Origin of the sequence: Rheinheimera riviphila (assembly GCF_004005945.1) — a bacterium.
GTDB classification, from domain to species: domain Bacteria; phylum Pseudomonadota; class Gammaproteobacteria; order Enterobacterales; family Alteromonadaceae; genus Pararheinheimera; species Pararheinheimera riviphila.
Genome location: NZ_SACS01000006.1, coordinates 115344 through 173014, shown reverse-complemented (window position 1 = coordinate 173014; position 57671 = coordinate 115344). Strand labels below are relative to the sequence as shown.

The window sequence follows — 57671 nt, the reverse complement described above, 5'->3', positions numbered from 1 at the left end:
GTCGTACGACGATTACACCTTCGCTCAGGAAACGTTAGCCTTGCTGAAAATTCTGAAACTATCAGAAAAATCGCTGCAATCGGCTTCGTTAAGTCTGGAACAAGCCTTTGAGTAACCTTTATCACATTGTCGCTTCGCCGCTGTTTAAGCTTTCGTTGCAGCGGCTCAAAGCCTTTTTGACGACGGCTTTTGGTGAACCGCTGGCAACAGCAACGCTCACTGCCATCAAACAACAAATCAGCCAACAGTTGCCCGCACAACCGGAGCTGGCACCGATCAGTGAACGTTTACTAGCGCTTGGCATTCCCGACTACCGCCAATGGCAGCTCGATAAACACAATCTGTTGTTTTATCGGGTCAATGAAGCCGAGCAACGTATTGAATTATTGCTGGTGATGGATAGCCGGCAAAGCCTGCGCAAATTGCTGTTTGAGCTGAATTTGTTGTTTTGAAATATGTGCGATGGCGCTGCGCTTATCGCACCTACTTTGAAAATAACACTTTGTTTTGAATATAAAAATGTAGGTCGGATAAACGCGAAGCGTGCCATCCGACAGGTGTTCGGTTGGCACTTTAATCAACATCGATAAAAAAGCCCGGCAAGCCGGGCAACACAGGACAACGGGAGCGTAAAAAATCTTTAAGGACGCACTTAACTTTATCGTTAACGGAACAGCACCAGATTGACCTGATTTTCCAGCAGTTCCTGGCGGCCACTGACTGGTTTTGGACTGAATTGCTCGCGCTCGACTAACGCTGCCAGCGATTGCAACGAATGTTCACCACTTTGAATCGCCTGACCGAGTTTGTTGCTCCAGCCAGCGTAACGTTTCGCCACGGCTTCACCAAGGAAGTCTTTTTCCACCAGCATGGCCGCGCGTTTGAGCGCCATCGCTAAGTGATCCATACCGCCGATATGACCGTGGAATAAATCATTACGGTCGACACTTTGGCGGCGTAATTTGGCGTCGAAATTATAACCACCGGTCGAAAAACCACCGGCTTTCAGAATTTCGTACATCACCAGACTTAACTCTTCGACGCTGTTCGGGAATTGGTCGGTATCCCAGCCATTTTGCGCGTCGCCGCGGTTGGCATCGATACTGCCAAAAATGCCCAGCGAGATGGCGGTCGCCACTTCATGATGGAACGAGTGACCGGCCAACGTAGCGTGGTTGGCTTCGATATTGACCCGGAATTCGTTTTCCAGACCAAATTGTTTCAGGAAACCGTACACTGTCGCCGAGTCATAATCGTATTGATGTTTGGTTGGCTCTTGTGGTTTTGGCTCAATCAACAAGGCGCCTTTAAAGCCGATTTTATGCTTGTGCTCGACCACCATTTGCATAAACCGACCCAGCTGCGCCCGCTCCTGCCGTAAGTCAGTATTGAGCAAGCTTTCGTAACCTTCACGACCGCCCCACAACACATAATTCTCGCCGCCGAGTTTTTTAGTGGCGTTCATGGCGTGGAAAACCTGTGTCACGCCGTAGCTAAATACTTCCGGATCCGGGTTGGTCGCTGCGCCTGCCGCATAACGTGGATTGCTGAATAAATTGGCGGTGCCCCACAACAATTTAACGCCAGTTTCGGCTTGTTTTTGCTCCAGTACATCGACCATCGCCGCGAAATTGTTGATGTATTCTTTAATGCTGTTGCCTTCCGGCGCGACATCGATGTCGTGGAAACAATAATACGGAATGGTCAGTTTGCTGAAGAATTCAAAAGCGACATCCGCTTTGTGTTTCGCTTGCGTCATCGCATCGCCAGCTTCCAGCCATGGCCGGTTAAAGGTTGGCTGACCAAACACGTCTTGACCATTCCAACAGAAGTTGTGCCAGTAACAAGCGGCCATCCGCAAATGTTCGGCCATGGTTTTTCCGAGAATTTTTTCCTGCGCGTTGTAATGCTTAAACGCCAGCGGGTTACTGCTGTCGGCGCCTTCAAATGCGATTTTACTAACTTGATCAAAATACTGAGCCACACTGCTCTCCTTTTACCTGCGAATACCTACGACTGCTGTTGTAATCATGTTGGGCATTGCTGGCTTTAAGCACAATTATGTTTTTTCAGAGCAACCTTGTGCTTTTCGTCAGCGTTAACTCATCACACTGCAGGGAAATGCGGTTCCAGTGTCTGATACAGGGTTTTAAAGCGCTGATAGCGAGTAGCGAGCATGGCGTGGCGCTGTGGATCGGGCTGATGTTGGCTCACGACAGGCGGCGGCGGGCAAATCTCAGCAAGCGGCGTTTGTGGCTCTATCGCCAAACGCGCCAGCCGTGCGGCTCCCAGCGCAGGTCCTACTTCGCCGCCTTCGCGGAAAGTCAGCGTCAGGTTCAGCACATCCGCCAGCAATTGCCGCCAATACGCGCTTCTGGCACCACCGCCAATCAGGTTGATTTCAGTGGGTAATAAACCGGAATCATGCAAAGCTTCAGCGCCTTGCGCCAGCGCAAAACTGACGCCTTCCAGCACTGAATAGGTCAGCACAGGTCGATTGCTGTCATGCGTCAAACCAAACCAAACACCTTGCGCATTCGGGTTGTTATGCGGCGTGCGTTCGCCGGATAAATAGGGTAAAAACAGCGGCGCATTGGCGATATCGATGCTGTTGCTGGCACTCCTTGCTTCAAGTTCAGCCAGTAGATCGGCGACAGGTTGATGCGCCAGACTCTCGGCATACCATTGCAAACAACTTGCTGCGCTTAACGTCACCGCCATCAAATGCCAGGTGCTCGGCAAGGCGTGACAAAAACTGTGCACCGCCGATTGTGGGTTCGCTTTAAAACCGTCACTAACCGCAAAATACACACCGGAAGTGCCGAGCGATAACATCGCCTGACCCGGTTGGACGATACCGGCCCCCACCGCGCCTGCCGCATTGTCTCCGCCACCGGCGATGATCGGCAGCTGGTTTGGTAATCCCCAGCGGCTGGCTAATTCGGGCAGTAACACGCCAGTGATTTGATTACCTTCATAAAGTTTCGGCATCTGCGCGCGGCTTAAACCACAAGCTGCGAGCATTTTGTCGCTCCAATCGCGTTTGGCGACATCCAGCCATAAAGTACCGGCCGAATCAGACAGGTCCGACGCAAAATCGCCGCTTAAGCAAAAACGTAAATAATCTTTAGGTAAAAGCACTTTTGCGACCCGCGCAAAATTGGCCGGTTCTTGCTGCTGCAACCAGAGTAATTTTGGCGCGGTAAAACCCGGCATCGCGAGATTACCGGTAATTTCGGGCAATTCTGGCACTGCGGCAGTCAGTTGCTGACACTGTAAAAAGGAGCGACCGTCATTCCATAACATGGCTGGCCTAATCACCTGATTGGCGGCATCAAGCAAAGTAGCACCGTGCATTTGACCGGCCAAACCTATAGCCAGCACGCCTTGCAGCGACTGGTGCGCACGAAGCTGATCGAGACATTGCTGTAATCCTTGCCACCAATTTTCGGGGTTTTGTTCCGACCATAAAGCCAAAGGGCGACTGACCACCAGCGACGCCGAGGCACTGTCCAGCACCTTGCCATTTTGGCCAAGGAGGATGACTTTGATGCCCGAAGTTCCTAAATCGATACCTAAATACATAATGCGCCAGCGCTCTGAAGGGTAAAAAGTGGCTCAATCTTTGGTGAGCAAGGGGTTAGCAGCAATTACGAAAATTCATAATTCTGTGCTGTTTTATGTTTTCTGGTATCCGAAATTTTCCGCGCGGTCTAAGATGGAATTGATTAAAAAAAGGGCTATTGCTGGTTGGGGTGTGTTTATTGAGCGCCTGGATCAGCAAAAGACCCACACAATAAAAATAATAAACCCAAAATCATTGGTGTAGCAGGTTGGCCACGGTGGACGCCGCGGCAAATACGTGACCCCCTCACGAGCATAGTGAACTATGCGCTTGGAGTGAGTGAACACGGCAACCCCCTGCAACTTCAAGGATGAAGGGTAAACACAGGGTGACGACATGTTTAAGGCAAAACACAGCATAACGCTGCTCTTTAACGCAAATAAAGTTTATGACCGGCAGGTCATTGAAGGTATTGGCCATTATCTGCAGTCTTCCAAAGTCGATTGGGACTTGTATCTGGAAGAAGATTTGTTATGTCGGCTGGAGCATATTCATGAATGGGGTGGCGATGGCATTATCGCTGACTTCGACGACATGAATATCCAGCGGGCATTGGCCGGTTCGAATAAACCGGTGGTTGGCGTTGGCGGCTCGTACACCAAAGCTGAAGATTACCCGGCGGTACCTTATGTGGCGACCGATAACTTCGCGTTGGTGCAGGCCGCTTATGAACATCTGAAGCGTAAAGGGCTGGACCGATTTGCCTTTTACAGCGTGCCGAGCGATGAGCAACATCGATGGGCCAGTGAACGCGAAAGTGCCGTGCGCAAACTGACCGCGCAAGACGGTTACGAGTGTCAGGTTTATCAAGGGCATTGTACCCGCCCCGAAACCTGGCAATATGCGATGAACCGGTTAACCGACTGGATCCAAAGCCTACCCAAACCGATTGGCATTATTGCCGTCACCGATTCCCGTGCCCGCCACTTACTGCAAGCTTGTGAACATGTTGGCATTGTGGTGCCGGATAATATCGCCATTATCGGCATCGACGATGATGACATTGCCCGCTATTTAAGCCGCATCAGCTTAAGTTCAGTGACCCAAGGTTGTTTCGAAATGGGTTATAAAGCGGCCAAGCTGCTGCATATGCAACTGAACAATATTGATGTTGGCAATAAACGTATTCTGGTGCCGCCGGTTGGCGTGGCATCCCGCCAGTCCACCGACTTTAAAGCCTTACGCGACCCTTATGTGATCCAGGCGATGCACTATATCCGCCGTAACGCTTCGCGCGGCGCCAAGGTCGAACAGGTGACTGATTTTGTAGGGATTTCACGTTCGAACCTCGAACAAAGGTTTCGCGCCGAACGGGGCCATTCCATTCACACCGAGCTGCATAACCAGAAACTAGTGCGGGCTTGTAAGATGTTGGTCGACACTCAAGTCAATCCAACGGAAATTGCCAATATCTGTGGTTATCCATCACTGCAATATATGTATGCGGTGTTCAAACGCCATTTTGGTCAAACACCGAAAGAATATCGCGAGGGTCGCGGCACAGTTTTTAACCAAGTGGCGATGAACGAATAATTGCTGGGTGGGTGGGTGGGTGGGTGAGTGGGTCTTCGTCGCCATCCGGCGTACTGCCGCTGCCGCGGCGAGTACGCCCTACACAAATAACTTACTTTGAATAACTTATAGCCACTGCGCCAATAAGCCCTGCCGCCATAACACCCAGGCTGTCACCAGGATCACCAGTAGAATAAACCATAAACCGGCATTACTTTTTTCTTCATAAGGGTCGGTTAAAGTCCGTTTTGAGCCTTTTGGCAATATCGCCAATGCCGTCAATTTGGTACCAAATTTAATACTGAGTTTGGCATTGGTATTAATCGCCCAGCCGTTAGCATCGAGTAGCGGTGCCAGATTGCGCGCGCGCAGTTTAAACCAGGCCAGCAGCATCGAAGGTCCGGAAATAAAGAAAATAATCCCGACCAGCGCCAGCGGCATTTGCCACCATACCAGACCCAGGAAGCCTGTCACCACCGCAGCCAAAGCGGTGCCAATAGCGCCAATGGCTAAGCCGATGGCCGCAAAAATACCCGCAAATTTTGCTACATCAAAGGGTGCAGGCGCCGCAGGTTTGGCGGCTGGAGTTTCAGCAATTTTCGCTGCTCCACCGACCCCGGCAGCACTTTTGGCTTCAATGTCTTTATCTTTAGCCGCGGCAAATTTCTGGATTTGATCAGAAATCATCCGGCCAAGCCGCTGATAAGGTGTGAAAAACGCTTCGCGGATACTGATCGGGTTGGTGACAATTTGGGTCACGGTCGCATCCCAGTCTTGCCCCGTTGGATCATAAAACACGCCGTTACGGCCAACCATCAAATTGCCAGCATCACCTGCGGTCATCGACGCCACAATCGATTTTTTCTCGCCGGTCGCACTTCGCACACAATCAACATATAACAAATAAATGCCACTTAAACCGGCCAGTTTGGCGTGTTTAGCAGCGTCATTGACGTTTAGGCATAAATCGCAGCTGCGACCATCCAGATACAAGCGGCCATTTTGGAAAATGGCTGGCTTTTCCAGGCTGTAGAAAATTTCGAAGTTGACAAAATTGCGCAGTAAATCACGCAAATACCGCTGATAACGCACTAACTTGTCGACATCCAGCACCGATTCCGCTTCGGCCTGCTGCGAAATATCCTGCGCCATCAGCGTATAGGCTTGCTGTAACGTTGCCTCATTCAGGCAAGCGGCCAGGACCTCTGGCTCCAGCGTGCTGGCTTTGGTGGCAGGCTGCGCCGCTTTCCATTCGGCGTAGGGTTGCAGCACATCTTTGAGCTGCTGCCAGTCTTTGGCGTTGATGCTGGTTTTTGCCGGCCAAATAGCAGCGGCAAGTTCAGCCAAACGGCTCAGTACTTTTGCCCAATGTGGGTGCACGCCTTTTTCCAGCGGCAAAGTGCCCTCGGCGCTGATATGTGCCAGCGGTAAATAGCTGGTGTCTAAGGTGGCTTGTGACAATAACTGCCGCGACAACGCCGCATAATCTTCGATTGCGCCATTGAGCGGCACTGCGGCACTGGCGTCGTAAGCTGCCAGCTGACAACGGGTGAAATAGTCAGTGACTTTAGCGTCCAGTGCGCTCAGCAGTTGAAAGGCTTCATCGGTGCCACTGCCAAATACCGTGCTGATATCGGTGCCGCTTTGTTGCCAGTCGGTAAAAGCCTTACCGTCGGCAACAAAATTCTCAAGCTGTTCTTGATTGATGCCCAGCACACCGCTGCGATCAACACTGGAGATTTCCAGTGCCAATAAGGTAGTGATCAAATGCTTCAGTTCAGGACTGCTGGCGAGCTCTTCGGTAATAATGCCATCGCCGTTTAACTGATGCGCCGGGAAAATCTGCGCCATATCAGCGGTGTCAGCCACAGTGAGTGAGCTTGCATCGGCTTTACCAAGGTTCTGTAAAATGCGTTTGGCCGATGCCAGCAGTTTTTGGCCATCTTCGGTACTGGTGTTGATGGCGCTTAATGGCAGTTCGTCACCACTGAGCAGTACTTGCGGCTGTTGCAGCGCCGACAACGCCCAGGCCACCGCTGTTTTCACTTCATCAATCCGCACCCGGCCGTCGTTGTCGGTGTCGAGATAACTCATGGTGCGGGCATCAAATTCCAGCCCTTTGACCGGGCAACTCAGCGCCGCCCACAGTTTTGGGTCGAGCTCGTTTAAATGTTGCCAGTCTGCAATTTGATCAAGCCGAACCTGATCAAAACCGCCGGAACGAAAAAAGCGCCATTGGTGTGCCATGTAATTTTCCTTATTTCCAAAGCTGGAGCGAACTTTTGGGGTCAGAGCTATGTGCTGATCCCAAATGATTGATCCCAAATGATAGAAGACTAATATTTCATGCTTTGTAGCGGCCAGCAAGTCGTAAGCACTTGCATTGGTGGTTCATTATTGCCAGCCTGGGATGGTGTTAAAGTCGACATCATCGATTTGCTCCGTTCCCAGGAATTCTTCGGCAAATTGCAAATAGACCTTTTTGTCGATAAACACCCGGAATAAATCGACGTCAATATGCTGATCCTGCGCCATAAAACCCAAAATCCGCAGCGATTCGGATAAAGTTTTGGCTTTTTTGTAGGGCCGATCGTTGGCTGTCAGTGCTTCAAAAATATCGGCAATCGCCATAATGCGCGCCTGCACCGACATCTGCTCTTTTTTCAGGCCACGTGGATAACCGGTACCGTCCATTTTTTCATGGTGCCCCCCGGCATATTCCGGCACGTTGCGCAGATGTTTGGGGAACGGCAACGATTCCAGCATATCGATGGTCACTTCAATATGGCGGTTGATAATGCGGCGCTCTTCGTTATTTAAGGTGCCGCGCTCAACACACATATTGGTGACTTCATCAGCCGTCAGCACTGACTGCGTCACACCGCCGATGCTGATTTGATAACGATCGGCAATCTCACGCACCCGTTTTTGCAATTCCCACGACATAAATTCGCCGCCGATATTGCTGCTGCGTAAAAAGCTTAAGTCCAGTCGAAGTTGTTCTAATTGCTGGGCTTTGCTGGCTGCGTCCAGCTGTGGGTTCAATTCAATATCACGAGCGGCGATTTCAAAACGCGCGGCGACTAACGCAATATTGTCATGCAAACCATGCAGTTTGGTGGCTTTATCCATCACATATTCCGGCGTGGCGATTTTGCCGCAATCATGCAACCAGCCCGCCACCGACAATTCGTGCACGTCGGCCGGCGTCATCTGAAAAACGGCCAGCGGCCCTTCGGTGGTCGCACTACAGGCTTCTGCCAGCATCATGGTCAGTGCCGGCACACGTCGGCAATGGCCACCGGTATAAGGCGATTTTTCATCAATCGCCTGGGCCAATAACCGCGATAATGCTTCAAACAGATTCTCCAGATCGCGCACCAGTTGCTTGTTGGTGATCACCATCGCCGCCAAAGACGCCAGCGCCAGCACTTGGCGCTGTACTTCGGGCGGGAAAGGTTGCGGCAGTCCGGCATCATCCAGGCAGTTAATCAGTTGCAACACACCGGTCACGTCAGCCTGATGGTCTAATAGGGGAACTGTTAGCATCGATTGGGTGCGATAACCCATTTGCTGGTCAAAATCACGGGCTTTTTGCTGATTAACCAAAGGGCTGGTGTATACATCGTCGATGGCAATCGGTTGTTGTTGGTTCGCCGCCATGGCCACCACCGCACTGTCATTCGGTTTGCCATCGATGAGAAGAGGAATAGGCGCTTGTGCTGGACTTTCACCGGAAGTACCGCCCTGATGTAAATCCAGCCGATGATTAATTAAAGTGGCGAATTCCAGTTGCTGGCCGTTGCAGCGGTAAATGGTGCCGCCTTCCGCTTTACTGATGTGCTGGGCACTTTGCAGAATTTGTTCTAATAACTGGGTTTGATCAGTCTGCCGCGCGAGCGCCAGGCCAATGGTGACAAAATGTTCTAATTGCCCGATGTTCTGCTCGGTATTTTGCTCAGCATTTGGCGTAATACCTTGTTCAATAGTTGCCACGTTTTGCCACCCAAATCCAACATTCAGCTATGGCTTTGAGTATAGTCAGAGTTTTTCCGTTGGGGTCAGCGGACTTCCTTCATGTCGAACCGTGCTAATCCTCCGGCCCCATACAAGTAAACACCAGATGTTTGCGCATATCCTTGAGGATCACACCTTTTTTCAGCATCAAACCACTGAAGCGTTTTTGCCACACCAGCAGCTGAGGTTGAGCGGCAGCAAGGGCTTCTTCGGTCGCAAACTGCAGTCGCACCAATAATGAGATTGGGAAAGCTTCATACTCCAGACTGAACCAACCTTGCACTGCGCCAGGCAGTTCGGCGATGGCTTGTTGTTCCAGTGCTTCGACCGCTGCGAGTACCGCAGCTTGTTGTTTTAGTTGGACGGCTGAGAGTTTTTTCATAAGAGTTCAGTATGTTAGTTATTCATATAGGTCTATCGATATGGGGAAGCGCTTATTGTTCCGTGAAAAACGTCAACAATGAGCGCTGCCCCCATATTATCAAATTACTTCGCCAACAACGGCTTCATATATTGGCCGGTGTAAGATTTTTCGCAGGCGGCCACTTGCTCTGGCGTGCCGGCGATCAGAATTTCGCCGCCACCGTTGCCACCTTCCGGGCCTAAATCGACCACCCAATCGGCGGTTTTCACCACGTCGAGGTTGTGCTCAATGACCACTATGGTATTGCCGGCGTCACGCAACTTATGCAGCACGTTGAGTAGCTGCTGGATATCATAAAAGTGCAGGCCGGTGGTTGGTTCGTCGAGAATATACAGGGTTTTACCGGTGTCGCGTTTTGAGAGTTCACGCGCTAGTTTCACCCGTTGTGCTTCGCCGCCAGACAAGGTGGTCGCCGACTGACCCAGCCGGATGTACGTTAAACCAACGTCCATCAAGGTTTTGAGTTTGCGGGCAATCGCCGGGATCGCTTCAAAGTAGCCATAAGCATCTTCGACCGTCATCTCCAGCACTTCATGAATATTCTTGCCTTTGTATTTCACTTCCAATGTTTCACGGTTGTAGCGTTTGCCTTTGCACACGTCACAAGGCACATACACATCCGGCAGAAAATGCATTTCGACTTTGATCACGCCATCGCCCTGACAAGCTTCACAGCGGCCACCTTTGACGTTAAAGCTAAAACGCCCAACCTGATAACCACGCGAACGTGCTTCCTGGGTCCCTGCGAATAAATCACGCACCGCAGTGAAAATACCGGTGTAAGTGGCCGGGTTGGAACGTGGGGTGCGACCGATTGGGCTTTGATCAATATCAACGCATTTATCAAAGTGCTCCAACCCTTCAATCGCCCGATGCGGTGCCGGGTCATCGCCTTCGCCTTTGTTTAATACTTTACGCGCCACCCGAAACAGCGTGTCGTTAATCAGTGTTGATTTGCCCGAGCCTGAAACACCGGTAATACAGGTCATGACACCAAAAGGAATGGTTAAATCGACGTTTTTCAGGTTGTTACCCGTCGCACCAAGCACTTTCAGTTCTTTGCCTTTTTTACCGACATGGCGTTTGTCCGGAATGGCAATTTTGCGTTTGCCGGATAAATACTGGCCGGTCAATGAATCTTCGGCCGCTTCGATATCGGCCAGCGTACCTTGCGCCACCACATAACCACCGTGCACACCGGCGCCAGGGCCAATGTCGATAATATGGTCGGCTAAACGCACCGCGTCTTCGTCGTGTTCGACCACTATCACCGTGTTACCGAGATTACGCAGGTGCGTTAAGGTACCAAGTAAACGGTCGTTGTCACGTTGGTGCAGGCCAATTGAAGGTTCGTCCAGCACGTACATCACGCCAACTAAACCAGCGCCGATTTGACTGGCAAGCCGAATACGCTGTGCTTCACCACCCGATAAGGTTTCAGCGCTGCGGGATAAATTCAGGTAATTCAGGCCAACGTTGACCAAAAACATCAGCCGGTCCTGAATTTCTTTCAGGATTTTTTCAGCAATTTGCGCGCGCTGACCGGTCAGGCTGAGTTTGGTGAAATACTGGTGACAATCGCCAATCGACAGCTCGACAATTTGCGGCAAGGTGGTTTTGCCAATAAACACATGGCGCGCTTCTTCGCGTAAGCGCGAACCGTCACAAACCGGACAACATTGGCTGGCCAGATATTTGGATAGTTCTTCGCGCACCGCGTTCGATTCAGTGTCGTGATAGCGCCGCTCCATATTTGGCAAAATACCTTCAAATGGATGCTTTCTAAGAACGATATCACCACGATCGTTCAGGTATTTAAACTCAATTTCTTTACGGCCACTGCCGCTTAAAATGGCTTGTTGATGCTCTTTTTTCAGACTGTTAAAAGGCACATCAACGTCAAAACCATAATGCTCGGCGAGTGACTTTAACATCTGAAAATAATAAAAATTGCGTTTATCCCAGCCGCGAATAGCACCGGCGGATAAGCTGAGATCGGAGCTGACAATGACTTTATTGGCGTCGAAATATTGCTTCACGCCAAGACCATCACAAGCCTGACAGGCACCGGCTGGGTTATTAAAGGAAAACAGTCGAGGCTCGAGTTCGGCCATTGAATAACCGCAGGTCGGACAGGCAAAGTTGGCAGAGAAAATCAGCTCGTCCGTACTTTGGCCTGGTTCTACATCCATCGGCGCTACTTTGGCGATGCCACCGGACAGTTCCAGCGCGGTTTCAAAACTTTCGGCGAGGCGCTGCTTAATATCGTCACGGACTTTAATCCGGTCGATGACCACTTCAATGGTGTGTTTTTTATGTAAATCGAGTTTTGGCGGATCAGACAAATCGCAAATTTCGCCGTTAATGCGGGCGCGGATATAGCCTTGCGCAGCCAGGGTTTCCAACGTTTTAACGTGTTCGCCTTTACGCTCTTGCACCACTGGCGCCAGCACCATCAGTTTGGTGCCTTCGGGGAAAGCCACTACTTTGTCGACCATCTCGCTGATGGTTTGCGCCGCTAAAGGTAGATCGTGGGTCGGGCAACGTGGCTCGCCAACGCGGGCGAATAATAAGCGTAAATAATCATAAATTTCGGTGATGGTCCCGACCGTTGAACGCGGGTTATGCGAAGTAGATTTCTGCTCAATCGAAATTGCCGGCGATAAACCTTCGATATGGTCAACATCCGGTTTTTCCATCAGACTTAAAAACTGCCGCGCATAGGCCGACAAAGATTCGACATAACGGCGCTGACCTTCTGCGTACAGCGTATCAAACGCCAATGACGACTTGCCGGAGCCGGACAAACCGGTGATCACAATCAGTTTGTCGCGCGGAATTTGCAGCGAAATGTTTTTTAAGTTGTGGGTACGGGCACCACGGATATCAATTTTGTCCATAACAGTCTCTATGGCCTGACTGGGCAGGCTGACGGAACAACAGGCGGCTGGTGCCGTTTCGATTGAATGAGTTAAAAGTGCGAACAGCCAGTATGACAGCAGCGCGCGGTCAGATCAGTGGTGGAGGCGGTTTATTTACCAAACGCCGTGCATCAGCACCACTTACAAACACTGTATATAAACACATGCAATTTGGCAAGGTGGAGTTTGCGTTGCTACCATCATCAGCTACCTTCATCAAAATCTGGACCGATTTCAATGACGAACCGGACGTCGCATAGGGTACTACCTTTGGTTGCGTTCATGACGGCACAGGACTAATCTGAGTTTATCCGCCGATTTTCTGTCCGGCCCTGATGACTGCAGAACAAATTTATAGTTTAGGGATGTCCCAAATTGGTGTGGTTTTTTTCCTCGCCAGTTTTCGTATTCATTTGCAGGTCCAACACCGGCAAAGCTTGTTATTGCTACAGTTATTATTCTTTTTTGATTCCCTCAGCTGGTTATTTTATGTCTGGCAAGATCAACCGCTGACGCTGTTTTTATCCTGTGTGACCTCTTGTATCAACGTCTGGCTGGTATTGGCCTTTGCAATGCGCCGCGCAGGCTCAACGGTAAAGTGGCCATTGATCATCTGCGGTATGCTGCTCCATGCCGGTTATTACAGCTATTTTGCCATTCAAGGCATGCAAGCTTATGTTTTACATGGCCAAACACTGTTTAGTACCTTAGCCATCGCTCCAGTCTGCTGGTTATTCTGGTTTAAAAAACAGCCACGGACTTTTTCCGATCAACTCTACGTTGGCGCGATGCTGGTGTGGTTGCTGGTCTGCGGCAGTCGCTCGGTGTTGTTGCTATTTGCACCAGAATGGCTGTTCTCCAGCTTGTTGGTAACACAAGTGATTTGGCCCGGCGTGATGGTGGCTTACGGCATTTTTGCCATTACCAGTTATATGGAAGAAACCGAATTAAAACTAAAAGGTGAGGCGCTGCACGACCCGCTCACCGGCTTGCTGAATCGGCGTGGCATGCTGGAATCTATCCGCGCTTGTTTGTCGTATTTACAGCGTAAACAACAGCATGCCGCGCTGTTGATGATCGACTTAGATTTCTTCAAAAAAATTAACGATGCACATGGCCATGATGTCGGTGATTTGGTGTTGGTCGAAGTGGCCGATGCCTTAGCGCTGCAACTGCGCGAAAGTGATGTATTGGCGCGCTTTGGTGGGGAAGAGTTTTTACTGTTTTTGCCACAAACCTCAACCGAACAGGCGAAATTGGTGGCAGAGCGGTTATTAGCTGCAGTCAACGCCTTGCAACTGGCCGTGCTGGCACAAAGTGCGCAAAAGCTGTCGATCAGTATCGGCATCGCCAATTTTGGCCCGGATTACGACTTCGCCAGCCAGCTGAAACGCGCCGACCAGGCTTTGTACCGGGCTAAGGATTTGGGGCGTTGCCGGATTGAAATCGCTTCGGAGTGAATCGACGGGCAACATACCTGCGGCGAAACTGCTGTGCTACAATGCCGCCCTTTGTCGTCGGCCGAACTCTGGGGTCTCAAGCTAATATCCAGAGCTAACGGCGTGTTCATTTCGAGAATCATTGATGCAACATTTAACAGCTCTGGAACGGCGCACCGCCATCTCGTTGGCGCTGGTGTTTGCTTTTCGGATGTTAGGTTTATTTATGCTGATCCCGGTGTTTGCCATTTATGGCAAAGACTTGGTTGGCTTTTCACCGTTATGGATTGGTCTGGCGATTGGCGCTTATGGTCTGACGCAGGCGATTTTGCAAATTCCGATGGGCTGGTTGTCAGACCGTTGGGGCCGGCACCAGGTGATGTTACTAGGCCTGACGTTGTTTGCGGTCGGTTCGGTGGTTTCGGCACTGGCCGATTCGGTTTATATGGTGACTTTTGGCCGCGTGCTGCAGGGTATGGGCGCCATTTCCGGCGCCGTACTGGCACTGGCCGCTGATTTAACCCGCGAAGAACAAAGGCCCAAAGTGATGGCCGTGATCGGCATGACCATCGGTCTGTCGTTTGCGGTGGCCATGGTCGCAGGCCCTTTGATTGCTGAAGCCGCAGGGCTTGCCGGCATTTTCTGGTTTACTGCTGTGCTGGCGGTGACCGGGGTGTTGATTGTCACCTTTTTAGTGCCAAAAGCAGTGAACCAGGCGCGCGATAGCGAAGCTTTGGCCAAACCGGGATTTTTAATTGATTTATTCAAACATCGGCAATTATTGCAACTCAACGCCGGTGTGCTGATTTTGCACTTACTGCTGACCGCCATTTTTGTGGTACTGCCACAGCAACTGATTGATCTGCATCTTGAATCGCCACAGCATTGGCAGGTGTATTTACCGGTTTTGGTGGCAGCTTTTGTATTGATGGTGCCGTTGATGATCCTGGCGATGCGCCGTCAGCAAGAAAAAAGTTACTTTTTATTCGCGATTGGCTTGCTGATTGTAAGTTTGTTGTTAATGATTAATGGCCAGCAGCTCAGCTGGACCATCGCCGGTTTGTTGCTATTTTTTGTCGGTTTTAACTATTTAGAAGCCAGCATGCCAGCATTGGTTTCACGTATTGCACCGGCTGGTCAAAAAGGCACTGCCATGGGTATTTACGCCAGTGCGCAGTTTTTCGGCGCTTTCCTCGGCGGCGTGATTGGTGGCAGTATTGCCGGTTATTATGGGCTGGTAATGGTATTTGCCGTAGCTGCCGGAATTGGTTTACTATGGCTGATTATTGCCAGAACCATGCAAGTGCCGGCACGGGCGCAACGCTTGTCCTTTGCAGTAATGGTGCCCAATGACCAGACGGCCAGGCATTATGCAGAGTTACTCAGTCAGTTAGACGGTGTGCAGGAAGCCACGGTGGTGGTGGCCGAACAACGTTGTTATTTAAAGGTCGCCCACGGCGCATTTAATCTGCAGCAGGCGCAGGATTTACTGGCGACCGGCGTGGTCCCGGCAGCGAATGTCTAACGCCTTTTGGCATGTAGTTTCGGTATATTTGCAAGATATTCAAAGTAATATCGTTGAAACGACTTTGCAGTTAGTTCAACTTTCATAGATACAATGTGGTGGTTCGCTCCTGACTCATATTTACATCAGGTTAACGTTCCCAGGAAAATTTACACACTGAACAGCTGCGGCTGGCGATTGCGCGCTGGTGCAACCACCGGCGACGACAACAAGCGGGCACATCCCGTCGACGAAGGCACAGCGGCAGCAAGTTTCAGTTCAATTCACAACAAGGTAGAGCAGCAATGGCAACAACGGTAACCGGCAAATTAAACAAAGCCGCATCACAATTTCAGGCAGGCGAGTCCACTGGTTTTGGTTTGCGTTTAGGTGTGAAGTACTACGACCGCGAAAGTAAAACCGAACAATGGTGTAACTATGAAGCCGTGGTGTTTGCCAAAGCGCCGGCGCAAATTCAGTTTTATCAGCAAGCGCTGGTTGAAGGTGCCATTATCGAAGTTTCTGGTGACAAGCAGCGTATCCGTCAATTCCAGGGCGCAAACGGTTTAAACCTGTCGATTGAAATCCTCGATGCCCGTTTAGGTGCTGTGTTCTCACCACAACCTGGTGCGATGCAAGGTCAGGCTCGTCCACAACAAGCGCCACAGCAAAGCTACAACCAGCCAGCCGCACCGCAGGCTTACAATCAAGCACCACCACAACCGACTTATAACCAGGCTCCGGCGCCACAGGCTTACAACCAACAGCCAGCGCAACCAGTCTATAACCAGGCTCCGCCTCAACCGGCTTACAACCAACAACCAGCTCAGCCAGCCTACAATCAGGCACCAGCGCAGCAAGGTTTTAACCAGCCAGCGCAAGGTGGTTTTGGTCAACAAAACCGCGCACCAATGGAACCGTCAATTGATTTTGATGACGATATTCCGTTCTAGCCACCATATATTTAAAAACTGTAAATTAAAATCCTCTGAAGCCCTACATCTGTGGGGCTTGTTCGTTTATGAGCTTGAAAAAAATCGTAGTGGCTTTGGCATGAAATCATCCTGACATCAAAAACGTGAAGCTTTAAGTTCGGTTGCAAAAATATTAATGTAAATGTTTGTCGATAAATTGATGGGTGGCCTGAAATTATCAGAGGGGATGGCTCCCTATATGTTTGAATTATTTGGAACCATCCGTTTTAAAAGCGTGCAATCATGCCAACAAAAGCACCTTTAAATTCAAGATCGGTATATAAACTGTTTAAATTTTCGAATTCCATTTTCACGACGCGATAGCCAAAGTTCACATTAAAATCCATCATTTTAATCCTCATCAGATCGTAACTTAAGCCAACTTGATAGTCTGAAAGTGTATGGTCACTTAGTAATAAAAAATCAGCTTTAGCAAATACACTTAAATGATTTAACGGCAAGCTAATGTTGGTGGCAACATACAACAAAGGGTTAATTTCGTCTGTTTTTATCTTGCCACTAGAAATTGTAGTATTTCCTGTATTTGGACAAGGATAATTATGAGGAGGGATAGGATTAATATCAGGATCATGACAATTTTCATCAGAACTTTTTGTTACCCCAGTCACAGTGACATCACCATTCAAATCTCTAGCGGTTACACCCAACTCAAATGAAAATTCCTCGTTATCAAACAATTCATAATAGAAGGTGTAATCGACATAACGAACGTTAAAACTGGTATCAACGTTACCACCAATAGGAAAGGTCTTATCGTCGAAATAAAACTTTTGCGTTAAAGTAGTTTTACCTGAGGTATCAAGTGTGGTATTTGAAATACGTGCGTTAGGGAGAAAAGAAATAGGGTGTTTAACGTCAATAAAGTATTTAATTTGCTGTTTTTTATTTAAATTAAAATCAATGAGCGTATTTTCTTCACCAAAAATACCACTTGGTTCACTTTGCCAAATTTGAGTACCCAGATATAAACCAACATCATCACTTGATTTTGGATTATAAGTGAATTGTGCCGTAGCTGGGGCGGTAAAAGTAAGAAGTGCTGCAAGAGTTGCTGCATAAGCTGTTTTTATCATCTGTTACTATCCTTATTTACGAATCAGGGTGAAAACGTAAGTGTTTGTTTTTATCCACATTATTTAAAAACAGACTCGCTAACGTAAAAGACAAAGCTAAATGCTCCTGCACGGTTCACAAAACATGCAAATATCCGTTGGAATTCGTTTAAAAAACGTTCGTGATCTTGCCCTGACTTACGAATGGCTATGCACCATGTTTTAAACATTCACGTCACTTGTATAACCAAAAGAGATCAAAAACGAGCCATTAATACATCGTAACTCATACTCCAATTCAAGTTAAGAAAAACCAAGCAATTAATCATTAACCTTACACGGCTACTGAGAGATACCCCAAAATTTTTTAGTAAAACAAATGCTTATGCTGTAACAAAACACTCATTGCAGCTCCTGATCTTTCGCTAAAACTAAACCTAACCGCGGAGATCTGCCATAAACGTTCAAACTATGAACGCCGAATTTTGTCTCTTGTCACGCCTTAATCCTTTCACAAAAAGACGCATGGCGTCAGTTTGTACCTCTCATTCAAGCCCGTTACAAAACGGCCAGCTTACCGTCACTACAAGTGGCTGTGGTGCGGTAAAACGATGAGCGTGCTGCGGAGATAGCTTAGGCTTGGATAAAAAACGAGCGTTCATGCGATTGCCCTGATTTTTTCTGTCGATGACTGAGCCTAAGGAGAGTGCTTACAAACCCATCACTTTCTGTTGACACTAAATTTAACCTGTGCTTTTATTCCTCTTGCAGGGAGCACTCTATGTTACATTTTAGTAACTCATTATTGTAATTGAAAAATCATACATAACCCTATTTATGATTTTTGCACCCTGCCAATTTATCACTTTATTAACAATGGATTATTAATAATGAAGAAAATATACGCTTTGCTCCCGTTAGTCTTCACAACATTTGTTTCTACATCTGCTTTAGCCGGTACCTGCACTATAAATCTTGTGAGAGAGGATGGAAATTTTGTGCCTAGTGACTACGGGCCTGGCGGTAGGGTTACATACAATGTAAGCATACCCTATACAGATGCATATTATCCTAATCAGTGGACCAGTAGCCAACCCAAACCCAGAGTCTCCTTAAAGAATTGTATTACGCATCAAAGCGCACCATCTAACGCAACAATAAAGTCAGTTAGTTTCAGTTATACATTTCATCAAGCGGTACTCGTTGCCGACTATCAAATAATGGTGGGTTTTTTGGGATCATTGGCATCACAAAACCAATTTGAATACCCAATGAAGCGGGGCGGTGGTATTCGTAGTGGATCAGGCATTCCGCTGACTGGAAGCAACGTTTATACTTCCCCCGCAGGGAGACTCTTAAGTGAAGTAGATCTGGAGCTAATGGCGCGAGTGACCAATCCCGCAATTACCGCTGATTGCAATGAGTTTATTGCAAGAGATAAGTGCTTCACTAAAAACACTCGGTTAACAAATTTTAAGGCAGTTATTACATGGTAAAAATACCGTCTTGATAACTAATAAGGATACTCAGGGTTAATTGAAAAACCTCTTAACTAAGGTTAAACAACCAATATAGTTGAGAGGTTTTTTTGTTGTAGTTTATGCCGAAAAACCACAAAGAAACCCAATGTTGACGGTGGTTTTAACGTTATATTCTTCGGAAAGGTTAGTACTTCCCTTCTAATGAGTACGTTTTTTAGTCTTAGTTCACGATAAAAAACCTCTGATTTCAGGTTTTTTTTTGGTTAAAGCAAAATGCCACAACGGAAATAAAATTGCTGAACACCAGTGAACCTGAGCTCTGGATCATGAGTGCCTAGCCGCATCAAGCCGCATGCGAACTCATACCATGCAACCACTCTTTTGGGGTTTGGCCAAACCGGCTGCGAAAGACCCGGTGAAAGGCTGCGACGCTTTGGTAGCCGACTGCTGGCGCTACTTGTTTCAGCGAATCGCCGGCCAGTAGCTGCTTGCGGGCGAGGGTGAGTCGCCACTGGGTCAGATAATCGTTGGGGGTGCAACCCACCACTTTCCGGAAATGTTCGGCGAATCTGGCGCGGGACATGCCGGCTTCTTGCGCCATTTGTTCTAAATCCCAGTCCAGTTGTGGCTGTTTGTGCAAGGCGTTAAACACCAGCGCTAACTTGCGATCGGCCAAACCAGCCATCAGCCCGGATTGTGGTGGATTGTCACTTAGAATATGCCGCAGCAATAAAATAAGCAGGTATTCGGTTAGGCGGTTGACCGCTGCTTCCCGGCCACAGTACATGGCGGTGTTCTCGCGCCAGATCATTTGGATCAGTTCGCGTAACGAGCTACAGGCAGAAAGCGGAATGACTTTAATGGCTGGTAATGCCGTCAGAATAGGATTGCCAGCGACCTGTCCGGCATCGATCGTCGCGCAATACAGCTGCAGACTGTCGGGCTCAACACTCTTAAAGCTATGGGCATCGCCTCTTGGGATATAAATTAAACAAGGTTCGACAATAGCTATCTCTTGTTGATCCAGCAAGATACTGCCGCTGCCACTTTCGACCAGATGCAAATAAGATTGGTCGCCTTTTGGGCAAAACGAGGATTGATCGCAACTTTTGCCATGAAAATGCAGGGCTGCTTTGGGCGAAAAATGCGCTAGCAGCGGCGTGAGTCGGTCGACATGCGGCTGCGTTGACGACGGTTCAATCGAGCACCCTGAGGTTTTGTCTAGTACCCCGTTCATCGCTCCTCCTCTTGGAAATTTGGCACGCTCTGCAATAATTTTGGCACTAAATGTTGCCATTAGTTCCAGATAATAGCACTCCAACGCATCATTGCAATCAATTGGAGTATAAAATGCCGGTTTTTACGCCTCCCAACTCATGGCTTTCGCGCAAACCTTTGCAGCAATACCTGCTCGCCATCGTGTTGCTTGCCGGGGTGCAGCAACCGCTGCTCGCTGCGCCGCAGGACAGCATGGCCACGCAACCCCGTCATCAGCTGCATGTCGCTTATGTACAGGGCGAAGGTGATGTGCAAGGGCTGAAAGTTGCGGTGCAGCGTGAGTCAGCATTTTTTACTCAGTATCTGCAGGATCATGGATTCGCGGGCACGGTAAGTTTTGAAATGAGCGCCAACTTCTGGCGCTTTGGTCCTGAAAACGACACCGACCAGAATCTGGTGCTAGCCGTGTCGCCGGTACTGACCTTCTCGCTGGGTAAAGTCTTTGAGAAAGAGCTGCTGGTTGAGTTTGGCATTGGCGTGTCCTTGCTCGACGATACCACTTTCGCTGGCAAAAACGTCAGTACCCACTATCAGTTTGAAGACCGCCTGGGGCTGATTTATCGGCTGAGTCACGAAGACTCCATCAGTTTACGGTATCTGCATTATTCCAACGCCGGTTTCAAAAAACCGAATCCGGGCCTCGATTTTATCGCGCTTGGCTACAGCCGGGCTTTCTGAACCTTTCCACAGGAGCGCATGATGAAACAACTTTATCTGATATTGCTGCTGATGACGCTCAGCATCCCGTTCAGCAGTGCTCAACAATCGCTGGTGGTGAAACAGCATTCGGCGACCGACAATATCGCCATCATGCTGCTGCAGATTGATCAGGTGTTAGCCAAAGGGCAGACTGCAAAGCTCCCGGTGTCCTGGGTTGCAGCAGAAGACGAATGGCAAAAGTTATTTGAAGATGCCGCCACACCAGGTTTGAACAAAACCTACAATCAGCTGCAGGTCAGCTACTTAGTGTTCCGGCAAAACCATGATGTCAGCATGTTGCGACAAGACATTGCAGCTGCCCTCGAAGCACTTGGCTATCAATGATCTGCACACAGCTAGAAAATTACGATCCCTTTATTCACCCCACCATTAATTTTACGGCGTTTTTGCAGCGACTTTTTCTATCATAGGGATGTGTTTATCACCCGGACATTCCTATGTTGAGTCAGCTAAAACCAATCGCTATTTGTCAGCACGATGCCACGCAAGGCCCCGCTTATTTACAAACATTCCTGGATGTATGGCAGTTTCCTTATCAGATATTTGCTATCGATCAGGGGGAAGCGCCGCCGATCGGTAGCAAAGATTACAGCGCTTTGGTGCTGCTGGGGTCAAATGCCAGTGTCAATGATTCGCACCGGTGGATTAAGCAGGAAGAAATCCTGGTACAGGATGCATTAAACCGGCATCGACCGATCCTCGGCCATTGTTTTGGCGGACAGCTATTGGCGAAAGTATTAGGAGCGCAAGTTCGACCCAATGCAGTGCCGCAAATTGGTTGGGATCCGGTGCGGGTGACGGCGTTTGCTGAAGCGCGACAATGGTTTGGGGTGCAGCAGGAGCTGCAGCTGTTCCACTGGCATTTCGAAACCTTTCAGATCCCAAGAGGCGCCAAGCGATTGTTGTTTGGCAGTTATTGCCTGAACAAAGCATTTTCGTTCGGCCCGCATCTGGGGTTACAGTCGCATCTTGAAGTCACCGCAGCAAGCGTCAAAGCCTGGTGTCAGCAAGACCGGCAAACCTTGTTACAGCACCAACATCTTCATTCAGTGCAAACTGAAGCCAATATTTTGCACAACTTGCCGACGAAAGTGGCGGCCTTGCATCAAGCCGCCAATTACACCTACCGACAATGGTTGCAACAAATTCCGGATTTCCGGGTTGGTCTGTTGCATGAGCCTATGCCGGCATATTCTTTATAAAACGGTATCCTGAAGCGGTAGTTCTGCCTGTTAAGGTCGCTGCTGTGACAACGCCGCAGTCTCATGTACCAAGGGCGCATAACCCGGTTGATCCACTTTGGGTGTGGCCGCAGCTTGGGCTGAGGCCAGTTTGATCAGCGCACTCAATAGCGGTTTAGCTTGCAGCTTGCGGTCAAACAGCAGTGGGTAATCGGTGCGACCGCGCATCGGAAAATTATTACGCCAGCTTTGGCCATCATCCAAACCCCAAAACGTCACCCGCTGTAATTTTTGCTGCTGGCGTAATAACAGTGAAAACAGATCCAGATACCGTTGTTGCCAAGCTTGTTCGACGGCTTTGGGCAAGCCATTTCGGTACGGATTCAGCTGTTGCTGCAATTCCTGATGCTGACTGATATCAGCACCTGGTGTCATGCCGGGCGGAAACGGCAGCACTGAAATTTCCAATTCGGTCAGCATCACATCGAGGCCGCTGGCAGCAAAAGCGTTGATCGAGTCTTCAACTTCCTGCAATTTTGGCGAATCGAGGCCATAATGCGCTTGTTCGCCAATGGCATGAATAGGCACTTGTTGTTGCTGCAGTTGCTGGATGATCCGTAGCACGCCAGCGCGTTTTTCTGGTTTATACAGGTTGTAGTCGTTGTAATAGAGTTTGGCTTTGGGGTCGACCTGATGCACCAGCGCAAAAGTGGTGGCGATAAAGTCATCGCCGAGAATTCTCCGCCATGGTGTATCGCGCAGACTGCCATCTTCATTCAGCGCTTCATTCACCACATCCCAACCATGCACCCGACCTTGGTAACGACCGACCAGCGTCTGGATATGCTTTTTTAATCTGCCGAGTAACAGTTGCTTACTGGCCGGTTTGCCATCTGGCCCCTGAAATACCCAGTCCGGGGTTTGTTCATGCCACAGGATCGTATGGCCGACCAGCCACATCCGATGTTGTTCAGCAAAAGCAACGAGCTTATCGGCCGCTCTAAAATCAAAGTTACCTTCGGTCGGTTGGATGTTCTCCCATTTCATCAGGTTTTCAGCGGTCAGACTATTAAAGTGCTGCGCGATTAAATCTCGTTCATGGTTTTTCGATGGTTGCAGTTGCGCCAAACTGACCGCGGTACCAATATGGAAAAACGGCTGATAAGCCTGCTGTAACGAAGCGGCTGGGGTTGCCTGCGCAGCACTACCCAATAGCAAGACGAACCCGCACAGCATTGATGGCAAAGTTAATTTCATTCAGTACTCCCAATATCAGCATTCAGATAAGGACTTTGCGGCGGCCCTAAATAACTGGGCTGTAAACCGCCGGTATCGAGGATCAGTTTTTGTAGCACCAGCGCCGGATCCACCAGATAAATCCGTAGTTTGTGCGCGCCAGGTTGTTTGAAATGCAAAGGTATTTGCACTGTACGCACGCCATTCAGTACCGCCTGTTCCCAAACCTGATAGTTGTGGTCTTTCAGCGTGTCGACCAACTGCGGCGGCTCGTCATTGATCGCCACCGCAAAACGCAAACCACGGCCGGGTACCAGATCCAGCGTTGGCGAGATGATGGCATTAAGGGTAAATGTTCCGGCTTGATTGAGCAGCAACGGATATTCCAACGCCGCTGATTGTTGGATGTCGGGCGCGGTGATCCCTACTTGATAATCCAATTCGGTCATCGCCACCATCGCGGCTTCACCCCGACCAAGCCCCGGCACTTGTTGCCACCAGCGTTTGGAATTGTTCGCCAGCATTTTGCCACTGGCGGCGTCGAGCGCAATATAGCCATCGGCATCAACAAAACCACTTCCGGTACGCGCCGCTGTTTTATGCGCTGTGACGTTAATTTTAGCGCCGCCCCAGCCAGTGCCTTGCACATCCACTTCACCGACATTTTCACCGGCTTCGGCTTTGTCCCAATCAATCGACACCGCAATCGTTTGCTGCTCGCTGACACTGCCACTTTGTTGGCTTAAGGTGATCCAGGGCTTAGAGGCTGTGGCTTTAAATTCAAAAGGTGTGGTGCCTTTGTTAAATATTTCCAGCTGACGCTCACGCTGCCCCTGCGGATAAAACGGCAATAAACGAAGGTGTTTGCCCTGATATTCACTGATCGGCCAGGACAACGCTGAACCTTCCGCCATCACGCCCATATCGGCGACCGGTTGCGGTGTCGCGACGGCCACCACCGGCATTAAATTCGCATCTGGATTGCGCCAATAGGTATAACCCAGATGCGGCTGCGACATCATATGGTTCCAGCGTCCATTGCCCAATTTGTGATAAAGGTCGGTGAGTCTGGCATCTTCATCAAACCAGAATTTCACCTGCGCCGCCCAATAGTTAGTACTGGCGCGGCCTTGCTCGCCATGTAATCGGTTCATCGCCACGGCGCGGTTGTGCTCAAACATCGCCCGGCTGGCTTTCAGCGGATGTGACACCAATTGCACATATGCATCCCGTTGCTTTTCTGCCAATACCGGTTCCAGTGCATCGGACGCTTGAATGAATTCTGCCAGTTCAGCGCTGACGCGCTCTGCTTCGCCATAATGAAAAATGCTGTAGGTATCAGGTTCTACTGCTTCGGGTTTGCGGCGGCCGTTATGGTGACTGTAACCTTGCAGCAGCCGCGCAATAGTGTTGGCATGTTCAGGCTTTAGCGGCGCGCCAAACTGCTGCGCCGCCCAGTTGCTGGCAAATTGCTGCAGATTATCGGCGTTAAAGCCGGTAGGATCCCAGGCCATCCGCAGAAAAAAATCGGTTGGAAATTCCATTGGTTTTAAATCGCCGACGTTCACAATCCAGATGCGGTCGGCCTGAAATCGCCAGGCTAGATCCATTTGCTCCCAGATTTTCGCCAGTGGCACTGTGTTGATCCAGCGGTATTCCCTGGGATTGCCGACATAATCAAAATGATAATAAACCCCGGCACCACCTTGGCGGGCACGTTCGTCTTTGGTCGGTAACCTTCTGATATTGCCAAAGTTATCATCGGCCCACAGCAAGGTGACATCGTCCGGCACCCGCATGCCACGCTCGTAGAAGCCCTGCACTTCTTTATACAGCGCCCAGACTTGGGGAACATCGCTGACCGGCCGGTCGTTAAAAGTGTCTTTCAGAATTTGCCGTTGATCAGCGACAATTTGTTCCAGCAAACCGATATTTTCACCTTCGCTCATCGGTTCATCTTCCTGGCCGCGCATACCAAGGGTAAAAATGCTTTCCAGATGCTGATGGCGTTTGGCACCGTCTTGCCAAAACTTGTAGATATGGTCGCGATTGCTGGAATATTCCCACGGCCCTTTGCCGTAGCGATTCCATTCTTTGTCTGCGCGCATCATCGGTTCGTGATGGCTATTACTCATGACGATGCCCATTTCATCGGCCAACAGCATGTTTTTTGGGTCATCATCAGCAAAGGCGTTGTTCCACATCGCAGGCCATAAAAAGTTGGCTTTGAGGCGCAATAACAGCTCAAATACCTGCTGATAAAACTGATGGTTATAGCTGCCAAATTTTTCTGCCACCCAATTGCTGAGCGCCGGATGTTCGTCATTGAGGAAAATGCCACGGTATTTCACTTTCGGTGCATCAGTGATGAAGGTGTCGGCTTTGATATAGAGGCTTGGGCTTTTGGCGACCGGTACATCGGCCCACCAGTGCCAGGGCGACACGCCGATGGTTTCAGCTACATCATAAACCCCAAAAATCGCACCACGTTTATCGCTACCGGCAATCACCAGCGCTTGCTCGACACCCGGCAGCGGGTTTTGCAACAACTGAATTTGATAGGCTTCCCAGCGCCCAGCGATGGCGCTGACATCCAGTTTGCCTGTGCTGACGAGCTGGTCCAGCAGCGCACTTTTACCGAGGCTGCCGATGATTAACAGGGTGGAGCTCTTGGAATTGCTACTGAAATTGCTACCGGACTTTAACAGGCGGCCACTGACGTTCTGAATATCCTGCTGCAGGCTTTTTACCGCGCGCTGCAGACCCGGATAGTCGTTGCTGTCGATATAAATGTCCGCCTGCGCTGCGGCGCCGACCAGCGCAAAATCTTCTTTAGCCGGTGCGCCTTTGACCAGATAATCGCCCGGTAAGGCCTGCGTCTGTAGCGAGAATAGCAAAGCGGCTGATCCGCCAATCAACAACGAAGTCAGCCGAAGTTTTAACAATAAGCCTTGGATCATTCGCCGGTGCCTGGCTGGCTGGTCGGGCTCTCCTGACGGCTATACAAACCCAGCATAGTGCCGACAAAACCGGTGGCAACCTGCGTACTCAGCAACTTACCGTCCTGAACTGGCCCCAATGCTTGCCATTCCCCATTGTCGACCGCGTAATAAAAGCTGATTTGCCCGGCCTGGCCGCTGATTTTGAGTTTTACATTGGCCGCCGCTGGTAATTTTTGGTTCAGCAGTTGTTTTGGTGCGGCGCCAGCGGCTTGCTCCAGAAAGACCTGCGTTTGGTCGGCTTGTTGGCGGACCCCAAGATAATAGTGATATTGCTCATTCTGGAAGGCCACCATCCCGGCAGAAATGCCCGCAGTCGGTACCTGCAGCTGGGTGCTGCTTTCATAATGCATATGTTGCTGGCGACGCGACACAAAAGCCGGTTGCAACATGCTATCCAGACCCGCCGGTTTCGGCTGAATTTGCAACTTGTCGCCGTCGAGCTTTAACCAGCTTTGATCAAATTCCCGCAGCAAATTCCACTGAATATCCAGTTCTTTGCTGGTGAATTCATCGCGCCAGTTGAAATTGCCGGTTAGTGGTGATGGTTGTACCTTGCCAGGCGTGGTGGCCGCAACTGTTGTTGGTGCTGCCGGGCGATAAGGAATGGTTTCGCCTTGTTTTAAAATCAGCGGCCAGCCATCGACCCAGCTCACCGGCAGCAAAAAGGTCTCGCGGCCACTGTTGAAGTAGGTCTGATCATAAGTGCGCGCAGCTAAAAACACCGCCCACCAGTCGCCGTCCGGGGTTTGCACAAAATCGGCATGGCCAGCAGTGGTGACAGGGTCTGGCCGGTCAGCCGGTAAATCGCGTTGGGTCAAAATCGGGTTGACGGTGTGGGGTACAAAAGGCTCGTTCAGGCTTTTGGTGCGGAAAATCACCGCTGAATGCTGGTCAGCAGTGCCGCCTTCAGCGCAGAGTAGATAGTACCAGCCGTCCACTTTATACAGGTGCGGCGCCTCAATCCAAATCGGTTTTGCGCTGAGATCCACCCCGCCATTGACCAGCAATTTTTGTGATTGGGGCAGCACTTTTTTCGCCACCGGATCATATTCCCACAACCAAATCGCCCGGTGACCTTCGTACAAAGCCTCACCCGGTGCTTCACCGTTATGCGCGATATAAACCTTACCGTCGTCGTCAAAAAAGATATCCGGATCAATACCTTCAATCTCTGGTAACCAGATAGGGTCCGACCATGGCCCGGCTGGATCGGTGGCGGTCAGAATAAAATTACCACCACGGTCGACCACTGTGGTGATGAGGTAAAAAGTGCCCTGATGGTAACGAAGCGTCGGCGCGAAAATGCCACGGGAAACCTGTAAACCGGCGAAATCCATCTGTGTGGGCCGGGTTAAGGCGTAGCTGAGCAAAGTCCAGTTCACCAAATCGCGGCTATGCAAAATCGGTAAGCCTGGCGCGTAGGTAAAAGATGACGCCACCATATAATAGTCATCCCCACGGCGGGTAATACTTGGATCCGGATAAAACCCAGCCAGCACCGGGTTCTGGAAAGTACCGGCGGGCAATGGCGCGGCGAAAATCGGGTCCTTGCCCTGATAATCAAACCAATCAAAACTCGCGACTGGCGCAGCTTGAATGTCAGAACCAGCTGAAACCGGCGCTGCTGCTTGCAGTGCTGGCTGACAACCGCTTAATAACAAACCTAAAACCAAGGCGGCGCAATGAGATCCATGGTGCATGATTGGTGACTCCTGTTCAGAATATTGGCAAAAGCGGTCAGAAAAACCACAAGTCAGCCATTAAACGGAAAAATGCCATCCGCATCAACGGCCTGCGGTTTATGAAAATCGGGAAGGCTTGTGCGTTTTTTCAAGGCAGTGGCTATCACAGGAACTAACGGCGCACATCGACCGCGAACTTGGTTATCTTCCCGCCAAAATCGAGCGGGCGTTGTCTTTGTAAGCCTCGCCAATTTTAATTTGCAGCCGATCTGCCAGCTGCACTTTGTGGCTGTCGAGAGCAATCACCTGCTGTTTATTGACCAAAAACGACTTATGCACCTGCACAAAACCGGCGTTTTCACACTGGGAATGGATCTGTTTTAAGGTCGAATTGACCAGCGTCATCTGCCCGCTTTGCCAGACTTTGACGTAATTACCATAAGCTTCAAAACAGCTGATCCGCGCCAGTTCAAATTTACGCAGTTCGCGTTCGACTTTTAGCACAATAAAACAGGCTGCTGCTGGCTGCGGTGCTGTTGGTGTTGATGTTGATGTTGGTGCTGCGATTGGATACAAAGCTTGCGGTAACTCCGGCTGCGCACCAGCAGCAAGTAAAGTGCGCGCTAACTGGCGCCGCCGTACTTTCTCCAGCGCCTGCTGCAGTCGCCCGGCACTGATTGGTTTGAGCAAATAATCGGTCACATCCAGCGCAAATCCATCCAGCGCATATTCGGCGTAGGCACTGGTAATAATCACCTGCGGCGGGGTGGCCAGCACTTTGAGCATATCCAGGCCAGTCAACACCGGCATCTGAATATCCAACAACATCAGGTCAATCGGCTGATGCGCCAGCACCGCCAGTGCTTCGGCGGCGTTGTAACATTGCGCCACCACTTGCACATCAGGATCCGCCGCTAAATGATGCAGTAACACCTGATGTGCCAGTGGTTCGTCATCGACAATCAGCAGCTGTAGCGGTTGGTTCATCCGGCCTCCAGATTCAGTTGCAGCTCTGCCCGCCAATTCGCACCATCCGGCTGACTTTGCAGCATAAATTCAGTACCGTAATACAACTGCAACCGCCGCCGCAGATTGTCCAGCCCCAAGCAACCATCACTTGTTGCTGTCGCCGAAGCAGGCCTGCTGTTGTCACAACGAAAATACAGCTTTTGTCCCTTTACCTCAGCCGACAAGCGGATCCAGCTGGGTTCGGTCGAATTTTCAACGCCATGTTTATAGGCATTTTCGACCAGCATGATCAGCAACAAAGGAGGCAATAACAAAGGGGGCGACTGCAGCTGACTGACGTCATCCGGGAAACTGATCTCCAGCCGGGTTTTATTACTAACCCGCAGCTGCTGCAGCGCCAGATAATCCCGAAGATAGCGAAGCTCTTGCTGCAACGTCACCCGGGACTGCTGCCCCTGATACACCACGTATCGCAACAAATCCGCCAGCTGCAAAATCAGCGTGGGCGCGCTATCTGATTTCATCAGGCACAACGCATACAGGTTATTCAGCGTATTAAACAAAAAATGCGGATTAATTTGCTGCTGCAGCAACAACAATTCAGTCTGAATTTGCTGGTGCTGAATGTGCGCCAACCTACTTTCCTGCTGTTGTCTGTCAAAAGCCAGGATCAGCGGCGTGGTGAATAACCACTGAAATAACATAAAGTTAAAGTTATACCAGTCAAAAGGATTCGGCCCACCGCCCGGTAACGCCGGCACTGCCACCTGATTCATCGGCAGTTGCAGTAACAGCGCAGATAACAGCGGATAACTCAATAACATCAACGTCAGACTGACCAGCACAAATGGCAATAAACCATAGTGCGCCAAAATCCGTCGGATCAGCCAATAGCGGTTGAGCCAATAGCACAGCCACATCGTTGCGGCTAACACACTGAATTGACACAGATAACTTAGAAATAATCCGGGGTGTTGCCATAGTCGTTGCCCGTCGATCTGGATGGGGATCGGTTGCCCGGCAAAACCAGGTGGATGCGACACCAGCAATAATGACCAGGCGATGGTCCAGGTCAGCAGCAGCAAGATCAACACGGCATCCAATGACAACAACCATTGCCAACGCGAGCGAGCCCCTTGTTGCAGCTTATGCTGGTAGCTAAGCTGGTAATTCCGCTGGTAAAAAAAATGCAGCCAATACAACAGCGAGAGGCCAGCCGCCAGCAACCAATAACTAAAGCTGACCGCTGGTGCAAGATTCGTCAGCACCATCAACGTCGGATAGACCAGCATGCCGGCAACCCACAACAGCAACACCAAGCTTTTGGTCAAGCGCGATGGGCTTTGCTGCAAGTGCAACCAGCTGAGCAGGGCCTGTGCGAATAACAGCGGCAGAAATAGCCATAACAGCAACCCAGCATGTGACCAGAATAACTTGTTATCCGCCAGCTGCAGCGCCATCTGCGGTTGCAACGCCGCCCATAACCACACCAGCAGCACCGGCAATAGCGGAAACAGGGCTGCAGCTTTAAGCGTAGTTGTTAGCGTCAGTGCTTTGGGTTGCTTAATGGCCACATTGAAATACTCAGGAATAACAATCTGCTTATGCTGCCTGTGTTGTGGCGGCTTGTCATCAGAGCGCGGACAAAACCTGAGTTTGCGCTGATGAAATGGCAAAAGCTGCGACTCGTTTGACCAGGATCGGCTGTTTTGACCGCGCGATATCCATCAAATCAAACTCGCCAAGCTAGCCACCTACTTTGGTCACACCAAGTGGCAACTTGGTCATTCGTCAGTTGAGGCACATCAGGCAGCAGCTTAAGTTGGCGGATATTGCTGAATATCCCCAAACTGCCACAGGCAAGGACACCCATGCTACACATCAACCAACTGCACAAAACCTATCCGGACGGTACCGCCGCGCTGCGCGGGCTGGATCTCAATGCCAGCTGCGGCATTTTTGGGCTGCTGGGCCCCAATGGCGCCGGTAAATCCAGTTTACTGCGCACCATCGCCACTTTGCAGCAGCCTGACAGCGGCCAAATCAGCTTTAACGGCGTGGATGTGTTGCAGCAACCGCAGCAACTGCGCCGTCAACTCGGGTATTTGCCGCAGGAGTTTGGCGTGTATCCGCATTTGTCGTGCCGGGCATTGCTGGAGCATATCGCGGTACTGAAAGGCCTGACTGATCGGCGACTTCGCCAGCAACAGATCGATGAATTGCTGACGAAAACCAATTTAACCAAAGTCGCCCATAAAGCAGTGGCGAATTTTTCCGGTGGCATGCGCCAGCGATTTGGCATCGCGCAGGCGCTGCTTGGCGATCCGAAGTTGTTGATCCTGGATGAACCCAGTGCTGGCCTTGATCCGCTGGAACGGCAGCAATTACACAATTTATTAGCGCAAATTAGCCGCGACCGGCTGGTGTTGCTGTCGAGTCATATTGTCGACGATATCGAGCAGCTTTGCCGGCAGGTGGCGATCATGCTGCAGGGGCAGATTGTGCTGCAGGGCGATACCACGGCGTTAATTGCGCCTTTGCACGACCAGATCTGGAGCTACAGTGGCGAACCTGGCCGCTTGCCAGCGCAAACCCAGCTGCTGCAACGCAGTTATTTGCGTGGTGTGCCACAACTACGATGTTATGCACCAGCGTGCCCCGGGGAAGGTTTTAGCGCTGTAACTGCATCACTGCAAGATTGTTATTTTCTGACACTGGCGGCGGCCTCCGCACAGCAGGAGCAGATCGCATGTTAAGTAACTCTTTAAAAAACATCTCAGCACACAGCGACGCATTCAACAACCAGGTTGTGGGCAAACCCAGGCTGCTGCCGTTACTGCGCAACGAATGGCGATTTTATCGGGTGCAGCCCTTGTGTTGGCTGGCACTCTGTCTGGCTCTGGCATTTGCTGCTTTGGCTACCATTGGCAACGACCTGCAAACTGCACAACCGCAGAAAGAGTTGCTGTTCACCCACACCAAACTACTGATGATGTTACAAGTGCTGTTGATTGGTGCGCTGGCACCGCTGGCATTTTTACGCGACCGGCAACATGGCATGACCGAGCTCACCGGCGTCACCCCACTGACCGATTGGCAATGGTGCTGCAGCCGGGCCGGTGGTTTACTGATGGTGGTGCTGGGCGTGCAAATTTTATTGCAGTTTCTGGCCATCGCCGGTGTCTGGTTTGGCATCAATCCACAAGCCACAGCAGTTACCTTAGCAAGTTTATGCTGGATTTCGTTACAGCTATTTTTGCTGCAACAACTGCCGGCATTGCTGCTGTTGGTCGCACTGCAACTGTGGTGTAGCCGCAAGACACCCCATCCGGCGCTGTTATATTTGCTGACAGCAGTGTGCTGGCTTGGTTATGTGTTGCTGGCTGCCGCGACCGGCTCACCGGTGATGGCGAAAAGTCAGCCGGTATCGCCGTGGTTGTCGCAGTTGATGCTGTATCTCGATCCCTATGCCCTGACGCCCTGGTTGGTGCAACTGCAAAACAGTGCGTCCATCACCCCAGACGCCACCGTGCTGCTGAACCGGTTGCTGATTGTTGGCAGCAGCGCCCTGCTGTTTTGGCGGGCGTGGGCTGCCAAGCCATCACTATCAAAGCTTCAATCCACGAAATTTCAATTCAGGACAGCCACCAATTCAGCACCAGCAATTGAGGACAGCCATTCACTAGGCGGATCAAATTCAGGACAGCCACAAACTGCTGACTTCAGAACAGTCACCCCAGCAAGCTCCAACTGGCAAAGTTTTGGCAGTCTGCTGCGCTTGCAATGGCTGCAGTTATTGCGTCAACGCAGTACCGTGCTGGCGTTGCTATTACTAATCGGGCTGGTGTTCAGTGAGGTATTTACCGGCTTGGGGTATGCCGAAGCGCTGAGCCGGCTGCAGCCGGACAGTCGCGATGCGCTGAACCGGATTAACTGGGACGTCCTGCCAAGATTTGGCTTATTGCTGCTGGCATTTTGGGCCAGTCAGCTTAGCTGGCTCAACCGGCAACTGCGCTTTGACAGCCTGATCGCCGCGACGCCGGTATCGGGAGTGGTGCAACTCTGCAGTCAGCTGGCGGTGTTGTGGTTACTGACATTACTGCTGGTGGTGCTGAGTTTCAGCGCCGTGGCCATGGCGCAATTACTGTCGCACATCCCGATCCAGTTTGATGAATATCTGCAACAGGGTTTGTTTACACTCTCGCCGTTATTGCTGTGGGGCATGCTACTGCTGGCCTGTCATGCGCTACTGCGCTCACCGCTACGAGCCAATGCTGTGGTGGCTGTGCTGTTGTTGTTTGGCCTATCACCACTGCCGGACATGTTGGAGTTACAACATCCGTTGTGGCGGGTGGGTCAGACGCAACTGGCGATGCCGGATGCTCTGTGGGGTTATCAGGGATCGGTGGGCAGCACCATCGCCAGTACCATTGCCAATGATAGTGCCAGCGGTCATTTCAGCAACGGCGGTTTCTGGCCCTATCTGGTCTTTTGGGGATTATTGGCGCTGACGCTGTGGCTGTTAGCGATGCAGCATTATCACCGTGGTACCGGCACCAGCGCGCCCCGCCAGCGGCTGAGCAACCCGTTTGGACTTTTTGCAGCAGTGCTGGCAATGTTATGGCTGACCCAAGGGCTGCATATCCATCAGCAATTGCAGCAGGCAGGGGCGCTGGAAACCCCGCAGCAGCGTCAGGCCCAGCGCGCCGCTTATGAACAGCTGTATCAACAGTGGCAACACCAACCACAACCGGTGGTGAGCAAAGTGCAGCTGCAAGTCGGACTATACCCGGCAGCACAACAAGCAACCATTGCAGCGACGTTGACCCTGACCAATCCACATTCGACGCCTATCACGCAGCTGTTAGTCACGCTGCCCGGCGATATCGCAGATCAGCAAGCATTGCAGAGCATTGACCTCGATGGCGCGCAGTTAATCCCGCAACAAATACCGCAAAAAACCGAGCATCAGCAGCGCATTTATCAGTTCGACCAACCGCTGGCATCAGGCGCGACCACCCAGCTAACCGTGAATTTGCAGTTAACTCAGCATGCAATCGCCACTTCGCCGATGCATCAGGTGTTGCGGTCGGAATTTAGTTATCTGCGGTTATTACACCTGCTGCCACAGGTAGGATTTATGCCAGAACTGCGGCTTCGGGATGCTAAAACCAGGGCAGAGTTTGGCTTAGCACCTTTGCCTGAGGCAGAAACTCAACCCTCAGTCCTGGCAGCCACTGCGACTCCTGCCAGCGCACGCTACGACTGGGCGCAACTTGAGACTATCATTTCGGTGCCGCAGGGTTATCAGGGTATTGCCGCCGGAAAATTAATCCGGCAATGGCAACAGCAAAACCGGCAGTATTTTCATTACAAAACCACAGACGCTGTGCGCAATTTGCCAGCGGTGATTGCGGTGCCGTGGCAACCGCAGCAGGCCATCCAAGATGGCATTCAGTTGGAAATTTATAGCCCAACATACAATGCAGCCACCGAACTCAATATGCAGGCGATGCAACAAACACTGCACTGGTTTTCGCAGCAAGTCGGCGCTTACCCCGGTGATGCGCTGCGGTTAGTGATGATGCCGGACGTCGGCCCGACCGGCTACGCCTTGCCGCAACTAGTGCTGATTAATCATCGGGTTGGTGTGCGGGCAGTTGCCGCGGCGGACGCCGGTTTTAGTCAGGTCTACCGGCGCGCGGTGCATGAGGTAGCGCATCAGTGGTTTGGTCATGGCATTGGCAATGGCGTGCCGGGCGATGGCGCGTTTTTGGTGGAGTCACTGGCGAAATACGCTGAACTGGTGTTGATTGAGCAGCATTTTGGGATTGATGCGATGCAGGCGCTGGTTGATTTTGAGCAGCAACGGTACAGCCGCGCGCTAGCCGGCAGCAGATCCGAACAAAAAAGTCTGGTCGATGCCGACGAGTCTTATGATCAATATTCCCGCGCCACTTTGGTCTTTGCAAAATTACGGGCAACAGTCGGCGATGCAGTGATTACGGCGGCGCTCCGTCAGCTGTGGCAACAACACCGTTATCCGGCCACGCCGGCCAGCGCGATGGATTTTGTCCGTGCGTTACAGGCACATAGCCCGCAAAGCGCACAGCCGCTGATCCACAGCTTGCTACTGACCAAGGACAGCAGCATGTTAGTTGATTGAACGTTTTAAATGACTCAGTGGCGTACTACCGCTGCCGCGGTGAGTACGCCCTACCAATTTTCCGCCTAAGCTATTGTTGTTAAAATAAAAAATACCGTAGGGCGACACTCACCGCGACAGCGGTAGTGCGCCGGAGTTGTTGAGATTGAGGCTGTTGAAATCAAAAGGTTTGAATTTGATTTCAAACAAAAATACAACAATCACTTGCTGGCATGGGAATAGCTGCCATCCCAATCCGCGCCCGGTCCCTGTTGCAAAAAGGCGTCGATCCGTTGCAGATAAAGCGTAATCAGCCCGCTAAGGTTGGGCTGCTCCGGCAACTTTGCATCTACCTGCAAAGCCTGTTGCAGCTCCAGCAACTGCTCACGGGCCTGGATAAATTGCTGCTGAAAATACGCCGCAAGCGCCTGTTCAAATGTCTGACAATGGCTTAACAACGGCTCTTTTATGTCAGAATCCAGCGGCAGATAAATCCGGATTGGGATCTGCTTCCCCTTCACCCGCACCTTGTCCACCAGCAGATATGCCAGCTCGCTGGCCTCGGCTTTGGTATCTTCGCTGACGAGCAGCGGCACCCCGTAAAATTTAGTCAGACCTTCCAACCGAGAGCCGAGATTCACCGCATCGCCAATTACCGTATAACTGCGCCGAAAATCGGAGCCCATATCACCCACATTCATCTCGCCGGTATGAATGCCAATGCCGATGCGGGCGACCGGTTTCCCGGCAGCCTGATACTGCTGATTCAACAGCTCCAAAGCATGCAGCATGGCAAAAGCCGCGAGGATGGATTTACTGGCATGCGCCGGCTCGGCCAAAGGTGCGCCCCAAAACGCCATCACCATATCCCCGACATATTTGTCGATGGTCCCATCGTGAGCCTGAATGGCCTGCGTCATCACTGAAAAATACTGGTTTAGCCACAGCTTCAACTCCTGCGCCGACATTTGCTCGGAAATCGCGGTAAAACTGCGGATATCGCAAAACAGCACCGATAATTGCTTTTTTTCACCGGCCAGACTGACCGAGCCCGGATCATCCAGCAGTCGCTGAATATGCGCCGGTGGCAGATATTGATCAAACACCGCGTTGATCTGTTTACGCCGCCGCGTCTCGCGGACAAAGCCATAACTGATGTAATAAACCGACAACAAAACCAGCAGCAGCAGTAGATTTAACAGCGGTAAATCAAGCACCTGCACCCGCCATAACCAAAGATTCACCCCCACCGCCAGCAACATCAACAACAAGGCAGCAGCAACGCTTGATAAAGGGCCAAGCCTTGGAAACAACCACAGGCAGAACATGCCCAACATCAGCAGCTGTAGCAACATGGCCCCCGCCCACCAGTCTGGCCGGTACGGCAAACTGTCCGGCGCCATCAGACCATCAAATACCGTGGCGTGAATTTCTACGCCAGGAAAGGTCAACGAAGTCGGGGTCGCCTGCAAATCAGCCAGGCCAGTCGCCGAAGTCCCGACAAACACCACCGCTTGATCAAACCGCTGATCATCAATCCGATCCCGCAGCACATCGGCCGCCGAACTGTATGGATAATGGCGGGCACCACCCCGGAACGGGATCAGGATCCGGCCTTGTTGGTCAGTGCGGATGAGGCTGTTACCAATCTGCACACCTTGCAGATAAGCGTGACCCGCCTGTTGCAACCAAGCTGGTTGCAACTGTTCAACCAGGCTATAAACCCGGAACGCTTCCAGTGCCAACGACGGATACAGCTGCTTGTCCAGTTCATGCAATAGCGCGACCCGGCGGATAAAGCCGTCGGCATCCGCCTCGGCATTGATAAAACCCTGACCGCTGGCGGCATTTGCCAGGCTGGAGATAGGCGCGGCAAAGCCGCTAAAAGGTTCAAAAGGCGTGGTACCGGCAGGGCGCTGTTGTTGCACGCTTTGCTGGACAGTCTGGCCGGTATCACTGATGTGGCCGATTTGACCGGTGCGCAATCTGCCATGGCGGTGCAGCACGTTCGCCAGCACCACTTCGACCGATTGCATTGTTGCGGCGAACTGTAAATCGGGATCCAACCCTGCGGCATAGGTCAGCAAACTCTGGCGCTGTCCATCTGACAACGTTGCTTGCTGCGGCCAGCTGTGCAGCGCCGTCAGCGCCACATTGGCCTGCGGCTCAGAAAACAACACGTCATAAACCACCAGCACCGCACCGGCTTCCGCCAGCCTGGTCGTCAGACGCTCGAACTGACTGCGATCCCAGGGCATCCGGCCAATTTCATGCAGACTGGCTTCATCAATATCAACAATCTGAATATTGCTGACACTGCGCGGCCAGGGCGGCAGATATTGCACCTTGGCGTCATACAACAAACCTTCCAAACGCAGCAGACTGCGCTCCAAACCCGGCGGCGGCAACCATTGTAATGTCAGCACTAAGGCCAATAACAACAACGGCATACTTTGGCGCGCCAGCCACTTTCTCAGTCTGGATCGGGTCATTGTTTTTGCCCGGTGTCAGTGCCGCCGCCAGCCTCACTGCTACTGCTATAACACATTAATCACCACGGTATTCTGACTGGAACCACCAAAAGCCCCCGTCACCTGATAAGTAAAGCTGTCTGCACCGCTAAAACCGACATTGGGTGTATAGCTGAAGCTGCCATCAGGACGCAACAGCACAGTGCCATTGGCCGGGCCCGTGACTAATGTCGCTTTGAGTGTTGGCACCACGCCCTGATTGGCAAAACCAAGTTCATAAACCGCGCCGCTGGTCGAAACCAACCATAACAATTCGCCATCCGCACTTACCGCCAGGCCACTGACGGTCGCGACGCCAGGCGGGAATGGCAACAGCCGCAGCAGCTTGCCATTGACATCAAACTCCGCCATCGCAGACTGGATACTACTGACCAGCAAAATGTTGCCATTATGCGGATTGATATGCAGATCACCGAAACTGACGTCAAAAGACACCTCAGGCGTCATGACATTAAAACTGCTCAGCACCTGTCCGGTGATCGGATCAATTTGTGCCACCAGATTACCCTGACTGCCGGCCGGTAGGTTGTCCTGGATCAGCCAGATGGTATTTGTGACCGGATTATAAGCCCCCCCCACCACATGGCTGGCACCAAAAGCAGTATCCAGTTGGCTGAGCAAGGTGCCGGTTTTAGCGTCAATGGCATAAATTTCGGTCACGCCGGATTCGCCGTTAAAAATCAATAAACTCCCCTGCGGTATTTGCACATCCTTTAACCGAAAGGCTGCTGCAGCAATATCAAGATCCACATCATTGGCACCGCCGCCTTGCATCCCAAGGGTTCCTATATTCATCCCGAGCCGGGTAAGGCTATGGATCACAGCGCCAAAAGCCGGGTATAAATACAGCGCCTGCTGATACTCATTCGCCGCCGCGCCGACCAGCGACCCTAACCCAGGATTAAAGGTGGTTCTGATTTCCAACTGATTCCCTTGCAGCAATCCTTTGCCTTCCTGATCGTTACCCAGCACCCCAGGCGCAGCCACATTCAGCGTGGTATTTATCGTCGCCGGAAAAACATCGTTGTTCGCCACAGCCGGGAACGGCCCCGGATTATTTAATGCCGACCCCGGAATGGTGAACGACAATAAGTTAAGGGTGGCCATAATCCTGGCGCCCGCCACACGCCCAACCTGACCAATACTGCAAGGTAAAAAGGCAGCCAGCCCGCTACAGGTGGCGCCAGGTCCGATAAAAGCGCCAAAATTCAAAGAATCGATAAAAGGCACTGCCGGAAACAAACCACTGAATTTGCCACCGCTATCGGGGAACAAACTAAGTTCAAACCGGGCCGGATTAGCGCCGACAAATTGCAGGCTGTTGCTATTTGGCGCGATGGATCTGGCCAAAACCGGCGAATCAGCCAGTCCAGGATAAGTCATCACAAAACTGAAATTGCCTTGTTGCCCCGGTTCATGGCCACTCAGGGCTGATTCCTGATAACGACCCGTCATGGTACAACGGGTGTCGACCAGCTGTACGCAATCGCCAATGCGATACAAACCCGTACCGACCTCACTGCCCAGCGGACTTTCACCCTGCCCGAGATACAAAAAAGCTCCGCTCATGCTCAGCGATTGGCCAGCGATATTCGCGATCAGCGGATCCACAGCAATGCTGACGGTGCCTTGTGCAAAACCACCTTTGCCATCGCTGATTTGATAAACAAAACTGTCACTGCCACTGAAATCGGTTGCTGGGGTATAAGTAAAAGCGCCATCAGCCTGCAACAACAACGTACCGGAGACAGGCCCGCTCACCGGTGTGCTATCGACGGTCAACGTGTCGCCATCCGGATCACTGTCGTTAATCAATAGACCCTGATCAACAGGCACCAGCAGCGGCTGATTGGTGAGGGTGGTATAACTGTCATTGAGCGCCAGCGGCGGTTCATTGGCAGCAAGCGCTGACGGGATCAACGTCTCTGCCGCCACCGCAGATTCGCCGCTTCCGCTGACGCCGGTCACCAATACATAATAAGATTTTGCCGGATCCAGACTACTAAAACTTTCTGCCGCATTGCGAACCGCCAGTTTGGCTTGCCCATCCGCTAATTGCCGGTACGTCAGGCGATTCACACCCGGCACACTTGCCAGATACAGGTTGTAACGCAGCACCGCCGGATTGGCATTCCAACTCAGATTGATAGTGGTGCCATCGGCACTGCGCGCTATGGTCAGCGCACTGCGACCTGTCGGTTGCCAGATGATTGTGCTGGTTGCCACAGCGGTACTCTGACCGCTGCTGTCAGTGACCCAGAGCTGCAAATTTAAGGTGCCGGGGCTGGCACCATAAGCCGCCGGATCGATATTGGTCCGGGTGGTATTGAAGCTATTACCCTGACATTGCTGCGCTGACTGACACAGCTCCAGTGCGCGGGCATTCTGACCGAAGCTGACATGTACCCTGGCCAGCCCATCAGCATCCTGCGCCTGAACGGACAGCACAAGGTTACCGGAAACGGACACCGCGGCCTTTGGCTGGATAAAACGCCCAGTACTATCGGCGGCCTGCACTTCAGCCGCCCCCAGGGGACCGTATCCAATCAATAAGCCGACGATGAGGCCGAACAACTCACGGATAGTTCGCATAGCTCACTCCTCAGGGCTGCTCAGTCAACACAAAACCACCATCCAGCCGGACTGTCGGATGATCCAGTTCAGCCAGATTCAGATTGCCAAGAATGGCGGTGGCATCATTGATAAAGACACCGCTGATACTGCCATCTGCCACCTGATTGCCATGACTGGCAAAATTGATAAACAGCTCCAGCGATTGTTCGCCAAATACGCCGTTAAAAGTGGCGAACCACTCGCCACCGGCGTCAGTAAAAGACAGCTGGCCAGACGGCACCCAGGCACTGTCAAAATCTATTTCCATCGACATACTCAAGTCTGACAGTGAACCTGCAGTACTGCTGAAACTGTGTTGGCTGAGCTGGTCAAAACTGGCGATGCCGCTGCGGGTGATAGTGTCCATCCCCCAACCGGCCGTCAGATAGCTGTTGTCATAAAAATCAACACCACTGGCATCCCTTGCCAGCGCCGGGCTTTTTACGAACAGGTCCAGGCCGCCATCTGACATAGCTGCCGTCAGTTGCTGGCCGGTAAATTCCGTTTGATCCGCTAAGGTGCCGGGTTGTCCGGCAGCAAAAATCGTTGGCGCCCGCAGCAGCAACTCAACTTCGCCATTTGCCCGCACGATGGCAAAACGAAATGGTTGCTCTGGCCCCAGCGAAAAACTCTGATCAGCGCCAGGTACCGTCACCCGAATATCAATAATGCCGTCCCAGCCAGCCAGATACAGATCGCCTTGCTGCAGCACCGCTTCATAATGGGTACCGCGCACGCCGATGGTCGCCACCGGCGTGTTCAGTTGATAGTCCTTGGCCGATTGCGGCAAAGAACCGGTGATGGTTCGCAGGCCGCCTTTTAGTAAATCCATCGACACCGCGCCTTGAGCCCCGCCCTGACCAGACGGATAATTCCGGATCGCCAGCTCAGTGTCAGCATGCATCGACAACAATCCGCCATCTTTCATCCGTAGTTGACTGCTACTCTCTGACCCGGTGCTGACCAAATCCACCCCAAAGACCGGCGATTGGCGTTTCAGCGCCCGGCTTTGCTGCTCGGCACTGGCTTGTACTGAGCCTCTGGCCATGATGGTTTTGCCCGCTGCTTCTTCGGCCAGCAGCGGCAATTGCCACAGCAGCACGATGAACGCGACAACACAGCAACGGCTGGATCTAGAATGCATATCGGACTCCTATCCAGCCACGTGTCCGCTGGTATTGGTAAATGGTGATATTGCTGTTATTGCGCAGATGACTGACCGCAGCCAGGGCGCGCCATTGTGGACTGAGGCTGTAGCTCAGCTCCAACTCGGCGCGGTAGTAACTGTCATCCCGCACCAACCGGAACAGCGGGTGCAGCTCGTCATAGGCGCCGTTCAGATAATCCAGCGATACGCTGCTGGTCCAGCGCTGATCCAGCAACAACTGCCAGCGATAACCCAGTCCGTAATAATCACGGTTGTTAAAGTCGGTGCGGGTCTGATCACTGTCATCCATGCCCCAACGCAGCTGAAACTTATGCTCGGCGCGGCCGGTTCGGGTCGATAGCCACCCTTCCGCCAGCAGCTGTTTTTTGTCCAAAGTGGTCAGCTCAGCATAAGATTGGCGGGCATAGGTTAGATCCAAACCCAACTCAAAACTTTCCCATAACGGGTAACTGACCGTGGTTTTCAGCCCCTGATAGTCAAGGTAACTGCTGCCATCCAGTTGGATGGGCCGGTAAAACAATTCGCCCGCCAGCTGATAACCACGCCAGCGGGTCTGATATCCGGCGACAGCGCTGGCGTAAGTGCGGGAAAACACCACGTCCTCACTGTATTCGCTGTGCAGCGCACCGGCCGACAGATAAAAGGCTGAATGTTGATCCTGCGGCAGCGTAAAGTTCAGCTGCGCCTGCATTTCATAAAAACTGCTGTCCCGCTCCTGACTCTGCTCGAATAAACGCACCTGCCCCAGTAACGGAATGAAGAAAAAATCCTCGTCAACCCCACTATTCGGATTACTGTCACTGCCGGCACCCAGCTGTAGCCAGTTCTGCCAATAACCATGTTCTGGGTTACTCAGTTTTTTAATTCGTTGCAGATAAGTTTGTACCAAGGTTGCGGCACGTTCTGGCAATGCAGCCTTTTCCAGTTGTTTCAGCTCACGTTCGGCTGCGGGCAAATTGCCCAGATCAAAATAGCTGACCGCCAGCGCCAGCCGAATGTCCGACGATTGTGGTTGCGACGACAAGGCCCGCTCCAGTGCGAACACCGCCTGATGAACATGGCCGGAGGATCTGGCCGCCAAGCCGAACAGATAGTCAAAACGGGGATCACCTTCCTGTTCGGACTGTAGTTGTTGCGCTAATTGCCAGGCCGCCGGATGTTCCTGCTGCCTGATCAATGCTTCCAGTTGATCCAGCGAGGCGGATGAACTAGCCAGCGCCAATGAAGAGAAAAAGGTCAACCAACAAAGCGCCCAAGAGCGGAAATGCATACATTTCATCGTCATCTTCTTATTGAGACAACCGGAGGTGTGGTTCAAGTCTAGACACTAAGTTTCGGGTAAGTAAAAAAACCAACTCAAATTTTAGGAATTAACATCGCGAAGCCTTGTCGCTGGGTAAATTTACTGTTAATTTTCGGGACATAAATTTATGTGTAATCAAGGACGAGACACAAATGTTATTGATGCAAAAACCACAGTCTGCCTGCCGTTTGATGTTAACGCCTGCAGCCATTCTGCTCCTGCTCCTCTGCTGCTTACTTGGCAGCTGTGCCAGCATCCCGCTGTCGACGATGGCGAAACTCAGTGGTTTTGGCCCTGAAAACCTGACCCAGCTGCAAGCCGATGAAATTCGCATCCGGTTACAGCTGCCAACACAAGCAGAACTGGATCCAAAAAGAACACAGCTACAGCTATACATTTCGTCAGCAGAACACCAATACGACGAGAAGTTTGCAGTGCGGATGATCTCCAAAACCGTCGGCCAAATGGATGATGGTTGGTTCAGCCCGCCGGTGCCGGTGCAAAGTTATGTTTTTGTGCTGAGTGACAGCGGCAAACAAAAATTTCGCGAGTTGCAACAACACCTTGCGACTGCCGCCAAACCAGAACAATACATTTTTACCGCCAGTAGTGTGCTGACGAATTTATCGCCGGAATTTAATACAGTCAGGATGTGGGCGGATTTGCAACTCTCTGACAAAGAAGGTTTTTTCACTTTAATTGATGGTGCTGAGATTGAGTTTAATCTGACTGAAAACACCAAAGCGAACAGCGAATAAAACCGACGCTATTAAAGCCATTGCGTGGTGGACTCTCGTCGGTAAGTCCACCCGACATCGGGTGAGGTATGCCCGCCATTTTCTAACATTAACCGCTAGACCCAAGCTGACTGCTGCAATCCAAAAACCGTTCAATTTCGCTCACCTGATCTGCCAATAACTGCAATAGCTTTGCACTGACCGTAATTTTTTCATTATTCAGCTGACGGTAGTCAAAAAACGGCGTGACTAATAATTTTCGGGCAGGGTCGACCGCAAATTCTGACGACAGCCAATGTAAATCAGCTTCGAGTCCCTGCGTGATCAAATGCTTGGCCAGGGTGCGGCCGGCAATTAGGTGAAAAACATCCTCTTTACCAAACTGTGGCGCACTGAAACACAATGCCGTGCCGGAACCGGCTTGCAGTAGTTGTAGATCACGAAACTGCTGCCAGCTCGACGCCGGAGTGGCAAAGGCAAAATGCGTTGGGGGCAGCGCGAATAATAACTTAGCGTAGACATTAAAAATCTTCCGCCAGCCGTTGCCACAATGCCGGTAAATCTGGTCAATCTCACCGGCTTGCAGTGGCTGAACACCGGATAGCTGCTGATAAGCCTCCATCGCTGGCGGCGCAGCCAGATAAACCCGAAAACGGGCATTTACATCACCAAAACAGCAATGATTTGTCACTACAGATACCATACTCACTCCAGTTGAACCTGCGAACACCGCAAAGTGCAGACTTTTTCACCCATTGCACGGCCAGCTCCTCACGCAGACTTGAAGCAACAGCCAGAACCAGCGACACTGTTGCATTGCTATTTCATCATCTTGGAAACCTTGATGCAGCACCCTGTTTTTTGGCCTTTACGCTGGCAAAAAAGCCGTTTTAGCCTGCTACTGGCAGTATTACTGCTGGCAGCTTGCAGTAGTGTACCACCGCAAACAACGGCTCCCACAGTGCAGCGCGAACCGCAATTTCGCAGTGCGCCACCACCACCGCCTTTTGTCCATCCGGTGCCGGGCTCGCGCGTCAGTTCGATGTTCGCCAAATACATTGTGAAAAGCCGCAACCGCAAACATCACGGCGTCGATTTTGCCGCGCCACAGGGCACACCGGTGTATGCCGCCAGTTCCGGCGTGGTGCTGAACGCCGACATGGGCAGTTTAAGTGATGCTTTTGGCAAAGTGGTGCTGATTGAACATGGCGACAAGCTACAAAGCTTGTCGGCGCATTTATCGCGGATTGACGTGCAAATTGGCGATTTTGTGCAGGCTGGCCAGCAAATTGGTCTGGTCGGCAAAACTGGTCGCGCTACCGGCCCGCATCTGCATTTTGAATTATGGCGCAATGGTTATCCGCAGGATCCACTGCGTTATTTACCGGATGGCAGCGCAGCTGTGCAACGCACCAGTCCCTAAATTATTATTGGGTCATGCTCACAATTTAGTCGGCAAACTGCTGGCGGAAGGTCGCGCTTTGAAGTGCACCGGACATCAGCTGTAGGTTGATGCGCAGGCTACCGGCTTGCCCGATGGCAAATTGCTGCAACTGCATTAACCTGTCTTGATCATACCACTGACCTGCAATCACCAGTCCTTGCACCTGGCGTAGCGCCTGAATATCGGTCAGCGGATTGGCTGCCAACAACACTAAATCAGCGTCAAAACCCACCGCTATCTGGCCACTGCGATCGGAGGTACCGTGGTACCGTGCGGCGTTCAGTGTGGCGGTTTGCAAGGCTTGCAACGGTGTGAAACCCGCTTGCACATAAAGGGCTAACTCGTCGTGTAAGCCACTGCCGGTAAACACAAAAGAGTCCGGTGCGTCGGTACCGGCGATGATTTTTACGCCCAGTTGCTGTGCCATCTGCACATGCTGTAGCGCCAGTGCAAAAGCTTGTTGCTGCGGATATTGCGCATTACCTTGCTCATCAACAATTCGGCCGCGCTCAGCCATAGCATCCGCATCGGCCTGCCACAATATTCGTAGCAGCCACGGGACAGTGTTCAACCGCGGATCCGCCCGAAACTGGGGCAACATCGCTTTGGCGCCAAGCTGCAAGGTGAGTAAAGTCGGGCTCCACCAGCTATCAGATGCCGCCAGCAACTGCATTTTTTGCTGGCAAAGTTGCTCGTCCTGCGAATCCAGAATTTGTTGCCATACCAGAGCGGTGATCAGGCCTTCGCGTATCGGCTGCGCTTTATAAGGGCCAATCGCGGTCGAACATTCAAACAGAAACACCCGGCCGTGCTCCAGGCTTTTTAACCCGCCTTCAATGGCGTTTTCCAATGGCACTAGCCAAGGCTGATGGCCAGCGAGCGTGATGCCGGTGGGTTTGGCGGCATTCTCTGTTACCGCAGCAGCAAGCCATTGAAACTGTTGCAGACTCAGTTGCTCATAAATTTTTAACTGATCAACACCAAGCTGTTGATAATATTCAACCAATGCTTTGGCATCCGCTGCGCTTTGCAGTTTCAGAAAAGCCGGCATGCCGTCTGGCACTTCGGCACCGCCATTCAGCGCAAAACTGCTTTGCAGCGGATAGCGTGGACTGCTGCGCACACCTTGCTGGAGTTGCTGTTGCCAGCGTTTTCTATCTGCGCTACATGCCACAAAACTGTCGCTGGCCGCCATGCAACCTGACATATCGCGCACCGAGGTCACGCCAGCCGCCAGCCACAGTGGATGCTGCAGTTGCGGCGCCAGTTGCATGCTATGGGTGTGCATATCCTGCAGACCGGGAATTAAATACTGGTTGTTGCCGTTGATTTGATGCCAGTTGCCCGTTGCCGGATCTGCTGCAAAATCGTTGGCAGTGGTAGTAATGCGCTGAATTTTGCCCTGCTCAATCCACACGGATTGGCCAGGCACAATGTCGCCGGTGACTACATTCACCAGCTGAACATTGTGAATAAGTAACGGTTGATTACTCAACGTAGGTAACGGCGGTTGCGGCAAAGCGCATCCCAGCAACAACCCAAGCCACAGTAGCAATGCCACTGGTAACCACAGCAATAAACGTCTGGCGAAAAGGTTCTTGGATCTGGTCGGTTTCATCATAAGTTCCCGGCGCAAGGATAAGCATCAGCTCACAGCCTAGGCCGTCACCCGTGAAACTTACGTCAAAGCGGCCAGCTTAAACGCACTTCCAATCGGGTTTTGTCTGCATTAAGCGCAATCGCCAGCCCGATGCTACTATGCTGACAAAGCCGTTGTACGATACCAAGCCCCACGCCATAACCGCTGGAATGACGCCCCTTGGCAAATAATGCCGCCGGCTCCAATGGTAAATCCGCGACATTCAGCGGGTTGCTGATCAACAAGCCCTGTGCATCAGCGGCAATCAGCACCTCACCCGGTAAACTATGGCTGCAGGCATTTTGTAATAAATTCGCCAGGATCATCTGCAGCAATACCGGCGATACCTTGTGCACCAGTAGCGGCGACGTGTTTTCTGCGAGCTGCAAGTCGATGGTTAAGTGCTGACGAAGCAACAAGTCACTGTGTTGGATCACCAGCTGTTCCAGCAATGGCAACAATGGCACCGCTGCTGAGTGCTTGTCTGAATCAACGCTCTCCGGCAACGCTTGTTCGCGCGACAAGGTCAGCAATGTATTGATGAGCTGGGTCATTTGCAAACAAGCGGCGGTAATTTGCTGTAGTTTTTGCTGTGCGGCCGTGGGTAAATCGGGCTGTAGCAACAGCAACTCCGCGCTGCTTTGGATCAGGCTTAGCGGTGTGCGCAGCTCGTGACTGGCGTCGCGGCTAAAGGCCCGTTCGCGCTCAACAAACTGCTGCAACCGGTCAAACGCTTGCTCCAGGGTGCGGGCTAGCAAACCAATTTCATTGTCGCGAAAGTTAGCGGCAAAGCCTTTCGGCAGTGACTGGGTTTGCTGAGATTGCGTGTGCTGAGATTGTTGCACCAGCTGTACCAATTCGAGCAATGGCCGGGTGGCGCGCCGACTCAGCACGATGCCAATAACCGCAGCAGCAGCCAGCATCAGTAAGGTGGTAAAGCCATAAAACAGCAACATTTCGGTGCGAATGGGTCGCACCACTAATTGCTGGCTGACTTCCATCACCAACCATACCGGCACTTGATGGGCCGGATGGTCAAATTTCAGCAGATGATAATGCCTGCCCGCTTCGCCCGGAATTTCGCGGGCTCTGGTATTTTGCTGAAATTTTTCGACTATATCCTTTGGAAAATCAGTAGGTTTGAAGTAAAGCTGCATCAGCGGTGACACCGGCGTCACGGTCGTGGCATGTTGCAGCTGCCGTCGTTGTTCCTGTTTCAGTTGATGGTAAAAAAACTGGTCTTCGACGGTGTACACAAAAATCAGATTCACCAGACTGAATAACAGGCCACAACACAGCGCCAACAGCACAAAAGAGCGCACAATGCGCTGCGACAGGCTGATCGCCGGGCTGGCTTGATTGAAAGCAGCAGTATTTGCAGCGGGTATTGGCGCTGATTTTGTTACTGCTTCAGTCATCATCTGCTCCGCTCATCAATTTAAAACCAACCCCATGCACCGTATGTAACATGCTAAAAGTAAAAGGTTTATCCAGTTGCTGGCGCAGCAAATAAATATGTGCCCGTAGTGCATCGGAATCCGGTGGGTCATCACCCCAAAGTTTGGCGGTGAGTTCGGAGCGGCTGAGTACCGCTGGGTAAGCTTCAGCTAATAATTGCAGTATTTTCATGCCGATAGGATGTAACTCCAGCAGCTGCCCGGCGCGACTGGCCTGCTGACGTTGCCGATCGAATGTCAGCTCGCCAATTGCTAACCGATGATCAGTCGCCACTAAATGCCGCCGTGATAACGCTTGCACCCGCACCGCAAGCTCAGCCAGTGCAAAAGGTTTGGTCAGATAGTCATCCGCGCCACAGCCAAAGCCCAGCAGTTTGTCGTCAAGCGTATCGCGTGCGGTCAGCATCAACACTGGAATATACCGACTGGCTCGCTCACGCAGTTGCTGGCACAGCTGCAGACCATCCAGGCCCGGAAGGGATAAATCGAGAATAAGCAGATCATAATAATTCGCCAGCGCCAATTGCAGCCCACGAATGCCATTGTCGGCATAATCCAGCGAATGACCCTGCGCCGTCAGGTAGTCCATCACATTGGCCGCCAGCGCGGTTTGATCTTCAATCAGCAGAATATGCAAAACGTGGTGTGTCCTCGTGCATCAAGTCTGGTCAGACACTAGCATAAGGCAAAGTTTGTCAAAAGCAGGTGAAATGTGTAGGGGAAAAAAGCCGACGCCATGGTGGTGGCGTCGGCATTCGCAAATAGTCTCAGCAACTAGTGTCAGCAAATACCAGGCATTAAGCGGCTGGTTTTACCATTTTGATGGTGCTGATGGTGTCGCCTTTGAAGCTTAATTTGATCGCTTCCGGCACTTTTGGATATTGTTTTAACGCTTCAGTCAGCATTGGATAGGTTTGTTGCAGCTTCGATAAGTCGTAGCTCCATACTTCGGCGCCTTCTTCGCTCAATACCTGGCTGGCTTGGCCCAGTTTTTTCGTGACATAAGCCTTGTCGGTTTTACCGGCGACCAGGCCTAAAGCAGAATTCACGGCGCTGTCATAAGCGGCTTCTTTGGCACCATCAGCCGTTTGTTTCACGCTGTCGGTCACGCTGCCTTTGACTGAATCGGTAGCGGCTTTTAACCAGTCAGCCTGCACTGCAGTGCTTGCCAATACCAAAGATGCGATGACTGCGAATTTAAATTTCATGAGGTTTTCCTTTCCTTTGTTCATCAATTGACCGCCTGCCGGGGCGTATCCCCATTCAGGCGGCGCGCATGATAAAGCAAATACAGGAACAGCGAAACCTTTACCACTCAGCTACATAGTCCCTATCCGGCCGCAGTATCCGCGCCGTTGTAAATACGTCCACCCGAACTTGCGTAATAATCCAGCACCGCTTTCGCTTCCGGCTGCATAAAACCGCGTACTACTTCGATACCGGCATTTTGCAGATACTGATACGACTGCGCAAACACCGGGCCTTCGTCAAAACCAATGGCCCGTGCGTCGGCTGCAACACCAGCGCACACCAACCGGTTGACGCCACTCCATAGCACCGCGCCTAAACACATGGCGCACGGCTCACAGGAGGTAAACAATTCTCGGCCAGTCGCTGACGCCAGGCTGAAATGCCCCAGCGCCTGCTCGGCCTGCATGATGGCCACAGTTTCGCCGTGCAAGGTAGAATTGTTGTGCGGCACCACCCGATTGACGCCAACGCCGACTAACATGTTGGTCGCGCGGTCAAAAATCGCGGTACCAAAAGGTCCACCGGTGCCGCGTAACACGTTCTGTTTCGACAGCTCAATCGCCAGTGTCATTTTGGCGTTGTCATCGGGATAAGGCTGATCCCACTGCACTAAAGCGTCCACCCAGTCCGGCAGGGTAATGGTGACCGGTTGGCCAGGATCTTGTTTAAACAAAGAATATTTCGCCATTTGTCACACTCCGGTTTTCCCCGTCATCCTTGATGATTCGGGTTGTTGCATAAAAAAATATTAGTTACCCAAACTCACCGGCGAAAACAGATAAGCACAACGACTACCAGCACTGAGCAAATGTTCAGTTCGCTCCACTGTCGCCAACCCTTCGACACAAGCGCGAAATAGCTGTAGCTCAGAGCGGCAGAAATTCTGACACAAAGTCGCTGCGGCGCAGATTGGACAATGATGTTCGACTAACACCCAACTGCCGTCCGGTGCGCCGATTTCCGGTAAACTGTTATCACCTAAGCCGTTATCCAATAAGTACGCTTCGGCCAGATAACCTTCTTGCTGACGAATTTCCGCCAATTGCTGCACTTTCGCCGCCAGATCGCCGAAATTACTTAACTTCTGCCGATAGTGCAACTGTTGCTGTTGCTCCCGCTGCACAATCAGCTGCTCCAACCCAGCAGCGCCAAACAACTGCCGCACCCCGTCAATTAACTGCAGACTGACATCGGCATGGCGATCCGGAAAATATTGATGACCGGCTTTGGTCAACCGCCAATATTGTTGCGGCCGACCTCGGCTATTGGCGATAGCAGCTTCTGGATGATCGGTGCCTGACACCACCAACCCTTGTTCCGCCAGATTCAGTAAATGTTTGCGCGCGCCCATCATCGTGAGCTCTAACACATCCGCCAGCTGCTGACTGGTTTGCTGGCCTTTGGTTTTTAGCAGCTGCAGGATTTTTTCGTTATTGGCCACAGGGAACCCCTTCTGTATTTTTGCCTGAGCTACGAAGATCACCGCGCCGCTCTTGCCAGATAAACCAACCGGCCAGCCAAATCCACAAAGCGCCGACGATCAAAGTCCAGCCCGAACCCCATAATGCAATCACACTGCCGCCAAGCGCAATGATGATATTGCCGGCGCACATCAACAGCGTCAGCAAACCCATCAGCCGGCCCTGACCCAAAGCCGCATATTTGTTGGCGCAATAGACATTAAACCAGGTACTCATCATGCCAATCGGCACGCCGCACAGCACCAATACCGTCCATGCTGGCCAGTGGCTCAGTTGTGGCAGTAGCAACACCAAGAGACCCAACCATAAAGTTGCGATTAAACTGCCGGTTAAAGCCGACACTTTATGACTCCAAATCGACATCGGCCCGGCGCTCACAGTTACCATCAGCAAGCACAAAGCGGCGGTGATTAAACCAATGTCCGTGCTGTTAAATTGCTCGGCTTCGACCAGCCACAAAGGGTAGAACTCGTAAAACGCATTCAGGCCAATGGTGTAACTCAGTTGGATCAACACCACCCATTTCAGCAGCGGCTCCCGCAGCAATTGCAGCGAATTATTCGCCGCCAGGTTTTGCCACAGTGATAAGGGGTTTGGCTGCAATGTGGTCGCTGGAAGCAGAAAATACACCAACACCATACAGGGTAACATTGCCGCAGCCGCCACCCAGAAGGGTACATCGGTGCCATACACCACGGTAAAACCACCGATTAACGGCCCGACCAACCAACCACCATGCAAGGCACTATTGACCCAGGCGATGGCTTTATTGCGCTGAATTTGTGGGTGTAAATCGGCTGCAATCGCCCGCGCTATACTGATGGCGCCTTCACAAATACCAGTCAAAAAACGCGCCAGCACAAACCACAGATATTGCTCCGCCGCGATCGCCAGCGCCGACAAGGCATAACCGACCAAGGCCAGCAGCAACGACCCCAGTAGCACCGGCCGCCGCCCATAAATATCCGACATCGCCCCCAGCACCGCACTGCCAATTAAAATTCCGAGCGGACTGGCGGCCAACGCAACCCCAAACAACAAGGTTGGATCCAGCTCCAGCCAATGATTAAACGGCGTTAATTCGGTTGATGCAAAAATTGGCGCCAGAATAGGGTACGGCAAGGCTAATCCGGCCACGGAAAAGAGCGCGATGAGGCAAATGGTGATCAGGACTAACTGCGGGTGTTGGTACTGAGGTTGGGTGTGGGTCAGTTGTTGAGACTGCTCTTGAAGCGTTGCAGGATATGAAACTGCACCTTGAACGGTAGCGTTCAATCCGGCTTCCACCTTAGAATTCGACATGCGTTGCTCTTGGCCTAGCGTGACAATGGTGCTGAGTATAATGGTGCAGAATAATTAAATATGCTTTTTTGTTTATTTATTTGAGGCGGCAATCAATTTTCCCAAGGATTGACGTTGTTTATACAGAGTGTACACTTGCTAGTGTTGGCGATACTTATCACGAGGTGCGAAATGGCTCAGGTAGTTCATGCAAAAATCCAGCGCTGGGGCAACGGACTAGGGCTGCGGGTGGCCGGTCTGATCAGAGATATTCCACATTTCACGCCAGACACTGCTGTTGAAGTCGAAGTTTTTGCGGATGGTTTTACGGTCAGAAGAACAAAGCAGGCGCCACGCAAATTACCGTTTTCAGAAACTGAACTGCTGGAAGGACTGACGTCTGAGACTGTTCAGGCTGAGCTGCTGGCTCCATTGTCTGCCGTGGAGGTGGATAATTAATGCCTGCAACATTCATCCCGGCGCGAAGCGATATCATCTGGCTCGATTTTGAACCTACTAAAGGCAAAGAAATCGGCAAATACCGGCCAGCATTGGTGCTCAGTAGCCATGCTTACAACCAGCAAACCGGACTGTTAATTTGCAGTCCAATCAGCACCAGCATTCGGGGGATCCGAACGGAAGTCCCAGTGACCAATCTGGCCGAGCCATCAGTTGTCGCTGCAAGTCTGATCCAAACCTTGTCATGGAAGGACCGCAAAGCGCAATTTATCGCCAAAGCAGACGCGGGTGTGCTGGATGAAGTGTTGCTGCGTTTGCTGCCTTTGATCGGTGCTGATACGTTAATCGAAAAACTGCTGAATGATAACAAACCTGCGAGTTGATGTTTTCTTCGTCTGAATTTGTCTCAATTTGCCAATAAGAATATTGATTTCAAAGGAATGACGCATCATGTTCTGGTTGTTTTTTATCCTGACCTGGTTCCCAACCTACCTGTTTCTATGGGCCATTACTTCGTCTGTCGCCGAACCGTGGAACTTCATCCTTGTTTTGGCTTTGTCATTGTTGCTCACACAGTGTCACGTATTTTTGCTACGCATAGGCTGAACGCTGGCCAACGTTTGTTTCCGATGCATGCGATGTTTTTCGGGTTGCAGCTGCTGATTTTTGGTGGGTTATTCGCAGTTAAAAGATATCTTTAATCACGTTAACCAGAATCCAATAGCTCTGTTTAGAAAAAGTAAATAGAGCGGATTAATCACGAAGTGGCAGCGCTAACCCTTGCGCATAGCAACCCAGAGGAAATAACGATAATGACAGAAGTCGTTTCACCGGCACAAATCGCCGCAAGCTTAACTGAATACTGGTCACCTAAAGTTGTAGCTGAACTTGATGATTCGTATGTCAAAGTCGCCAAAGTGCTGGGCACGCTGGTCTGGCATCACCATGAATTTGAGGACGAACTTTTTTATATTCTCAAAGGTTCGCTGACGATCGAAATGGAAGATCGCACAGTGGTGCTGCAACAAGGTGATAGTTTTGTGGTGCCTAAAGGCGTGCGGCACAACCCTATCGCCGCCGAGGAGTGTCACATTATGCTGATTGAACGCAAAAGCACCTTGCATACCGGTGACGAAAAAACCGAAAAAACCCGTAGCCTGGCGGAGCAATTGACACCGTTGGCTTCGTTTTAATCGATCTTCGTGGATGAAACTGATGCGAGAGACCTTAAGAGAAAAAATCATGGTGGTCTGCAACAAAAAAATCCAGGCCAAAGGCGAGTCAGTTGGCCTGTCTTTTTACGCATTTTTTGCCAATAAGAATGACGATCCGGAACTACTGATGGAAGCGGCAACCTGGTGGATCCAAACCCATCAGCTGGACCATTTTGAAAAAGCTTGCAAGATCAAGCAGATGGTTGCAGCAGGGCTTTAAACACAATCGCTGTTTTGATATGACGCGTAATGGCTTAACGGCGGACTACCTCCGGTGAGTCCGCCCTACTTTTTAGAATTCAAATCAAATACTTGCGTAGGGCGCTACTCACCGCGTCAGCGGTAGTACGCCGGATAAAACACCCTAAATTAAATCTAATTTACTTCGGCTGATAATTGCTCCGCGATATCTTGTTGCATTTTTGTAATGGCAGACGGACTCCAAATCCCCCCACAATAAGCAACAACATCTGCAAAATTTTGCTGCTTGTTTGATTGTAGAAATTGATGCATCAAATACATGCCGTATTCTCTGCCAACTTTGGAATGGTGACCAATTTGATTTCGTAGAGTTTGTCGAAGTGTGGCAAATCCAACCTGTTTGCCAGATTGCCAGAGTTCTGGCAACTCAATTTGGCCAAATTTCAATCGTTCTGTTAGTAACAGAACGCATACTTCTGCCTGACCAGCAATAACCTCTTGGCTGAACTTATCAACCTGGAACTGAGTTTTACTTCGTGGTTGCCGCCAGCCACCAGGCCAATTACGTATTGCTTCAATATGGCCAATTTCATGGTAAACCACGGTCATTACGTCAGTAAAAAAATAATTGACAGTGTCATCGACACCGCAATCGAATGGAAGATATATATTAAGCTGGGGCTTATCTAAAACCGTTGTAAATTCTCGCTTAAAATTAGCTAACGGTAATAAATACAAGGTCGTTTGATAGGTCGTACTTAAATAAGGATACCAGCGCACCGGTAAATTATATGCCGGCCATCCTTGATTAAATCCAATCGCTTTAAGTTCGTCGAAACAAGGTAGTTGCTGCTCGGCCAGTATGCGAAATGTCATATTCCCGGCAACATGAACCAGAATTTCAATCGGATGTTCGTGTGTCGGTAACTCTGGCCAGCGATCTACATTAGCGTATGACCGGACTTTTATATGGTGTTCATCAAACGCCACAACATTGACACCATAACTATCTTGTTGCTTTGACAATGAAACACAGGATAGCTGGCTGAATATCAACAACATAATCACACATTTGGTAAGCGTACATTTTGTTATCAAGAAGGCACTCTCTACTCGGTGCGGCTTTCGCCGCACCGTATTAATGGTTACCGTAATTCGCAAGCTTGTTCTGGAGACCCAGACGGAATTTCTGGCCCACAATCAATTTCAACATAGATACCATTTGCAGCCAGAACTGCTTGCTGGTCTCTGACACGCATATTGATATATTCACTTCCGGTAAATCCTGAAGTTTGCCAGTAAATTTCAGCGAATATTGTTGCGCCATTCTGGAAATTTGGATATGCCCAGTCAGCAACAGCTGCAGGATTGACCAATCGGCTTTGATTTCCGACGGTGATAATATCAAATGCTTTTTGGGCAACAACCTGTCCAGATCCCGAGTTTAATTGCATATGTATTTTGCCATCGAGCGGCACTGAATAGGTATCCGATTGTTCAAGGTCGACGTTAAAATTGCTGAATGTATTGTTGAAATCGGACTTGGAGCACTTAGGATAACACGCCTCGAGTTTAATTTTAGCATGGCTTTTAATGACGTTGTCCGAATGCGCTCCGGCCTCTGGTGGGGCGGGTTCTCTTGATATATCTACTTCGATTGTTGCGCGAGCATCCATAGCACAACCGCCGATTACTGCAATTGACGCTAGTATAAGAGAGCCTAAAATAATCTTTTTCATATTTAATCCTTTAAAAAAATACATTTAACTTACTTACCCAAACTTCAAACAGGCTCTATTTTTACCTATTAATGACAATTTTAGATGGATAAATACTTGATAAATAACAAAGGGGATGGATGTGCGCATTGCTTTCATTCGTGCTTTTCGTCAGAGCTAAGACGCTAATCGGTCGGCTTATCTTTTTACGCATTTTTTGCCAATAAGAATGACGATCCGGAACTACTGATGGAAGCGGCAACCTGGTGGATCCAAACCCATCAGCTGGACCATTTTGAAAAAGCTTGCAAGATCAAGCAGATGGTTGCAGCAGGGCTTTAAACACAATCGCTGTTTTGATATGACGCGTAATGGCTTAACGGCGGACTACCTCCGGTGAGTCCGCCCTACTTTTTAGAATTCAAATCAAATACTTGCGTAGGGCGCTACTCACCGCGTCAGCGGTAGTACGCCGCATGGTGTCACTCGCCACGCCCGCGGTAGTACGCCATTCTGGAAAATACATATAACCAAATAGAATAACAAGCCGCGCAAAAAACACTTTGGTTTATTAGAAATCCTCAGTAGAATGCCGCCGACATCTGGACGGCTAAATGGATGTTATTTTACACAACAACATCACACTGTGTTAGCGCCACCAGACCTTGTTGCTCACCGGACCTCCGGAAGCCTGAAGCAGTTATGATAGGATTCCGTACATGAATATTTTTACCAAGGCGCCTTTTCAACGCGCATACCCACAAGACCCATACGTCAGCCAACTGACGGTCGATTGTTGTCAGCCACGAATGTGCCACCAGCGCCTGTCAGTGGTCGCCGGCAGTTGTTGTTGCTGCTGATCCTGCGTTATTGGTCAGCACGATAAGCTGACACCCCCACGTATTTTTTTATCCGACAGGTTTTGCCTGTGATGCTGCACGGCTTTTCGCCAGCGGCACGTTGATTTTTTTGAGGTTGATCATGAAGTTTAAGTTTTCTGCTGTCGCATTTGCGCTGAGCGGTCCGGTATTGTTACAGCCTGTATTTGCTGAAGACATCAGCAGCGCCGAAGTTCTGCCCGAGCGAATTGCTATTACCGGCTCGCATATCAAACGCGTGGATCAGGAAAACGCCACGCCGTTATTGCTGCTCACCGGCGACGAAATCCGCCAGAGCGGCAAAGTCACACTGACCGATGTGCTGCGCGACCTGACCATCAACTCGGGCAACAGCTTTGACGAGCAATACACCGGCAGTTTTTCCGCAGGTTCGGCTTCGATCGGTTTACGCGGCTTAAGTCCGAAAAACACCCTGGTGCTGGTGAACGGCCAGCGAGTTTCCAGTTATGGTTTTGCCCTCAATACCCAGGACAATTTTGTTGATCTGAATGCTTTGCCATTAAGTTCAGTCGAGCGGGTCGAAGTATTAAAAGACGGCGCTTCGGCGGTTTATGGTTCAGACGCCATTGCCGGGGTGGTGAACATTATTCTGAAAAAAGATTATCAGCAAACCAGCCTCAGTGCAGCGGCCGGTAACGCCACGGCGGGCGGACTGGCGCAATATTCGGCGGGTCTGGTGACCGGTATTGGTGATGTCGATAGCGATGGTTATAACCTAAGCCTGAGTCTGGATTGGTTCAGCCGCGAGCACTTAACCGCTGATCAACGCGACTTATTAAAATCGGGTGATTTCCGCCATTTACCGGGTGGCCGGTTAGCGGGCTGGAGCACCGCTGGTGGCGCGTTTTTAGCCAATCCGGCGCTGCCTGTGCCGGTGACTAACTGCCCGCAAGGTTCGATCCTTCGGCCACGCAGTGATTTTGCTACCCCAGGAAGTGGCCAAACCGGTTCGGTCTGTGCCTTTAATACCCAGCCATTTAACAGTTTGCAACCTGAAGTCACCCGGCGCCAGGCCTCCATCAACGGCACTTTTCAGTTGAACGACCAATGGCAGGCAACGGCGGAAGTGTTGTACAGCTACAACGATTCAGC

At 51.1% G+C, this 57671-nt stretch carries 46 protein-coding genes and 1 pseudogene (2 of these 47 cut by a window edge); 20 read left to right on the top strand and 27 right to left on the bottom strand.

The features are described 5' to 3' along the window. On the top strand, positions 1–115 hold the 3' portion of the coding sequence (locus EOE67_RS07955; protein ID WP_127698506.1) for a type II toxin-antitoxin system Phd/YefM family antitoxin. 104 nt of this gene lie to the left of the window's left edge; 115 of the gene's 219 nt are visible here — the last part of the coding sequence; its start codon lies off the left edge, out of view; it ends in the stop codon at positions 113–115. Continuing rightward, a complete protein-coding gene (locus EOE67_RS07950; RefSeq protein ID WP_127698504.1) occupies positions 108–452 on the top strand; it encodes a type II toxin-antitoxin system RelE/ParE family toxin in 345 nt (114 codons plus the stop codon). The genes EOE67_RS07955 and EOE67_RS07950 overlap by 8 nt, the downstream gene beginning before the upstream one ends. Positions 453–664: 212 nt before the next feature. On the opposite strand, the gene xylA is transcribed toward EOE67_RS07950, so the two are convergent. After that, positions 665–1984 carry a xylose isomerase gene (gene xylA / locus EOE67_RS07945; RefSeq protein ID WP_127698503.1) on the bottom strand — a complete coding sequence of 440 codons (1320 nt, stop codon included), beginning with the start codon at positions 1982–1984 and terminating at the stop codon, positions 665–667. Between the two features lie 122 nt (positions 1985–2106). Beyond that, positions 2107–3585, bottom strand: a complete 1479-nt coding sequence (gene xylB, locus EOE67_RS07940; RefSeq protein WP_127698501.1) for a xylulokinase — start codon at positions 3583–3585, stop codon at positions 2107–2109. Between the two features lie 28 nt (positions 3586–3613). Between xylB and EOE67_RS07935 the strand changes: the two genes are divergently transcribed. Together EOE67_RS07935 and EOE67_RS07930 are read left to right on the top strand one after the other, a co-directional pair. After that, the gene (locus tag EOE67_RS07935; protein ID WP_127698499.1) at positions 3614–3829 is read left to right on the top strand and encodes a hypothetical protein; all 216 of its coding nucleotides are present in this window, start codon (positions 3614–3616) and stop codon (positions 3827–3829) included. Positions 3830–3961: 132 nt separating this feature from the next. Continuing rightward, the gene (locus tag EOE67_RS07930) at positions 3962–5158 is read left to right on the top strand and encodes a XylR family transcriptional regulator (protein ID WP_127698498.1); all 1197 of its coding nucleotides are present in this window, start codon (positions 3962–3964) and stop codon (positions 5156–5158) included. Between the two features lie 105 nt (positions 5159–5263). Here the strand turns inward: EOE67_RS07930 and EOE67_RS07925 are convergent, their stop codons facing one another. The 4 genes from EOE67_RS07925 to uvrA form a co-directional block, all read right to left on the bottom strand. Beyond that, complete coding sequence (locus tag EOE67_RS07925; RefSeq protein WP_127698496.1) at positions 5264–7384, bottom strand: hypothetical protein; 2121 nt, start codon at positions 7382–7384, stop codon at positions 5264–5266. Positions 7385–7531: 147 nt separating this feature from the next. After that, on the bottom strand, positions 7532–9133 hold the full coding sequence (locus EOE67_RS07920) for an HD domain-containing phosphohydrolase (RefSeq protein ID WP_240652746.1): 1602 nt from the start codon (positions 9131–9133) through the stop codon (positions 7532–7534). Positions 9134–9227: 94 nt separating this feature from the next. Next, a complete protein-coding gene (locus EOE67_RS07915; RefSeq protein ID WP_127698494.1) occupies positions 9228–9536 on the bottom strand; it encodes a hypothetical protein in 309 nt (102 codons plus the stop codon). 104 nt (positions 9537–9640) lie between these two features. Continuing rightward, positions 9641–12478 (bottom strand): excinuclease ABC subunit UvrA, encoded by a 2838-nt coding sequence (gene uvrA, locus EOE67_RS07910; RefSeq protein WP_127698493.1) that lies wholly within the window; start codon positions 12476–12478, stop codon positions 9641–9643. Positions 12479–12834: 356 nt separating this feature from the next. Here uvrA and EOE67_RS07905 point away from each other — a divergent pair, with 356 nt between their 5' ends. From EOE67_RS07905 to EOE67_RS20680, 3 genes are all read left to right on the top strand, one after another. Further along, positions 12835–13959, top strand: a complete 1125-nt coding sequence (locus EOE67_RS07905) for a GGDEF domain-containing protein (protein ID WP_127698492.1) — start codon at positions 12835–12837, stop codon at positions 13957–13959. A 124-nt stretch (positions 13960–14083) separates the two neighbouring features. Next, positions 14084–15463 (top strand): MFS transporter, encoded by a 1380-nt coding sequence (locus EOE67_RS07900; protein ID WP_127698491.1) that lies wholly within the window; start codon positions 14084–14086, stop codon positions 15461–15463. A gap of 284 nt (positions 15464–15747) precedes the next feature. Beyond that, complete coding sequence (locus EOE67_RS20680; protein ID WP_206099525.1) at positions 15748–16395, top strand: single stranded DNA-binding domain-containing protein; 648 nt, start codon at positions 15748–15750, stop codon at positions 16393–16395. Between the two features lie 248 nt (positions 16396–16643). Here EOE67_RS20680 and EOE67_RS07890 read toward each other — a convergent pair whose 3' ends face one another. Together EOE67_RS07890 and EOE67_RS07885 are read right to left on the bottom strand one after the other, a co-directional pair. Continuing rightward, the gene (locus EOE67_RS07890; RefSeq protein ID WP_127698490.1) at positions 16644–17510 is read right to left on the bottom strand and encodes a porin family protein; all 867 of its coding nucleotides are present in this window, start codon (positions 17508–17510) and stop codon (positions 16644–16646) included. A 1803-nt stretch (positions 17511–19313) separates the two neighbouring features. Continuing rightward, positions 19314–20207: an AraC family transcriptional regulator gene (locus EOE67_RS07885; protein ID WP_164852255.1), complete on the bottom strand. Its 894-nt coding sequence runs from the start codon at positions 20205–20207 to the stop codon at positions 19314–19316. 113 nt (positions 20208–20320) lie between these two features. Here EOE67_RS07885 and EOE67_RS07880 point away from each other — a divergent pair, with 113 nt between their 5' ends. The 3 genes from EOE67_RS07880 to EOE67_RS07870 all read left to right on the top strand — a co-directional run bounded on the left by EOE67_RS07880 (position 20321) and on the right by EOE67_RS07870 (position 22170). After that, the gene (locus EOE67_RS07880) at positions 20321–20926 is read left to right on the top strand and encodes an acyloxyacyl hydrolase (protein WP_164852254.1); all 606 of its coding nucleotides are present in this window, start codon (positions 20321–20323) and stop codon (positions 20924–20926) included. A gap of 21 nt (positions 20927–20947) precedes the next feature. Next, positions 20948–21292: a hypothetical protein gene (locus EOE67_RS07875; protein ID WP_127698487.1), complete on the top strand. Its 345-nt coding sequence runs from the start codon at positions 20948–20950 to the stop codon at positions 21290–21292. Between the two features lie 113 nt (positions 21293–21405). Then, positions 21406–22170 (top strand): type 1 glutamine amidotransferase, encoded by a 765-nt coding sequence (locus tag EOE67_RS07870; RefSeq protein ID WP_127698486.1) that lies wholly within the window; start codon positions 21406–21408, stop codon positions 22168–22170. A 30-nt stretch (positions 22171–22200) separates the two neighbouring features. Here EOE67_RS07870 and EOE67_RS07865 read toward each other — a convergent pair whose 3' ends face one another. From EOE67_RS07865 to EOE67_RS07845, 5 genes are all read right to left on the bottom strand, one after another. Then, a complete protein-coding gene (locus EOE67_RS07865; RefSeq protein ID WP_206099517.1) occupies positions 22201–23406 on the bottom strand; it encodes an endo-1,4-beta-xylanase in 1206 nt (401 codons plus the stop codon). Beyond that, positions 23403–26345 carry a glycosyl hydrolase 115 family protein gene (locus EOE67_RS07860; RefSeq protein WP_127698485.1) on the bottom strand — a complete coding sequence of 981 codons (2943 nt, stop codon included), beginning with the start codon at positions 26343–26345 and terminating at the stop codon, positions 23403–23405. The genes EOE67_RS07865 and EOE67_RS07860 overlap by 4 nt, the downstream gene beginning before the upstream one ends. Continuing rightward, the gene (locus EOE67_RS07855) at positions 26342–28087 is read right to left on the bottom strand and encodes a glycoside hydrolase family 43 protein (RefSeq protein WP_127698484.1); all 1746 of its coding nucleotides are present in this window, start codon (positions 28085–28087) and stop codon (positions 26342–26344) included. Before EOE67_RS07855 ends, EOE67_RS07860 begins: the two co-directional genes overlap by 4 nt. 183 nt (positions 28088–28270) lie before the next feature. Continuing rightward, positions 28271–29056, bottom strand: a complete 786-nt coding sequence (locus EOE67_RS07850; protein WP_127698483.1) for a LytR/AlgR family response regulator transcription factor — start codon at positions 29054–29056, stop codon at positions 28271–28273. Continuing rightward, on the bottom strand, positions 29053–30612 hold the full coding sequence (locus EOE67_RS07845; protein WP_127698482.1) for a sensor histidine kinase: 1560 nt from the start codon (positions 30610–30612) through the stop codon (positions 29053–29055). Before EOE67_RS07845 ends, EOE67_RS07850 begins: the two co-directional genes overlap by 4 nt. A 297-nt stretch (positions 30613–30909) precedes the next feature. Between EOE67_RS07845 and EOE67_RS07840 the strand changes: the two genes are divergently transcribed. Continuing rightward, positions 30910–31794, top strand: coding sequence for an ATP-binding cassette domain-containing protein (locus EOE67_RS07840; RefSeq protein WP_127698481.1), 885 nt, complete (start codon positions 30910–30912; stop codon positions 31792–31794). Continuing rightward, on the top strand, positions 31788–35204 hold the full coding sequence (locus tag EOE67_RS07835) for a M1 family aminopeptidase (RefSeq protein WP_127698480.1): 3417 nt from the start codon (positions 31788–31790) through the stop codon (positions 35202–35204). Before EOE67_RS07840 ends, EOE67_RS07835 begins: the two co-directional genes overlap by 7 nt. A gap of 200 nt (positions 35205–35404) precedes the next feature. Here EOE67_RS07835 and EOE67_RS07830 read toward each other — a convergent pair whose 3' ends face one another. The 4 genes from EOE67_RS07830 to EOE67_RS07815 are packed head-to-tail and all read right to left on the bottom strand — an operon-like array spanning position 35405 to position 42774. Beyond that, a complete protein-coding gene (locus tag EOE67_RS07830) occupies positions 35405–37675 on the bottom strand; it encodes a CHASE2 domain-containing protein (protein ID WP_127698479.1) in 2271 nt (756 codons plus the stop codon). 45 nt (positions 37676–37720) lie between these two features. Continuing rightward, entirely contained in the window at positions 37721–40306 is a 2586-nt protein-coding gene (locus EOE67_RS07825; RefSeq protein ID WP_127698478.1) for an Ig-like domain-containing protein, read from the bottom strand. A 10-nt stretch (positions 40307–40316) separates the two neighbouring features. Beyond that, on the bottom strand, positions 40317–41471 hold the full coding sequence (locus EOE67_RS07820; protein WP_127698477.1) for a FecR family protein: 1155 nt from the start codon (positions 41469–41471) through the stop codon (positions 40317–40319). Further along, positions 41461–42774, bottom strand: coding sequence for a tetratricopeptide repeat protein (locus tag EOE67_RS07815; RefSeq protein ID WP_164852253.1), 1314 nt, complete (start codon positions 42772–42774; stop codon positions 41461–41463). Before EOE67_RS07815 ends, EOE67_RS07820 begins: the two co-directional genes overlap by 11 nt. Positions 42775–42950: 176 nt before the next feature. Between EOE67_RS07815 and EOE67_RS07810 the strand changes: the two genes are divergently transcribed. Beyond that, positions 42951–43556 (top strand): hypothetical protein, encoded by a 606-nt coding sequence (locus EOE67_RS07810; protein ID WP_127698475.1) that lies wholly within the window; start codon positions 42951–42953, stop codon positions 43554–43556. Between the two features lie 88 nt (positions 43557–43644). Here EOE67_RS07810 and EOE67_RS07805 read toward each other — a convergent pair whose 3' ends face one another. Continuing rightward, the gene (locus tag EOE67_RS07805) at positions 43645–44238 is read right to left on the bottom strand and encodes a DUF6942 family protein (RefSeq protein WP_127698474.1); all 594 of its coding nucleotides are present in this window, start codon (positions 44236–44238) and stop codon (positions 43645–43647) included. A 141-nt stretch (positions 44239–44379) separates the two neighbouring features. Between EOE67_RS07805 and EOE67_RS07800 the strand changes: the two genes are divergently transcribed. Next, a complete protein-coding gene (locus EOE67_RS07800; protein WP_127698473.1) occupies positions 44380–44958 on the top strand; it encodes a M23 family metallopeptidase in 579 nt (192 codons plus the stop codon). A gap of 25 nt (positions 44959–44983) precedes the next feature. Here the strand turns inward: EOE67_RS07800 and EOE67_RS07795 are convergent, their stop codons facing one another. The 7 genes from EOE67_RS07795 to EOE67_RS07765 all read right to left on the bottom strand — a co-directional run bounded on the left by EOE67_RS07795 (position 44984) and on the right by EOE67_RS07765 (position 52109). Continuing rightward, on the bottom strand, positions 44984–46597 hold the full coding sequence (locus EOE67_RS07795; RefSeq protein ID WP_164852252.1) for an amidohydrolase family protein: 1614 nt from the start codon (positions 46595–46597) through the stop codon (positions 44984–44986). 65 nt (positions 46598–46662) lie between these two features. Then, positions 46663–48036 (bottom strand): sensor histidine kinase, encoded by a 1374-nt coding sequence (locus EOE67_RS07790; RefSeq protein ID WP_164852251.1) that lies wholly within the window; start codon positions 48034–48036, stop codon positions 46663–46665. Next, a complete protein-coding gene (locus tag EOE67_RS07785) occupies positions 48029–48712 on the bottom strand; it encodes a response regulator transcription factor (RefSeq protein ID WP_127698470.1) in 684 nt (227 codons plus the stop codon). Before EOE67_RS07785 ends, EOE67_RS07790 begins: the two co-directional genes overlap by 8 nt. 160 nt (positions 48713–48872) lie before the next feature. Further along, entirely contained in the window at positions 48873–49283 is a 411-nt protein-coding gene (locus tag EOE67_RS07780) for a hypothetical protein (protein WP_127698469.1), read from the bottom strand. A gap of 122 nt (positions 49284–49405) precedes the next feature. Next, positions 49406–50014 (bottom strand): nucleoside deaminase, encoded by a 609-nt coding sequence (locus tag EOE67_RS07775; protein ID WP_127698468.1) that lies wholly within the window; start codon positions 50012–50014, stop codon positions 49406–49408. A gap of 60 nt (positions 50015–50074) precedes the next feature. After that, positions 50075–50767, bottom strand: a complete 693-nt coding sequence (locus EOE67_RS07770; RefSeq protein ID WP_127698467.1) for a helix-turn-helix transcriptional regulator — start codon at positions 50765–50767, stop codon at positions 50075–50077. Beyond that, on the bottom strand, positions 50757–52109 hold the full coding sequence (locus EOE67_RS07765) for an MFS transporter (protein ID WP_127698466.1): 1353 nt from the start codon (positions 52107–52109) through the stop codon (positions 50757–50759). Before EOE67_RS07765 ends, EOE67_RS07770 begins: the two co-directional genes overlap by 11 nt. Positions 52110–52280: 171 nt before the next feature. Between EOE67_RS07765 and EOE67_RS07760 the strand changes: the two genes are divergently transcribed. From EOE67_RS07760 to EOE67_RS07745, 4 genes are all read left to right on the top strand, one after another. Then, positions 52281–52547, top strand: coding sequence for an AbrB/MazE/SpoVT family DNA-binding domain-containing protein (locus tag EOE67_RS07760; RefSeq protein ID WP_127698465.1), 267 nt, complete (start codon positions 52281–52283; stop codon positions 52545–52547). Beyond that, entirely contained in the window at positions 52547–52930 is a 384-nt protein-coding gene (locus EOE67_RS07755) for a type II toxin-antitoxin system PemK/MazF family toxin (RefSeq protein WP_127698464.1), read from the top strand. The genes EOE67_RS07760 and EOE67_RS07755 overlap by 1 nt, the downstream gene beginning before the upstream one ends. Before the next feature lie 429 nt (positions 52931–53359). Beyond that, positions 53360–53740 (top strand): cupin domain-containing protein, encoded by a 381-nt coding sequence (locus EOE67_RS07750; protein ID WP_127698463.1) that lies wholly within the window; start codon positions 53360–53362, stop codon positions 53738–53740. A 22-nt stretch (positions 53741–53762) separates the two neighbouring features. After that, on the top strand, positions 53763–53981 hold the full coding sequence (locus tag EOE67_RS07745) for a DUF6500 family protein (RefSeq protein ID WP_127698462.1): 219 nt from the start codon (positions 53763–53765) through the stop codon (positions 53979–53981). Positions 53982–54136: 155 nt separating this feature from the next. Here EOE67_RS07745 and EOE67_RS07740 read toward each other — a convergent pair whose 3' ends face one another. After that, positions 54137–55024, bottom strand: coding sequence for a hypothetical protein (locus tag EOE67_RS07740; protein ID WP_127698461.1), 888 nt, complete (start codon positions 55022–55024; stop codon positions 54137–54139). Between the two features lie 83 nt (positions 55025–55107). Then, positions 55108–55701 carry a hypothetical protein gene (locus EOE67_RS07735; protein WP_127698460.1) on the bottom strand — a complete coding sequence of 198 codons (594 nt, stop codon included), beginning with the start codon at positions 55699–55701 and terminating at the stop codon, positions 55108–55110. Between the two features lie 183 nt (positions 55702–55884). Here EOE67_RS07735 and EOE67_RS20810 point away from each other — a divergent pair. Together EOE67_RS20810 and EOE67_RS07730 are read left to right on the top strand one after the other, a co-directional pair. After that, positions 55885–56022: pseudogene (locus EOE67_RS20810) on the top strand (DUF6500 family protein); the annotation flags it as partial. Positions 56023–56661: 639 nt separating this feature from the next. Next, positions 56662–57671, top strand: partial view of a TonB-dependent receptor plug domain-containing protein gene (locus EOE67_RS07730; protein ID WP_127698459.1) — the beginning only. The gene runs 1615 nt beyond the window's last position; 1010 of the gene's 2625 nt are visible here — the first part of the coding sequence; the start codon lies at positions 56662–56664; the stop codon falls past the right edge of the window.

Bases quoted from the DNA above. Each gene is read 5' to 3' on its own strand.
- EOE67_RS07835 (WP_127698480.1), top strand. From the start codon at position 31,788: ATGTTAAGTAACTCTTTAAAAAACATCTCAGCACACAGCGACGCATTC.
- EOE67_RS07800 (WP_127698473.1), top strand. From the start codon at position 44,380: ATGCAGCACCCTGTTTTTTGGCCTTTACGCTGGCAAAAAAGCCGTTTT.
- EOE67_RS07850 (WP_127698483.1), bottom strand. From the start codon at position 29,056: ATGAACCAACCGCTACAGCTGCTGATTGTCGATGACGAACCACTGGCA.
- xylB (WP_127698501.1), bottom strand. From the start codon at position 3,585: ATGTATTTAGGTATCGATTTAGGAACTTCGGGCATCAAAGTCATCCTC.
- EOE67_RS07905 (WP_127698492.1), top strand. From the start codon at position 12,835: ATGACTGCAGAACAAATTTATAGTTTAGGGATGTCCCAAATTGGTGTG.
- uvrA (WP_127698493.1), bottom strand. From the start codon at position 12,478: ATGGACAAAATTGATATCCGTGGTGCCCGTACCCACAACTTAAAAAAC.
- EOE67_RS07855 (WP_127698484.1), bottom strand. From the start codon at position 28,087: ATGCACCATGGATCTCATTGCGCCGCCTTGGTTTTAGGTTTGTTATTA.
- EOE67_RS07795 (WP_164852252.1), bottom strand. From the start codon at position 46,597: ATGAAACCGACCAGATCCAAGAACCTTTTCGCCAGACGTTTATTGCTG.
- EOE67_RS07755 (WP_127698464.1), top strand. From the start codon at position 52,547: ATGCCTGCAACATTCATCCCGGCGCGAAGCGATATCATCTGGCTCGAT.
- EOE67_RS07865 (WP_206099517.1), bottom strand. From the start codon at position 23,406: ATGAAATTAACTTTGCCATCAATGCTGTGCGGGTTCGTCTTGCTATTG.
- EOE67_RS07790 (WP_164852251.1), bottom strand. From the start codon at position 48,036: ATGACTGAAGCAGTAACAAAATCAGCGCCAATACCCGCTGCAAATACT.
- EOE67_RS07885 (WP_164852255.1), bottom strand. From the start codon at position 20,207: ATGAACGGGGTACTAGACAAAACCTCAGGGTGCTCGATTGAACCGTCG.
- EOE67_RS07870 (WP_127698486.1), top strand. From the start codon at position 21,406: ATGTTGAGTCAGCTAAAACCAATCGCTATTTGTCAGCACGATGCCACG.
- EOE67_RS07740 (WP_127698461.1), bottom strand. From the start codon at position 55,024: ATGTTGTTGATATTCAGCCAGCTATCCTGTGTTTCATTGTCAAAGCAA.
- EOE67_RS07810 (WP_127698475.1), top strand. From the start codon at position 42,951: ATGTTATTGATGCAAAAACCACAGTCTGCCTGCCGTTTGATGTTAACG.
- EOE67_RS07825 (WP_127698478.1), bottom strand. From the start codon at position 40,306: ATGCGAACTATCCGTGAGTTGTTCGGCCTCATCGTCGGCTTATTGATT.
- EOE67_RS07750 (WP_127698463.1), top strand. From the start codon at position 53,360: ATGACAGAAGTCGTTTCACCGGCACAAATCGCCGCAAGCTTAACTGAA.
- EOE67_RS07780 (WP_127698469.1), bottom strand. From the start codon at position 49,283: ATGAAATTTAAATTCGCAGTCATCGCATCTTTGGTATTGGCAAGCACT.
- EOE67_RS07925 (WP_127698496.1), bottom strand. From the start codon at position 7,384: ATGGCACACCAATGGCGCTTTTTTCGTTCCGGCGGTTTTGATCAGGTT.
- EOE67_RS07735 (WP_127698460.1), bottom strand. From the start codon at position 55,701: ATGAAAAAGATTATTTTAGGCTCTCTTATACTAGCGTCAATTGCAGTA.
- EOE67_RS07745 (WP_127698462.1), top strand. From the start codon at position 53,763: ATGCGAGAGACCTTAAGAGAAAAAATCATGGTGGTCTGCAACAAAAAA.
- EOE67_RS07890 (WP_127698490.1), bottom strand. From the start codon at position 17,510: ATGATAAAAACAGCTTATGCAGCAACTCTTGCAGCACTTCTTACTTTT.
- EOE67_RS07820 (WP_127698477.1), bottom strand. From the start codon at position 41,471: ATGCATTCTAGATCCAGCCGTTGCTGTGTTGTCGCGTTCATCGTGCTG.
- EOE67_RS07880 (WP_164852254.1), top strand. From the start codon at position 20,321: ATGCCGGTTTTTACGCCTCCCAACTCATGGCTTTCGCGCAAACCTTTG.
- EOE67_RS20680 (WP_206099525.1), top strand. From the start codon at position 15,748: ATGGCAACAACGGTAACCGGCAAATTAAACAAAGCCGCATCACAATTT.
- EOE67_RS07775 (WP_127698468.1), bottom strand. From the start codon at position 50,014: ATGGCGAAATATTCTTTGTTTAAACAAGATCCTGGCCAACCGGTCACC.
- EOE67_RS07900 (WP_127698491.1), top strand. From the start codon at position 14,084: ATGCAACATTTAACAGCTCTGGAACGGCGCACCGCCATCTCGTTGGCG.
- EOE67_RS07830 (WP_127698479.1), bottom strand. From the start codon at position 37,675: ATGACCCGATCCAGACTGAGAAAGTGGCTGGCGCGCCAAAGTATGCCG.
- EOE67_RS07765 (WP_127698466.1), bottom strand. From the start codon at position 52,109: ATGTCGAATTCTAAGGTGGAAGCCGGATTGAACGCTACCGTTCAAGGT.
- EOE67_RS07930 (WP_127698498.1), top strand. From the start codon at position 3,962: ATGTTTAAGGCAAAACACAGCATAACGCTGCTCTTTAACGCAAATAAA.
- EOE67_RS07815 (WP_164852253.1), bottom strand. From the start codon at position 42,774: ATGAAATGTATGCATTTCCGCTCTTGGGCGCTTTGTTGGTTGACCTTT.
- EOE67_RS07760 (WP_127698465.1), top strand. From the start codon at position 52,281: ATGGCTCAGGTAGTTCATGCAAAAATCCAGCGCTGGGGCAACGGACTA.
- EOE67_RS07875 (WP_127698487.1), top strand. From the start codon at position 20,948: ATGAAACAACTTTATCTGATATTGCTGCTGATGACGCTCAGCATCCCG.
- EOE67_RS07915 (WP_127698494.1), bottom strand. From the start codon at position 9,536: ATGAAAAAACTCTCAGCCGTCCAACTAAAACAACAAGCTGCGGTACTC.
- EOE67_RS07840 (WP_127698481.1), top strand. From the start codon at position 30,910: ATGCTACACATCAACCAACTGCACAAAACCTATCCGGACGGTACCGCC.
- EOE67_RS07805 (WP_127698474.1), bottom strand. From the start codon at position 44,238: ATGGTATCTGTAGTGACAAATCATTGCTGTTTTGGTGATGTAAATGCC.
- EOE67_RS07860 (WP_127698485.1), bottom strand. From the start codon at position 26,345: ATGATCCAAGGCTTATTGTTAAAACTTCGGCTGACTTCGTTGTTGATT.